The following is a 57,671-nucleotide window of genomic DNA, read 5'->3' as shown; positions in this document are numbered from 1 at the left end:
AAGCACGAGGCCGTGTGCTCGGTGGCGGTCGATCGGGCCCGGCGGATCGCGGACGGACTGCACGATCGTCCGGCGGCCGAAGCGCTGTGGCCCGCGGTCATCCACGCGGTACTCGCCGAATTCCGCGACGACGAATTGCCCGATCCGGTGTGGACTCGCGGTATTCGGCTGATCACCGCCGAGCCCGCGCTGCAGGGTGAATATCTCAAGGCGCAGGCCGTCATCCAAGAGGCCATCGCGACGGCCATCGCCGAACGCACCGGCCACGACCCGCACACCGAGATGTTCCCGCGGATCATGGCGGGCGCGATCGCGACGGCACTGCAGGTCGCCATCGACCGTTGGGTCGATGCGGACCCGCCCACCGCGGCACTGCCCGTCATCCGGGAAGCGTTGCGGCAACTGTCCTATCTACCAGGAGCCTTTCCCATGGACGTTCCCACCAGCCACACCCTCGCCGTGCCCGGTGCGACGCTGTACTACGAGATCCGCGGCACCGGACCGCTGCTGCTGCTCATCCCGGGCGGCAATGGCGACGCCGGGAGCTTCGATCAGATCGCCGAGCGCCTGGCGGATCGCTATACGGTGGTTTCCTACGATCGGCGCGGATTCTCCCGCAGCCCAGCGCAGGACCACAACGTCCAACTGGACGGCGCTGATGCCGCCGCACTGCTCACCCACCTCGGCGATCAGCCCGCCGCCGTGCTCGGCAGCAGCTCCGGCGCCATCGTCGCGCTCGAATTGCTCACGACGCGACCCGAACTCGTGCACACGCTCATCCCCCACGAACCGCCGCTGGCGACCGTCCTGCCCGATGCCGACAAGTGGCTCACCTTCTTGGACGACGTTTACCAGACAAGCAAGTCCGAAGGCTTCGTCGCCGCCATTTCCGCATTCGCCGCGGGCGTCGGGCTGCGCCAGCAGCAGCCCGGCGCCGAAGAACCCACGCCCGAAGCCGCCGCGATCGGTGCGCGCATCCAGCAGAACATGCTGTTCTGGATGGAGAACGAGATGCGTCAGTACGTCCGCTACACACCGGATTTCGACGCACTGCAATCCGTCGCCGACAAGCTCGTCCTCGTCGTCGGACACGATTCGAAGGAAACCTTCCCGGCGCTGCCCAATGTGGTACTCGGCGAGCACCTCGGACTCGACATCGTGGAATTCCCGGGCGATCACGTCGGATACCGAAGTGCCGCCGAGGAATTCGCCACTCAACTCGATACATTGCTCGCCAAGCGCCGGTAGGCACCTCTGGTAAGCCCGCGGGGCCCTGCCCGAACCGGCCAGCGGATATCCGCCGCTCGGCACCGAGCCAGTGGCCTGATCACGGGTCCACGAACTCGTCACGCTCACACGCACCGGCGTCGCGGGCGTGGAGCGCGCCTCGGGCATTGAGATCGGGTTCGGCGAACCGGACTCTCGCGATGCGGCAGATGCCCTCCGCTCGGCGCCGAGACCAGCAACTATCGTCGACTTCATGGCTCGTGACATACCTGCGCAGGTCGCGGTGTGCGGACCGCGTGATTGCACGAACACCGAGGCCGAATGGGCGGCGGAGGTGGGACGGCTGCTCGCCGCTGCCGGTGCCACCGTGCTCTGCGGCGGCGGTAGCGGCGTCATGGCGGCCGTTGCCGAGGGGGCCTCCGGGATGGGCGGTCTTGTCATCGGGGTTCGGCCTGATACCGACCGGTCCGCCGCCTGTCGCGGTCTGTCCGCTGTCCTGTACACCGGTATGGGCGAGGCCCGAAACGCCATCCTGATTCACTCCGCCGACGCCGTCATCGTGATCGGTGGACCCTGGGGCACCCTCTCCGAACTCGCTTTCGCTCACCACCGCGGCACCATCACCGTCGTCTCCCTCGGCGGCTGGCAACTTCACGACGCCAGCGGAAGCCCCATCCCCGCAGCACAACTCGCCACCGATCCCGCCGACGCCGTGCGCCGCGCCCTCACTTAGGCCGCGAAACATTCAGCGCTTCGGCGCACTCAGCGCCCGCTGCGCCCCTGCGACATGGGGACAGATCGCCGAAAGGTCGGCGTGGGCCGACTTCGGGGGTTCGGACTCTGATGGGCGCGTACGGCTTGGCGACCGGCAGCTGAGTTCGGTGGCCCGGCAACTCTGCCTGTCCCCGGCAGTCGCACGTGTCCGGTCTGGCGCATGTCGCCATCGCCGGCAACCAGGCACGAGTGTCCTAGCGGGCACGGGCGCGAGACAGGTTCCAGCTCTGCCACGCGTCGTCGTCGAGACTAGTGCGGATGGGGCCGAATATCTCCGCCCGTTGCGGCTGCGGAAGCCGCCCGACGGCAGGGAGGATATCGGGCGAGAGTCTGCTGAGGTAGAGCGTGTCGAGGTTACCGCCGTGCTCCCAGCGGTCGATATTTCGTTCCGCGACAAGGCCTTCCGGGTTCAGCAGGGCCAGCGCGAACAGCGTCGACATGGCGGTGCCGATGGCGGCGCGCGGCAGCCAGGTGCCGTCGAGGCGCAGCACCGCCGCGATCATCAGCAGGTACACCAGACCCAGCCAGAGTTCGCACACCTCTACCAAGAGGCGCATCACGGTGAAGCCGTAGGCCTGCTGGTAGGTCCACATGCGACCGAGGGCCGAGGCGACGATGATCAGCGTCAGCACGCCGATCGCGGACAGCAGGATGCGCAACCAGGCTCGGTCGGCGGCGCACTCCTGTGTGGCCCAACGCAATACGACGGCAATTACGGCGAGGGTAAGGATGCTGACGATCGAGAGCTGCCAGAATCCGCTGCGCGCGTATTCGGCGTAGGTCAAATTCGCGGTGCGCTGGACGTAGTCGTCACCGCCGAACAGCGCGACGAACTGGGCGGCGACGAAGACCGCGAACAGGATGGTCAGCGCGCCCACCGGCAGTGCCCATTCCAACCGTCGCAGGCATCGGCCGGATGGCGCGCCTGTCGCCGCGGCTCGCGGACCCGCAAGCAGATACATCGCCCCGACGCTGCCGAGCCCGAGTACCGCGAACAGCGCGATCCACTGCACGACCGATGCCGCGTCGAGCTTCGGCGTCACCGCGTCGAGCAGCTTCGCGAATGTCGCATCGGCGCCGCCCAGCAATGGCACGAAAACCGCCAACAACGCGAGCGTCACCGCAACCGATATCCCGGCTCGCCACGACCGCCGCGCCGGACCTTCGCCGATCCGCCCGAACGCCGAATACACCCACGGAACGCCCGCAACAGACTCGATCGGCACCGCGATCACGTCGTACCACGCGCCATATACCGACCGTCGGCCGACGACAGCCAACGACCCGGCCACCGCGGCCGCTACAACACAGAGCGCGAACAGCCACCCCGCGGCCCGCATCGCCCCCACGGCCAGCAGCGCCAACGCCAGGATCATCCACCAAACCCGCCCCCAATTCGCAGTGCGGACACCAAATCTCGGTACGGCTCGATCAGCTTCCGCACCGCCCTCTTCCAGCCTGACCCCACCCCCGGCACCGACCGAAACCTCGCTCCCTGGTTCATGTTCGGTTGCCTTCGCAACGGGCAATTTCGGCGAATTCGGGATCGGCACCGCATCGTTGTCCACCGAACCGCTGCCGTGCGCGTCAGATCGATCGGACTCCGCGCCAGCATCTTTGAGCAACATCCGACCACCGGGCGCCTCAGGAGCCGAATGTCCTGGGTCACGCTCCCTCGCCTCGGAGCCGAGCGCATGATTTGTCGGCACGGCCATTTCTGCCGTGTGACGTGCACGGCGGTCCACCGTGCATACCGCGGCCGCCGCCACCGAGCCGGCAAGTACCCAACCGATCCCAGGCCGGTCCAGCGGAATGAACACCGCGCCCGCGAGACCTGCGATACCCGCCGCGGGCAATACGCCCGGCGGGCAGGCGATGCGCCGCCATCTCGGCAGTTGTACCGGCCAGGGTCGCGGCGCGGGCAACCCGGAGTTCGGCGGCGGAAGTGGCGCCATGGTTGGCGGCGCACTCGATGGCGGACTTATCAGCACACTCGACGGGCTCGACGCATCCGCTACCGACTCGGCTCGTACGCTCGGCTCCGATATCGCTTCGGGCGGGGTAAGTGGTTCGGGTTGATCTGGCATGAGTGGGCCCTCCTACGGGTGTGCGGGATCGTCCCGGGACCGCATTGGTCCGGGTTACGGAAAAGTGGAATGCGTTAGGGGGCGGGGAGAACCACGCGGATGCGCGAGCCCGGATCGGCGACGGCTATGGTGCCGCCGTGTAGGTCGACTATCCAGCGGGAGATGGCAAGACCCAGTCCGGTACCGCCACCATCGGTGCGCCCGCCGCGGGTGAAGCGGTCGAAGATGGTGGCGCGCTCGGCGATCGGGATGCCGGGGCCTTGGTCTTGGACGTCGATGACGAGACCGCCGCGGTCGACGCGGGCCTCGATGCGGACTTCGCCACCGGCGGGTCCGTGGCGGGCCGCGTTGTCGAGCAGGTTGAGCAACACCTGATGCAAACGTGCACGGTCTGCGAAAACGCTTGCGCTGCTCGGTTGCACGTCGGTGCGGAAGCGCACGCCGCGCCCGAGCGCCGCGGCGGCCACCTCGGCCTCGGCGATGACCTCGACCAAAAGCGGTGTGACGCTGATTTCTTCGCGGTCCAGGGCGCGGGCGCCGGATTCGATGGTGGACAAGTCGAGCAGTTCGCCGACGAGTCGGCCGAGCCGTTCGGTCTGGGCGAGTGCGGTGCGCAGGGTTTTGTCGTCGGGTTCGGATACACCGTCGACCATGTTCTCCAGTACCGCATTCAGCGCGGTGATCGGGGTGCGCAGTTCGTGCGAGACATTGGCGATCAGGTCGCGGCGCTGTTGGTCGGCGGCGGCCAGGTCGGCGGCCATCTGATTGAAGGCTGCCGCCAGTTGCCCGACCTCGTCGCGTGAGCTGGCCCGCACCCGGCGGGTGTAGTCGCCCTGCGCCATCCGCTTGGCCGCCGCCGTCATCTCGCGCAGCGGCCGAGTGGTGCCGTGCGCGAGGATCTGCGAGGTGATCAGCGCGATCACCGTTGCCGCGATCGTCGTCTTCGGCGGCAGCCAGCCGATCCGCAGCCGGAAGAACCCGAATGCCACCCCGGCCGACCCGAGCATCAGAATCGCGAACTTCAGCTTGATCGATTTCACCGGATCCAGCGGCCGCGGCAGCACCTCCGCGACCGCGGCCGATATCGCACCCAGCTTCGGTGAAACGGCCGCACGCCACTGCGGCCCCGCCGCACCAGCACGTACGCCATCCTCGATAGCGCGATCCCTACCGGACTCTGCACTCATCGCGCGTCCAACGCGTAGCCGACACCGTGCACCGTACGGATCACGTCCGCGCCGAGCTTGCGGCGCAATGCCTTGATATGACTGTCGACCGCCCGGGTGCCCGCGGCGTCGGCCCAGTTCCAAACCTCTTCGAGCAATCGTTCCCTGGCCAGCACGACGCGGGGGCGTCGTGCCAGCCGAACCAGCAAGTCGAATTCCAGCGGAGTGAGTTGGGCTTCGATATCGGCGCGCCACACCCGGCGCTGGTCCACATCGATGCGCAGATCACCGACGATGATGGTGGCGCCGTCGCGTTCGACGGCACGGTCCATGCGGCGTAGCAGGGCATGGACTCGCGCGGCGAGGACACGAACCGAGAACGGCTTGGTCAAGTAGTCGTCCGCGCCGACGCCGAGGCCGATGAGCTGATCGGTTTCGTCGGTGCGTGCGGTGAGCATGAGGACCGGGATCGGGCGCGCGGCCTGAATGCGACGGCACACCTCGAGACCGTCGAAGCCGGGCAGCATCACATCCAGCACCACCAGATCGGGCACGACCGCCTCAGCCGCCGCAACCGCCCCTGGACCGTCATGGGCCAGATCGACGGTGAACCCCTCGGACCGCAGCCGCACCGCCACCGATTCCGCGATGGTCACCTCATCGTCGACCACTAGAATCCGTCGCGCCGCCTGCCCGTTGCCCGCCCCGTGCTGTTCCATGAACCGAAACCCTAGCCACCCGCTGTGGAGAGAACCCGCACCAATTGTGGAGATTCCGTGTGCACCGCGGACGGCGGCGGCTCGACGGCGGAGATGACGACATCAAACCGTGTCCCACCTGCAACGAAAGCGAAGGTCGAGAAGTGGCGACCACGGCGGACAGTTAGCGACATGGTTGCCATGGGCAGGATCGGGATACGCGTGCTCGTGGCCGCGATCATCGCGGTCATTGCCCCCTCAGGGCTCCCTGGTAGCGCGACGGCCGCACAAATGGCGACAATGGGCGGCGGCTCCGGGATTCTGCTCGACGGCCGAGCGGTATGCACCCTCACCACGGTCGGCTACGACAGCGCCGACCGGATGGTCGGGCTCACCGCAGGACACTGCGCCGAGATCGGTATGTCGGTCCAGGCCGAGACGCAGGGAGCGGGCGTCATCGGCACCGTCGCCGCGGTCAACCGCAACAACGACTTCGCCGTCATCGAATTCGACCGCACCAAGGTCACGCCGGTTCGCCAAATAGCGCAGACCTTCATCGGCGGCATCGGCGCACCGCCGCGACCGGGCGATGTCGTCTGCAAAAACGGCCGCACCTCCGGCTTCGACTGCGGTGTGGTGTGGGATGCGCGCGACTGGTGGTTCCAGAGCCAGCTCTGCTCCAGGCCGGGCGATTCGGGCGGGCCGGTCACGCTCGGCGACCGCCTCGTCGGGATGAATATCGGGCATATCGGGCTGATGGTGCTCGGCGTGACCGTCTTCGACATCGCCTGCGGCACGGCGGCGGTGCACGATCCGGCCGTGGCGATCGAGATCGGCGTAATCCTGGGTGAGATGGATCGGTCAGGTGGCGTCGGTGCCGGGTTCCGGCCCCTCTGAGATCCTCGCGAATTGCACTGGCTGACGAACCACATGCTCTCCCAGGTCCGCCGCTGAACCCGAGGCTTCCTCCTCGGGAATAAGTATCGCTCCCAAGCAGGCCGAACCACTACCGGTGTTCACCTGAAGGCGTCATCCGTTCAACTCGGCAAGCAGAAAGTCGCGGGCGACGCTGGACGCGCGTTCGAACTGCTCCTCGTAGACGGCGAAGTGGGAACCTGGAATCAGCGCCAGATGTTTGGGTTCCAATGCCTCGGCGTAGCTCTGCAGCGCGATATCGCTCGGCGTCAGGGTGTCTTGATCGGCGATCACCATCAGCAGTGGCGTCGGAGAGACGCGCCGCAGGAAGGCTTCCGGGGCGTAAGACTGGAATTTGTCGACACTGGAGAGGGTGACCTCGTTGCGCCACGTGGGGATCTGCGGGCCGTTGGCCATCAACCAGTTGTAGACCTCGATACCGGGCATGGCGACCAGTTCGGTGGGATCATCGGAGGCCGCCTTGATCGTCTGATGTGGTTTGCCCGACGCGCGGGCTTGCCGGTCGGCGGCGATAGCCGCATGGACCGCAGGCAGCATGATGGACGGGACCAGACTGCGGAAGTTGGCCCAGCCGTTGGTGAGCGGCACCTGCGACACCACCGCGCGCACGCGTCGATCGGTCGCCGCGACGACCAAAACGTGGCCGCCCGCGAAACTGGTTCCCCAGATGCCGATGCGTTCCGGATCGATGCCCTCCAGGGTCTGCGCGAACGTGATCGCGTCGCGGTAGCCCTCGATCTGGGCGACGGGGTCGACCTCGTACCGCGGTTCACCATCGGAGGTCCCGAATCCAGGGTGGTCGTACACCAGACACGCCAGGCCGGCTTTGCTGAATACTTCGGCGAAAGGGGCAACCCATTCCTTGACGCCCGCGAAGCCGTGTGTCATCACCACCAACGGGACGGGGCCCGACGCCTCTTCCGGTCTGAACAGCCAGCCCCGCAATGTCACTGCGCCACTGGTGAATTCGATATCGACCCGCATTCGATGCCCTCCATTACTTCCGTCCTGTAACGAAGGTACGGCGTGAATGACGCCGTGTCGAAGGCCGTGCGAGCCAGCAGATCAAGCCCCATGCCGTGCGGCGGGCTGGTTACCATGACGAAGATGCTGAGCAACGCACACATCGAAGCCCGCATACCCACCAAGGATCTGGCCCGAGCCCGCAGCTGGTACGCCGAGAAACTCGGCCTCGAACCCGTCGAGGAACGCGAGGGCGGCCTGCGCTACGAAGGTGCGTCGGGCGTCTTCTGCCTATTCGCCTCCGCCGGTGCGTCCGACGGCTCGTTCACCCAGATGGGTTTCTACGTTGATGACATCGAAGCAACCGTCGCGGGCCTGCGTGCCCGCGGCGTGGTGTTCGAAGAATACGACGGCACCGTGAACGGGATCATGGACATCGAGGGCAACTATCCGAGCAAGGGCCGAGCCGAGCGGGGCGCGTGGTTCCGCGACAGCGAAGGCAATTTGTTCGGCATCGGTCAGGTCATCCCTTAGCTGCGCACCATCCGCGATCGGTCGCGCGGTCGGGCCCGATCGGATCGATAGTTGATATCCCCGCGCGACGCTAACACCGACTCGTACGGTCACGCCGCGGGGAGGGAAGCGACCCCAGATGATCGGGAGCGACACCCGCGTGGGCGTGGTTCCGGCCGGAGAAGCAGCTCACAGCGTGCGAGGTGAGCGCAGGCGAACATCAGTCCCCCAACGGAATACGCCTGCGGCCGCCGCGAAGAGAGCGACGGCCGCGGGAACTCGGAATCTCAGATCTGAGCGAGCTTCTTCGCATCCTTGCGGACACCGAACGAGGTGACGATCTCCATGATGCCCAGGATGATCAGCCACCACCCGGCGACCAATGCCAACGTCGCCACCGACGCGACCGGCCACACGATCAGCACCACACCGCCGATCGCGGTGATGATTCCGAAGAGACCCTCCCAGACCCGCCCCGGCAGCGCGGGCTCGGAGATCGCCGCCATCAGCAGCGCGACACCGCGGAAGAGCCAGCCGATTCCGATCCACAGGCCGAGTAAAAGAATTGATTCCAACTCGTCGCGGAAGCAGAACACACCGATGATGATCGACAGCACACCACTGATGAACGCGAGCACCCGGATTCCGGTGCTGGTGTGCGTACCGAATGCGGCCACCAACTGCAGGAAGCCACTCACCACCAGGTAGATGCCGAAGATGATGCCCGCGGCGACCAACGTCACACCGGGCCAGACCAGGATCATCACACCGAGGATCACCGACAGGATGCCGGTGACCAGAACCGTTTGCCACGCACTGCGCGCAAGCGACTGCAGAGGACCCTCTAGCACGCTGTTTGTCGTCATGACGTGATGTTAGGCCTTGCAGTATCAGTTTTCTGGAGATTTGCTAGAAGGACGGCCTGGGCAGCCGCTAGGCGGGTGCCGCGATATTGACCATCCACGCGATACCGAAGCGGTCCAGGCACATGCCGAATTCGTCGCCCCACATCTGTTTCTCCAACGGCACGGTCACCGTGCCGCCGGCGCACAGCTGGTCCCAGTAGCCGCGCAGCTCGTCGGCGTCGTCACCGCTGAGACTGATCGAAATGCTGCTTCCTGGTTTGTATTCCATACCGGGCGGGGTATCCGATGCCATCAGCGTGAATCCGCTCGGCGTTTCCAGCATGCCGTGCATGATCAGCTGCGCGCCGGGCGCGTCCTTATCCCCCATATCCCCGAAAGTCTGCATAGTCAGCGTGCCGTCGAACACATCGCGATAGAACTCCAACGCGGTGCGGGCCGAGTCGGAAAAACTGATGTACGGGTTGAGTCGGGAGGTCATAGGAACGCTCCTTGGTGGTAGTGGCCGCCATCGCCGAGGCTAGTCCCCTGACTCGGACAGTGGGCTCGATAACGGGGTACTCGCTCACGTTTATCGCCGAGGGGGCTCGGGTAGTCATCCCTAAGTGGCTCTCGTCGTGTGCACCCATGAGGTGAAGCGGGTGGGTCGGGTTCGCGATCTCGGGTGGCTAGGAGAAGAGGGTGGCGGTTGTTCTCGTGCTGCAGGCACGTGGCCTCGGTGATCTGCTCACCGCGGTTCCCGCGTTGCGCGCGCTGCGACGGGCGAAACCGCGCGATCAGATCGTCCTTGCCGCTCCGCATCGCCTGAAGCCCATCGTCGACCTCATCGCCTCCGTCGACTCCATGATGCCCACAGCCGATCTCGGCGACCTGCGCTGGGATGCCCCCCAACCCGCACTGGCGGTGAATCTGCACGGACCGAGCGCCGAGAGCATCGTCGCGCTCACCAAGACCGATCCCGGCCGCATCCTCTCCTACCGCAATCCGGCCTTTCCGGAGCTGGAGGGCCCGGAATGGCAGGCGGATATGCATCACGCCGAGCGCTGGTGTCATCTGCTCGAATCCGACGGCATCGTCGCCGATCGCCGCAATCTCGGGCTCGTCCCGCCGGTCGCGACCACCAGTCGTCGCGACTGCGTAGTGGTGCACGTGGGCGCGGGCGCACCGGCTCGTCGCTGGCCGCCGGACCGGTTCGCCGCGGTCGTGCGGCATCTGCTCGTGCTCGGTCGCGAAGTGGTGCTCACCGGTGACCCGTCCGAGCGCGATACCGCGCTGAATATCGCCGCTCGCGCGGGCCTACCCGTAGGCCGGGTGCTCGCGGGTGAGCAGAACCTCATCGAACTCGCCGCCACGGTCGCCGAGGCCGCGCTCGTCATCTGCGGTGATACCGGCGTCGCGCATCTGGCCACCGCCTTCGGAACCCGCACCGTCTTGCTGTTCGGTCCGACACCGCCACGCTGGGGTGGGCCGCCACCGCATCTCCTCGGCAGGCATGCGGTGCTGTGGGCCGGTCAACTCGGCGATCCGATGGCCGATACGCCCGACCCCGGATTGCTGCGGATCGGCGTCACCGAGGTGATCAGCGCGGTCGACAAGCAGCTCGCCAAGCGGGCGTGGCCGGGCAGTGGAAACAATCGCGGGCGTACAACCTATCGCCGCGTGGGTTGACCACCGTTCAGGCATTGCCCCCGGCGCGGGCGTCGCTCAAGGCTGCGGCGTAGGCCGCCAGCGCGCTGGGCCAGAACCGCTCCAGGTAGTCACGGGCGTCGCCCAGTCCGCGAGGGTCCAGGAAATACAGCCGCCGATTGCCGTCCGGGCGCATCATCACCAGTCGGGCCTCGCGCAGTACACGCAGATGCTGGGAGGCCGCCGAGCTGGTTACGCCGACGAGTTTCGCGAGATCGCCGACCGACATCGGCGCGGTCGGCAAAGCCTCGAAAATGGCCCGACGAGTCGGGTCGGCGAGCGCCTCGATGGCCAGAACTCCATTAGTCGCCACTGAAACAGTGTGAGCGACTGCCCGCTGGCTGGTCAATTCCCCGCACTACGCGATTTCGCCAGGTAGATAACGCAGACACGCCGTGTCGTTACCTGGTCGTTATCGCCAACAGGTCTTTTCTCGGCTTGTGGCGGTTGCCACAGGATTACGAAACCCAAATGGCAGTCCCGTACGTTCTTGCCATGCCCGTGACCGTACCGTTATCTTATCGTCTCGGCGCGACTCGTTCCCGCCGCAACCGCGCCGCAACCCGGGTAGTAGCCGCGGCCGCAGCCGTCAGCGCCTCGCTCGGCGTCTTGGCCGCCGTGGAGCCCGACGCACTGGCCGGAAAGACCGACCAGTCGACCGACCGGACCGGTGACACCGTCGCCTTCACCGCGTTCACCCCACGCGAGGCCCAGATGCCGCAGACCGTTCCCGAGGCCGTGAGCTGGGAGCACAACCGCATCGCCGCCGAGGCGGCCCGGCCGCGCACCGTTCGTCCCATCGAGGGCATGCTGACCTCCAACTTCGGCATGCGCTGGGGAGCGCTGCACGCGGGTCTCGATTTCTCCGACCCCATCGGGACCCCGATCGCCGCGGTCACCGACGGCACCGTCATCGAGGCAGGTCCGGCGTCCGGCTTCGGCATGTGGGTACGGGTGCGGCAGGATGACGGCACCATCGGCGTCTACGGCCATGTGAACGACATTCTCGCCACCGTCGGTCAGCAGGTGCGCGCCGGCGATGTCATCGCCACCGTCGGCAACCGCGGCTTCTCCACCGGCCCGCACCTGCACTACGAAGTCCACTCGGGCGACGGCGCTCCGATCGATCCGATGCCCTGGCTCGGCGCACGCGGTATCGCCGTCGGATTCGCCTCGGAGTAAGGGCTCCGTATCCGATTCGGCCACCGGCGCATTCGCGATTCGATGAGGGAATAGCGAATGCGACCGGTGGTCGATTTCTAGCACCCGGGTATTACCCGCATATGGCGCCGCAGCGGGACGTGATCGTGCGTCGTCGATTCCTACCGTCGGATCATGCCGACGACCGATAGTCTTTCCGCCCCTGGCGAGTCCGCGCGCCACCGTCGCCCCGCCGTCGTCCCGGACCTGCCGGGCGGCGGTCGCCTGCATCGCCCCCTGCTGTGGATGGTGGCCGCGATGGCTGCGCTGGTCCTGTTCTCGGCCGGTGGCATGGCATTCGACGACCGGATGCTGCTCGACGAATCCGTATGGCTCAAACCGTTCAAATTCGGGCTCGCGTTCGTGCTCTATGGCATCACCCTGGCATGGCTGCTGTCATTGCCGCACAGGGGAAGTCGGGTCACCTGGTGGATGGGGACGGTGTTCGCGATCACCGGATTCGTGGACGTCGGGTTCATCGTGGTGCAGGCCGCGCGCGGCACCTACAGCCATTTCAACAGCGAGACCGATGCGGTGAATTCGATCGGTCAGCTGGTGTTCGCCTCCGGCGTGCCCGGCTTGTTCTTCGCGAATCTCGTTATCGTGCTGATCCTTTCATGGCAGCAGCTGGTGGACCGGCCCACCGCGCGGGCCATTCACGCCGGACTCGGCCTTGCGGTCGTGGGAATGGCACTCGGGTATCTGATGGGGTTCACGGGAAAACAGTTGGTCCGCGACACCGACGGCAACGTGGTCGAGTTGGTGGCCGGACATACCGTGCTGGACAACCCGTCGCTGGACGCGCGTGACGGTGTCGCCGGCATGCCGATCACGCACTGGAGCACCATCGGCGGTGATCTGCGGATCCCGCATTTCCTCGGGCTGCACGCCATTCAAGTCTTGCTGCTCGCGGTTGTCGCGCTGACCTGGTTGGCGCCGCGCTACCAGTGGCTGCGGGCCGAACGCACGCGCGCCGCGTTGATCGGTGTATTCGCGTCGGGCTATGCCGGACTGCTCGCCATCGTGTTCTGGCAGGCGATGCGAGCCCAGTCGCTGGTGCATCCGGACGGGCGGACGCTGTTCGCCGTCGGTGTATTGATCTGGATGGTTGCGCTACTGACCCTCGCCGTCTACTGGCGGGCGCGCGCCCACGGCCACAATGCCCCGAGCGCCGTGCGACTGTTCGCCGCGGGCACGCGCGTTCACTAAGCTCCTGCTCCTATGGCCCTCAGCGCAACACTGCACAACTTCGCCGTCCACCTCGCCGATGTCGACCGTGGCGTCTATCAGGAGTTGGAGTTACGGGTCGCGCGCCACCCGTCCGAAACCGCCGAGTTCATGCTGACGCGACTGCTCGCCTACTGCCTCGAGTATGAGGAAGGCATCGCCTTCAGCGACGGCGGCGTTTCGTCCACCGATGAGCCCGCGGTGCTGGTGCGCGATCTCACCGGTCAGCTCACCGCCTGGATCGAGGTCGGCGCACCCGATGCCGATCGTGTACACCGCGGCAGCAAATCGGCAGAGCGCGTTGCCATCTACACCCATCGCGACCCGGCCAAGGTGCTCGCACAGCTCACCGGCAAGCGGATCCACCGCGCCGAAGCGATTCCGCTGTACAGCTTCGATCGCGACTTCATCGATTCCGCGGTAGCCGCCATCGAACGCCGCAATACGGTCACGCTTTCGGTTACCGAGCGACTGCTGTACTTGGATCTGAATGGCACTGGCCTGAGCACATCGGTCGAAGAGCGCAGAATCGGCTAGCGATCGACGCTCACCGCAGACGTTCGGCCTCGCGGGTGAGGGTCAGCAGGGTGGCGCTCAAGGCCTTCAGTTCTTCGGTGTCGGCGCCCTCACCGATGGCCGTGGCCACGTCCTCGGCGGCGCAGCGGGCGGCGAACCAGCGGTCGGCCAGATCGGCCGCCTCCTGGGCGCTCAGTACCACCGAATCCGCCGGAATTCCGGTTCCCTTCAAGCTGCTGCGGTGTTCGTAGGCGCGTTGGCGACAGGACTGACGGCAGTACCGGCGACGGCGTCCGGCCTCCGATTCGACGATCTCCCGCCCACACCACAGGCAGCAGGACAGCAAGCGGCGCGACATGACGCAGAACCCTAATGGTTATGCCGACCGAATGGGACTCGCGACCCCGGTTCAATCGGCGCGGCGCGGGCGTGGCGGAGTGTGGCCGGGACACCGACTACAATGGAACGGTTCGCCAGAACGCCGATGGGGAACTATTGGCGCAGGCACGATCGTTACATCTAAGGTCCAGCGAGCGTCACGCGTTCATCCGGCAGTGACCGATGAAGGACGCGGTCGCAGCGCAACAAGACTCGAGCACACAGGGAGAGGCACACCATGGCAGATCGCGTACTCCGGGGCAGTCGGCTCGGAGCGGTGAGCTACGAAACCGATCGCGACCACGACCTGGCCCCGCGACGGATTGCTCGGTACCGGACCGATAACGGCGAGGAGTTCGACGTTCCCTTCGCCGACGACGCAGAGATCCCCCCGACCTGGCTTTGCCGCAACGGCCAGGAAGGCACCCTCATGGAGGGCACCACCCAGGAGACCAAGAAGGTCAAGCCGCCGCGCACGCACTGGGACATGCTGCTGGAACGTCGCAGCAAGGAAGAGCTGGAGGAGCTGCTGAAGGAGCGGCTGGATCTGCTGAAGACACGGCGTCGGGTCTAGGTTCCTCGCCCGGAGCCGGTGCAGACTGACAAAAGGCCGCTTGCATCAACCGGTGCAAGCGGCCTTTCTTGTACCCGAGTCCAAGGCGTGCACTCCCTGTGGCAGCTGCACACCGGGGTATAGCGGGTGAGCAGCTGCTACAAGGGGGTGAGAACTTGTCCCGGGCGACCCGGTGCTGCCCGAGGATGAATCGCGGTCTACTTGCTGGCGACCTTGCGATAGCGCAGCAGAGCCAGCGGTACGACCACGATAAGAATGGCGAGGGAACACGCCACCGCGTATTCGATGCAGTGGTCGGCGGGCCAACCGGTTGGGGTGCCGAAGGTGGGGGGTGCACTGTTGTCGAAGAGCTTTCGTCCGGCGGCGGAAACCGCGGTAATGGGGTTCCATTCGGCAACGGTGCGCAACGGGCCCGGCAGCGATTCCGCGGAGATGAAGGCCGAGGAGATGAACGTCAGCGGGAACAGCCAGATCAGGCCCGCGCTCTGGGCGACTTCGACGGTGGGTGAGAACAGACCGGTGATAGCGCCGACCCATGACATGGCGAACGCGAACAGCAGAATTATCGCGAAAGCCAGTACGGCATCGGCGATCCCGCCGTTGATGCGCCAGCCGACGATATACCCGCAACCGACCATGACGGCCAGGCTCAGAATATTCACCACCAGATCCGAGAGTGTGCGGCCCATCAGCACCGCCAGCCGCGACATCGGCAGCGTGCGCATGCGGTCGATGATGCCCTTCTCCAGATCGCCCGCTAGGCCGACGGTGGTGAAGGCGGCGTTGAAAGCGACTGTCTGGGTGAAGATTCCGGCGAGCAGGAATTCGCGATATTGGCCGCCGCCGAGTGAGGCGCCGAAGATGTAGGCGAACAGGAAGACGAACATCAATGGCTGGATCGTCGCGGTCACCAACAGGGTCGGAACCCGCAGGATGGTCAGCAGATTCCGGTAGGCGACGATGGCGCTGTCCCGGATGATCCGGACGTGTGGCTGCCGAATCTCCTGCGGGGATTCGGTTTTCGCGGTCGGTTCCGCTTCGGCGCGCACGATTGCGGTGCTCATCAAGACAAGATCTCCTCTTGTACATCGTCGATTTCCGGCTCGAGTTCATGCGCGGCGGTGCCGGTGAGGGACAGGAATACGTCGTCGAGACTGGGCCGGTGCACGTCGGCGTCGACCACGCACACCCCGGCGTCGTCGAGCCTGCGCAGCGCTTCGACCATGGTGCGAGAGCCGTCGGCGACCACAATGGAAACTTCGTCCGCGTCCAAATCGTGAGTTGGCTCACCGATACCGACCTGCGCGAGGATCGTCAGCGCGGGCAGCACGTCCTGGCCCGCGGCCAACGTGATGGTGAGTCTGTCGCCGCCGATGGAGGTCTTCAGTTCATCGGCCGACCCCTTCGCGATGACCCGCCCGCGATCGATGACCGTGATGCGGTCGGCGAGCTGGTCGGCCTCTTCCAGATACTGGGTGGTGAGCAACACCGTGGTGCCGTCGACGACGAGATCGCCGATGACGCGCCACATATCGAGACGGCCACGCGGATCCAGCCCGGTGGTCGGCTCGTCCAGCACCACCACCGCGGGCCGCGCCACCAATGCCCCGGCGAGGTCGAGCCGCCGCGCCATACCGCCGGAATAGGTGCCCGCGCGACGGTGCGCCGCATGGTCCAGACCGAAGGCGCTCAGCAACTCCGCCGCGCGAGATGTGGCCTGCCGCTGCGACATTCCGTACAGCCGCGCCACCATGCGCAGATTCTCGTATCCGGTCAGATTGGCATCGACCGCCGCGTACTGACCGGACAGTCCGATGCGGCGACGTGCCGCCGCCGGATCGCGCAAGACGTCGATGCCCGCGACCCGCACCGCTCCGGCACACGGCCGCAGCAGGGTGGTCACGATGCGCACCGTCGTCGTTTTGCCCGCGCCGTTGGGTCCGAGCAGCGCCATTACCGTGCCGGCCGGAATCTGTAGGTCGACCTCGTCCAGCACCCGCACCCGGCCGTAAGTCTTGACCAGGCCGCGCACTTCTACCGCGAGACTCACGACACAACCTGCCGAGCCCTCGCCCCCGGGGCCCGCACTCTGGCCGCACCTGCTACGGCTTGCTCACGACCTATCGTTTCACGGCATTCGCTCACGACCGCACCTCGCTGACGCTGTTGCGTCGTGCGCGAAGGCGCACTGTGTCGATGGTTCACTCGCTGACGCTCGCTCACGATTCGCTCCTATTCCGGCCCTCGGCACCGACGTCCCGGTCCGCGCGGTCGTCTGCGCTGTATCGCGCGAATCCGCTTTGGTGACACCAGGCTTCGTCGATGCGTACGGGTGCTGTGTCGATGGATTGTCGAAACGCTCTCTCACGACCATGACTCCTGCCCCGGTCCGCCTTCCAGGTGTTCGTTGAGCACGGGACCGATGACGGCGAGTGATTCCGGTGTCGTCATGGCCGAGTGTTTGCAGGGCAGGTCGTGGTTGTGAATGGTGCCGGTGACGAAGGGGGCCCACGCCGCGGCGCAGCGGGTCGGGTCGGTGCGGTTGATCTCGTCATCGGCCGCGGTGAAGAAGAGCACGTCACCGTCGAAGGTCTTGGGGCGGAAGCTGTGGGCCAGGACAGTGCCACTGGTATAGCCCGCGTACAGGTGCTCCAGGTGTTCGACGGTCAGGGCGGCGAACGGCCCGGGACGCGAGCGCAGCAGTTCGGCGGCGTCGCGCAGGGTCATGCGCGGGTCGAGTTCGACGTCATCGGCGTCATTGCCGAATTCGCCGATGATCTCGGCCACCGCGGGGATCGCATGCTCGAGCCATTCATCGGTGAGCTGGTAGCTGTCCATCATCGACAGCAGCGCGACCTGCTCGCCCGCCTCCTGCAGTTGGACCGCCACCTCGTGCGCGATCAGGCCGCCCAGCGACCAGCCGAGCAGATGGTAGGGCCCTTCGGGCTGGATCGACTTGATATGTGCCACATAATTTTCCGCGGCCTCGCCGATGGAATCGAACCCGTCCTCGCCCGCGACATGCGGTGCCTGCAATCCGTACACCGGACGGTCCGCAGGCAGATGCGCGAGCAGGCCCGAGTAGCACCAGGACAGTCCGATCGCGGGATGGATGCAGAACAACGGGGCCCGGCTCGCAGCGGTGGTGCGGGCCCGGATCGGCAGTACCGGCTCCAGCGTCGCGGCGATGGCGGCACCGGGGTGACCGGCTCCGTCCAGCCGGGCCGCGATGGCGGCCGGCGTGGATTCGCCGAACATCAGCTGCACCGGGATATCGATCCCGTTGGTGCGCAGCTCTGCCACGACCTTGGTGGCCAGCAGTGAGTTGCCGCCGAGTTCGAAGAATCCATCGTCGACACCCACTGTTTCGACACCTAGCACCGTCGCGAAGGCGGCGCACAGCTGCGCCTCGGTCAGGGTGGCGGGTGCCCGATAGCCTTCGCTCGCGCCGAAGACCGGTTCCGGCAACGCCTTTCGGTCGAGCTTGCCGACCGGGCTGAGCGGAACCTCGTCGATCAGCATGATCGATTGCGGCACCATGTAATTCGGCACCCGTTCGGCGAGATGTTCGGTGAGCTCGGCCGTGCTCGGCGTTGTTCCATCGCACGGCTTCACATACGACACCAATGCCGTCGCGCCGGCGTGGGTCCGATAGCCGATGGTCGTGGCGAACTCGACCGCGTCGTGGCGGGCGAGCGCAGCGTCGATCTCGCCGAGCTCGATGCGGAAGCCGCGGATCTTCACCTGATGGTCGGTGCGGCCGAGATATTCGATTTCCCGGGCCGAGTCGGAGCTGTGCCCGAACCAGCGAACGAGATCGCCGGTGCGATACATCCTTTCACCCGGCTTGCCGTAGGGATTCGCGATGAACCGCTGCGCGGTCAGCCCCGGACGGTTCAGATAGCCCCGTGCCAGCGCACTACCTGCCAAATGCAGTTCACCGGTCACCCCGACCGGAGCGGGGCGCAGCCGCCCATCGAGGATGGTCGCGTTGACGCCGCGGATCGGCCCGCCGATCGTGATCGGCTCACCCGGGGTCATGGGCTGGGAAATCACCGTGACAATGGTGGTCTCGGTCGGCCCGTACACGTTGTAGAGATTGCGTCCGGGCGCCCAGCGTGTGACCAGCTCCGGCGGCAGCGCCTCGCCGCCCACCAGCACATGCGCCAGTTCGGTGACGCCGGTCGGATCGACCGTGCCCAGTGCCGACGTGGTGATGAACGCGTGCGTGATCCCCTCGTCGACAAACACCCTGCCCAGTTCGGCACCGCCGACCACACCCGGCGGCGTAATCACCAGCGTCGCCGCACCACCCAGCGCGAGCAGCAGGTCGAGCATGGCGGCATCGAAGCTCGGCGTCGCGAAATGCAGGACTCGGCAACCGGGGTGCACCTCGAAGCGCTCCGCGGTCTCCGCGGCGAAGTTCGACAAGCCGCCATGGGTAACCACCACACCCTTGGGTGTACCGGTCGAGCCGGAGGTGTAGATGACGTAGGCCGGATTGTCCACCCGCAGCACGCTGGTCCGCTCTCCCGTCCTGATCGACGCATCGGAGGTATCCAGCACGCGCCGACGGAATTCGGCATCGTCGAGCACGATCCACTCGGCATCGCCGGGCATCTGATCGCGGTGCGCGGCGAGCGTGATCCCCAGTGCTGCATCGGAATCAGTGAGCATGTGGGAGATTCGCTGCGCCGGATACATCGGATCGACCGGCACGAATGCCGCCCCCGCCTTGGCCACCGCGAGCATTGTCGCCACCGATTCGACCGAACGCGGAATCCCCAGCGCCACCAGCGTTTCCGGCCCGACCCCGCGCTCGATGAGCACCCGCGCCAGCCGGTTGGTCCACCGATCGAGCGCGTCGTAGCTCACCTGGGTGTCACCCGAACGCAGCGCGACGGCCTGGCGATCGATATTCGCCGCGGTCTCGAACACCTCTGGGAAGGTGACCGGCCGGTCCGCCTCCGCCCCGCGCACCGGGGCCAGCCCGGACCATTCGGCGGGATCGAGCAGTTCCAGGTCGCCCACGGCGGTGGTCGGATTCGCGGCGACGCCGGCGAGCAGCCGGACCAGTCGCTTACCGAGCCGCTGCGCGGTCTCCTCGTCGAACAGATCGCTCGCGTAGTTGACCGACAGCATGATGCCGGCGGCTTCCCTTGTGCCGGTTTCGGATTCGGTCAGCGTGAACTGCAGATCGAACTTCGCGATACCGGTGTCGACATCCTCGGACTCGATGCGCAGCCCGGGCAGTTCGAGCACCCGCACCGGGTGGTTCTGCACCGAGAGCATCACCTGGAACAACGGATGATGGGCCTGCGAACGGGCCGGATTCAGCACCTCGACGAGCCGCTCGAAGGGCAGGTCCGCATGTGCGAACGCGTCAAGATCGGTATCGCGCACGGCGTGCAGTAGGTCGGTGAACCTGGCGTCCGGATCGATCCGGGTGCGCAGCACCAACGTGTTGACGAACATGCCGACCATCCGATCCAGCTCGGGGTGGCCACCGCGACCGGCGATCGGCGTGCCGACGGTAATGTCTTCGGTCGCGGTCATCCGGTGCAGCAGTACCGCGAGCGCGGCGTGCAGCAGCATGAACATGCTGACGTTATTGCTGGTGGCAATCGTGCGCAGTTCCCGATGGGTCAACGCGTCGATCGGGCACTCGACGATGCCGCCGCGATAGCTCGGCGCGGGCGGGCGCGGCCGGTCCGCGGGCAGGCTCAGCAGCTCCGGAATTCCGTCCAGGGTCTTACGCCAGTAATCGAGCTGGCGATGGACCACCGAGTCGGGATCGTCCTCGGTGCCGAGCGTGTCCTGCTGCCAGAGCGCGTAATCCGCGTACTGGATCTCCGATTCCGGCCAGTCCGGCGTCTTCCCCGCGGATGCGGCCGCATAGGCAGCGGCAACATCGGCGGCCAGGGGCGCCAGCGACCAGCCGTCCATCGCGATGTGGTGGACGACGAGCGCGAGTACGTGCTCGGTCGGTGCCCCGGATTTCGGGTCGGTGGATCCGTCCTGGTCGACCGTGATCAGCTCGGCCCGCAGCGGCACAGTCGAGGCGAGATCGAATCCTCGAGTCGCGAAACTCTGTACCGCGCCGAGTATTTCGGACAGTGGCATGGTCGCGACGAACAGCGTGACGGCCGCATCGGCCGGATCGAGAATCTGCTGCGTGGGAACCCCGTCGACCTCCGGGAACACCGTCCGCAGCGTCTCGTGCCGCTGCTGCACGGCGTGCAGTGCCCGCGTCAGCGCGTCGACATCCAGCTCGCCGCGCAAGCGCAGCACCACCGGGATGTTGTAGGCCCCGCCGACATGACCCGCGCCGTCCCCGACCTGATTGAACCGGTTCAGGAACCACAATCGAGACTGCGCCGCCGACAACGGGATCCGAGCCGGCCGATCGCGGCGCACCAACTCCGGCCGGGCGTCCGCACCGGAGCCGGAATCGAGCAGGCTCGCGAGTTCGGCGACCGTCGGCTTGGTGAAGACGGTGCGCACCTCGAGCCGGATATTGGTCGCCGCGGCCAGCCGTGCCACGAGTTGGGTTGCCACCAGCGAATTTCCGCCGATATCGAAGAAGCTGTCCTCGGCGCTCACGCTCTCGACACCGACCAACTCGCCCATCACCTCGGCGACCAGCCGCTCGGCGTCGGTCGCGGGTACCCGCTGGGCAGTGCGCACCGTCAGCTGCGGTTCGGGCAGTGCGGCAACATCCAACTTGCCGGTCGGGGTCAGCGGAATCCCGTCCAGCACCGTGATACTCGCCGGAACCATGTGTGCGGGAAGATGTTCGGCGACATGGGCGCGTACCGCGTCGATATTCGGTGTGGTGTCGTCGGCGGGCTGGATGAACGAGACGATCCGATCCGATCCCGCGATATGGCGCACCTCGGTGTGCGCGAACCGCACGTGCTCATGTGCGGCGAGCGCATTGGTGATCTCGCCGAGTTCGATGCGGAAGCCGCGCACCTTGACCTGATGGTCACTGCGTCCGAGGTAGACGATCTCGCCTGCGGCATTCCAGCGCACCACATCACCACTGCGATACATCCGCGACCCCGGCGGTCCGAAGGGGTCGGCGACGAATCGCGTCGCGGTGAGTTCGAACCGGTCGAGATACCCACGTGTGACACCGAATCCGCCCAGGTACAAATCGCCGGGCACACCAACGGGGACCGGACGCAGCCGCTCGTCGAGCACCAGCGCCCGCGCACCACGCACCGGCGTGCCGATGGTGATCGGTTCACCGATCGCCATCGGACTGGAGATCGTGACGACGATGGTGGTTTCGGTCGGCCCGTATACGTTGTGCATCTGACGTCCCGGCGCCCACCGGGCCACCAACTCGGGGCCGAAGGCCTCGCCACCCACCATCAGCCCACGCAGGTCCGGCAATGACCACCGTTCCCGATCAATGGTGGCAAGCGCGGCCGGGGTGATGAACGTGTGGGTGACCCGTTCGCGCTCCATCAGCGCGGCCAGTTCATCACCCCCGTAGACATCCGTCGGGACGATCACCATCGTCGCACCGGACCCGATGGCGAGTAGCAGCTCGAGAAGGGCCGCGTCGAAGCTCGGTGAGGAGAAGTGCAGCGTGCGCGCATCCTTGTCGATCCGAATACGCTCGCGGACCTCGTCGCCGAGGTTCGACAGGCCGTTGTGCGCGACACCCACACCCTTGGGTTTGCCGGTCGAGCCCGAGGTGTAGATCACATATGCCAGGTCGTCGATCTCGACGGGACGATGGCGTTCGTAGTCGTCGACCAGGCAGTCGTCGAATTCGTCGAGTTCCTCGACGAATTCGGGAGCATCCAGCAGCAGCCAGTCGGTGCCCGCGGTCGCGGGAAGCCGATCGGCGTGCTCGGTCAGCGTGACTCCCACTTCGCACCCGGAGTCGACCAGCATGTGCCGCATGCGGTCGGCCGGATAGTTCGGATCCACTGGCACGAATGCGGCGCCGGACTTGGCGACCGCGAGCATCGTGATGACCGAGTCGATCGAGCGCGTCAGGCCGAGTGCCACCCGGTCACCCGGACCGAGCCCGCGCTCGATCAGCGCCCGCGCCAACCGATTCGAGCGCGCGTCGACCTCGGTGTACGTCAGCGAGGTGCCGCCCGCGCGGATCGCCATGCGCTGCGGATACATATGCGCGGTGGCGGTGAAGTAAGCGGCCAGCGTGCACTGCGGCGTGGTCGCGCCGCCGGTGGCCGGAGTGAGCTGTCGTCGCTCGAATTCGGTGCGCACGTCGATATCGCGGACCAGCACCTGCGGCACGGCGGTAATGGCCGCCAAAACCCCCAGAAACCGATCAGCCAATGTTTTGACCGTTGCCGCATCGAAAAGCTCTGCGGCATAAACAAATTCGAAGGCACGCAGCGACGCGTTCGGTCCGGTGTCGCGGGCACCGGTACCGACCCGCAGCTCCAGATCGAATTTGGCCAGCGCAATATCCAATTCATCGGCATGCAAGGCGAGGTCGGGCAGTTCGAGCGACGGAACCGGACCGTCCTGCACCGTCAGCGCCACTTGGAACAGCGGCTGGCGACTGCTGCCGCGCGCATCGCGCCCCAACTCCTTGACGATGCGCTCGAAGGGGATATCCGCATGCGCCATGGCGGCCAGCTCATTATCCCGATCCGCGCGCAGCAGCGTCGCGAACGGAATATCCGGATCGACGTCCGAGCGCAGCACCAGCGTATTGACGAACATGCCGACCAGCTCGTCGAGCTTTGTATCGGTGCGACCCGCGACCGGCGTGCCGATCACGATATCCCGGCCGCCGGTAATGAACCGCAGCGTGACCGCGAGAGCCGGGCGCAGCACCATGAACATGCTGACGCCTTGTTCGCGGGCGAGTTCGGCGAGCGCCTGCCGCGTCGGCTCGGGCACGGTGAAGCGCACCGAACCCGCCTGCTGCGTCGGCTCGGCCGGCCGCAGGCGATCGTAGGGCAGCGGCAGTTCGTCGGGCAGATCCGCCAGTGCGGTACGCCAGTACGCGAGTTGCTCGCCCGCGAGGCTTTCCGGATCGGCCTCGTCACCGAGGTAGGCGCGCTGCCACAGCCCGAAATCGGCGTACTGCACCGGAAGTGGCGTCCAACCGGGTGCGACACCCTCCCGCCTTGCCATATAGGCAGCGGCGAGATCCCGGGTCAGCGGGCCGAGCGACCAGCCGTCGGCGGCGATGTGATGTACTACGATGCCGAGCAGATGCCGCCGAGACTCGGTGCGCAGCAGGGTGATCCGCAGCGGGATGTCCTTGGTGAGATCGAATCCGGTACGGGCCATGGCCCGCAGTGCCTGCTCGGCGGCGCTCTCGTCGGTCGCCACCGGTTCGACCACCGGCATGGCCTTGCCCGTCGGCAGCACCGACTGCTGGGCGCCGAGATTGTCCTCCGGGAAGACGGTGCGCAGTACCTCGTGCCGCTCGACCAGATCGGTCAGCGCCGCGCGCAGTGCATCCACATCCAGATCGCCGTCGATCCGAATGACGAATGCGATGTTGTAAGCACTCGATTCGGGTGAAAATCGATTGAGGAACCACAGTCGCTGCTGGGGCAGCGACAATGGAATGCGTCCCGGACGCGGGGTATGCACAGCCAGCGCCACCCGTTGCGTCCGGGGCGCTTCCGCTATCAGTTCCGCGATGCCCGCGACCGTCGGCGCCTCGAAGATCAGCCGCACCGGCAGGTCGACGCCGAAGTCCGCGTACAGTGCGGAGGCGAGGCGGGTGGCCAGCAACGAGGTGCCGCCGACGTCGAAGAAGCTGTCCTCCGCGCCCGTTATCGGACGGCCGAGGACTTCACCGAACGCGGCGGCGACGCGCTGCTCGATCAGCGTACTCGGCGCACGCGAGGAGCCCACGGTCGCGAAAACCGGTGCGGGCAGGGCCTTTCGATCCAGCTTCCCGGCCTGGGTGACGGGCATCTCGTCGAGTACCGCAATCGAGGCGGGAACCATATAACCGGGCAGCCGCTGACGTGCGGTCTCGGTGATATCGGCGGCATTGATCGGTTCGTCCGCGGTTATATAGGAGACCAGGCGGGGCTGGCCGTGTTCGTCGGTGTGCACGACGGTGAGCGCGGCGTTCACAGCCGGATGGGCGCGCAGCACATGGTCGATTTCGCGCAGTTCGATACGGAAGCCGCGGATCTTGATCTGGTCGTCGGCGCGTCCGAGGAAGCGCAGCTGTCCGGTCGGATCAGAAACCACGAGATCGCCGGTGCGGTACATCCTTTCACCGCGCCTGCCGTGCGGGTTGGCCGGGAAGCGCTGTGCGGTAAGGCCGTATCGCCCCAGATAGCCGCGGGCCAACCCCGGGCCGGACAGGTAGAGCTCGCCCGGGGTGCCCGGTGGCACCGGATGCAGTCGAGCATCCAGCACGAAAAGCCGCATACCGCGCACCGGCATGCCGAGCGGCACCGGGCGTCCCGCCTGCATCGGAGCGCTGGCGGTGGCGGCGACGGTCGCCTCGGAAGGTCCGTACATATTGTGGATGCGGTGCTCGGCCGACCACCGTTCGACCAGGTCCTCGGAGCACGCCTCACCACCGACGATGACGGCCTCGAGCTCGTCGAGCCCCTCCTCCGGCACGGTGGCCAACGCGGCCGGCGTGATGAAGGCATGGGTGACCCGCTCGGTGCGCAGCAGATCGGCGAGTTCGGTACCGCCGTACACGCCCGCGGGTGCGACGACAATGGTGGCGCCGGCCGCGAACCCGAGCAGAATCTCCAGCACCGACGCGTCGAAGCTGGGCGAGGAGAAGTGCAGCGTGCGTGCCGAATCCGTAACACCGAACAGATACATCTGCTCCTGTGCCAGCGATGCGATACCGCCGTGGGTGACGATCACGGCCTTGGGCTTTCCGGTGGAACCCGAGGTGTAGATCAGGTAGGCCGGATGGCCGGTGCGCAGCGGATAGTGGCGGTCGGCATCGGTGACGGGATCGGTTGAGTGGCGGGCGGATTCGGTTGCCAGCTCGTCGGAGCCGAGCACCAGCCAGTCGACATCGTGCTTGCGATGCTTACTGCGGGCGGCGGGCCAGGCGGGCATGGTGGCCAGGGATGCCGGAACGGTCAGCCCGAGCATGGCACCGGAATCGGCGATCATATGCCCGATCCGCTCGGCCGGGTAGCTCGGATCGATCGGCACATATGCCGCACCGGTTTTCGCAACCGCCCAGATGGCCGCGATGGAATCGAGGCTGCGCGGCAAGGCGATCGCCACCACGACCTCGGGGCCGGCACCATGTTCGATCAGGGTGCGCGCCAGCCGGTTCGACATCTCGTCGAGTTCGCGATAGCTGGTGTCGACGCCCCCATATCGCACCGCGGTCGCATCCGGCAGCCGCTCGGCGATGTCGGTGAACAGCTGTGCCAGGGTTATCGGGGGCTCGCCGGGGGCACCGGCAATCGGTACCAGCTTCGCGTTCTCCCGCAGGTCCAGAATCTCCAGATCACCAACCGGGCAATTGGGCTCGACGACGACGGCACTGAGCACGGCGATGAAGCGCCGGGCGAACGATTCGACCGTACGCTTGTCGAAAACATCTGTGGCATAGCCGAATTCGGCGTGCAGCGGACCGTCGGCGAGGCTGTCGTGCAGTTCCAGCTGCAGATCGAATTTGGCGATATCGGCCGCGATCGGCAGCACCTGCGCCTGCACACCGGGCAGCTCGATGCTCAGATCCGGCGCACGGTCATAGGACAGCATCACCTGGAACAGCGGATGCCTGGCGGCGGAGCGCTCCGGGTTGACGAGTTCGACCAGCCGCTCGAACGGCACATCCGCATTGGCGAAGGCATTGAGATCGGTTTCGCGGACCACATCGAGCATCTGGTCGAATCCAGTGGCCGGATCGACCTCGGTGCGCAACACGAGTGTGTTGACGAACATGCCGACGAGATCGTCGAGCGCCGGATCCGAGCGGCCCGCGATCGGGGTGCCGATGGCGATATCGGTGCTCGCGCAGAGCCGCGCGAGCAGGGTGGCCAATGCGGCATGCAGCACCATGAACATGCTGACGCCCCGGCTGGCCGCGAGTTCGGCTGCGGCGCGTCGGATCTCGGGCGGGATGGTGAACTCGACCCGGCCGCCATCGGTCGAGCGACGCAGCGGGCGCGGACGGTCCAGCGGCAGGTCGAGCTGGTCCGGCAGACTGGTGAGGGCCGAGCGCCAGTAGGCGAGCTGGCGGCTGAGCGCACTCGCCGGATCGGTTTCGTCGCCGAGCAGTTCACGCTGCCACAGGGCGAAATCGGCGTACTGCACCGGCAACGGGTTCCACTGTGGCGCTATGCCCTTCGCACGCATGGCCACCGCGGACATAAGATCCCGGGCCAGTGGTGCGATCGACCAACCGTCACCGCAGATGTGGTGCAGCACGATGAGGAATACGTGCCGATCGGGTCCGGTGGTCCACAGAGCCACCCGGATCGGGGCCTGGCTACGCAGATCGAAGCCGTAGCCGGCGAACTCCTCGGCGAGTACGCGTACATCGGCGCCGGTCGCGTCGATCGGATCCAGGGTGAGCGGGATGTCGCAGGCCCGATGCACGAGCTGATACGGACCCTCGGGCGCATCCGGGAATGTGGTGCGCAGGGATTCGTGCCGTTCGATCACATCGATGAGGCCGGCACGCAGTGCCACGATATCGATGGGTCCGTCGATTTCGACGGCCAGCGGCATGTTGTAGACAGCGGCATGTTCGGCGAAGCGGTTGAGAATCCACAGGCGCTGCTGTGCCAGCGACACCGGAATCCGCTGCGGCCGTTCGACCGGTACCAGCTTCGGGGAGGACGCATCCGGGTTGTGCGTGGCGAAGCGCTCGATCAACGCGGCGATGGTCGAGGCCTCGAACAGGTCGCGGATGGTCAGTCCGGTGCCGAGGGCGGCATTGATCCGTGCGACCGCGCGGGCGGCGATCAGCGAATTGCCGCCTAGATCGAAAAAACCGTCCTCGACACCGATTCCGTCGATGCCGAGTACTTCGGCGAAGATTCCGGCGAGCACCCGCTCCACCTCGGTGCGTGGTTCGGCGGTGAGGTGGCCGGACGGGCGGGCGGCAATCGGTTCGGGCAGCGCCTTGCGGTCGATCTTCCCATTCGCGCTCAACGGTAGTTCGTCGAGCAACATCAGCACCGAGGGCACCATGTAGCCGGGCAGCGTGCGACGCAATGCGTTCAGCAGTGCGGCGCTGTCCAAGGCGTCCGAAAAGGCCGGTACGGCGACGACATAGGCGACGAGTTCATCGCCGGTGCGGCCGCGATGGGCGACGCAGACCGCACGGGCGACCCGTTCGTCGGCCAGCAGTGCCGCCTCGATTTCGCCGAGTTCGATGCGCAGACCGCGGATCTTGACCTGGAAGTCACTGCGGCCCAGGTATTCGAGGAAGCCCCGACTCGAATCCCCCTGGTGGTCACCGAGATTCGGATCGAGCCGCCAGCGCGCCAGATCGCCGGTGCGGTACATCCGGGCGCCCGGGGTGAACGGATTGGCCACGAAACGATCAGCGGTCAAACGGGATTGGCCGAGGTAACCGCGCGCCAGTTGGACTCCCGCGAGATACAGCTCGCCGACGACCCCCGGCGGCACCGGCCGCAAGTGGGCGTCCAGGACGTAGGTCTGGGTGTTCCACACCGGCGAGCCGATTGGCACGGTGTCCGGATCGGCAGGGCACGGCCAGTAGGTGACATCGACGGCGGCCTCGGTCGGCCCGTACAGATTGTGTAGTTCGGGTCCCTGCAGGGCGGCGTGGAAATCACGAACGGTGGCCGCCGGCAACGCTTCACCGCTGCAGAACACCCGGCGCAGCGTGGTGCAGCCGCGCACGTCGGTATCGGTGACGAACACCGAAAGCATCGACGGCACGAAATGTGCAACGGTAATTGACTTTTCGGCGATTGTCCGGGCCAGGTAGCCCGGATCGCGATGGCCATCGGGCGTCGCGACGACCAGTCGCGCGCCGATCTGCAAGGGCCAGAAGAACTCCCAGACCGAAACGTCGAAGGTGGCCGGGGTCTTCTGCAGCACCGCGTCAGTGGTATCGAGTGGATATTCGTGCTGCATCCAGCGCAGCCGGTTGACGATCGCGGCGTGGGTCACGCCGACGCCTTTGGGTTTTCCGGTCGAGCCGGAGGTGAAGATCACGTACGCGAGATGATCGGCGCGCAGCGGGGTGAGACGGTCGGTGTCGGTGATCGGGCGGGCGTCGAAATCCGCGAGGTGGACGGTATCGATCGCCACGGCGTCCGCGCCGTCCGGCAGCGCGAGCTCGTCTCGGGTCGCGGTCAATACGCAGACCGGATCGGCCTGTTCGAGGATCTGTTCGATCCGATCCACGGGGTGATCCGAATCCAGCGGCAGGTACGCCGCGCCCGCCTTGATGATCGCGTACATGCCGACGACCAGCTCGATGCTGCGCCGCAAGTACAGTCCGACCACCTTTTCCGGGCCCGCGCCGCGCGTGATGAGCAGTCGGGCCAACCGGTTGGCACGCTCGTCCAGTTCACGGTAAGTCAGTGTCTCGTTACCGAATTCGAGCGCGACCGCATCCGGGCAGATCATCGCGCGATCAGTGAACAGGCCTGACAGGGTTCCCTGCTGCGGCGCGGTCTCGGTGGCGTTCCAGGTGTGCACGACGCGCTCGTGCTCGTCATCGGTGATGGCGACGAGACTCTCGGCGCGTGTATCGGGTTCGGCGGCAAGGAAACGGGTCAGGAAGTCCAGGAACCGGGTGTGGTGCGCGGCGACCTCGGACTCCGCGTAGAGCCGCGGATTGGCCTCGAAGTCGATATGGATGCGACCGCCCTCGCCGTTGTACAGATTGATGGACAGGTCCTCGACCGGGCCGGTGGCCAGCACATGCAGCGAGCCGAGCAGACTGCCGAACTTCAGCTCGTCGTGGAACAGCATGATGTTGACCATCGGGCCGAAGAATCCGCGTGCATCGCGGGAGTAGCCGCAGTCGCGGCGGATGTCGTCATGCCGGTAGCGCTGGTGCCGCAGCGCGCCGGTGATCTGCAATTCGGCGGCACGCACCACATCGCGCACGCTGGGATCGGCATCGAAGCGCACCCGGATCGGCACCACATTCGAGACCACGCCGGCGGAGCGGCGCAGCGCGACCGTGGTCCGCGCCGAGACCGGCAGGCTCAGCACCACGTCGGGATTGCCGGTCACCGACCGCACATAGGCGGCCAGTGCGGCGACGAACATGGTCGAGCTGTGGGTCTCGAGTTCGGCGGTGGCCGCGGTCATCGCGGCTTCGGCGCGCGCGTCGAGGACCGCGCAAGCACGCCGCCGCCCCGCGTCGGGGGCGGCGGTGAGGCCGTTCACGCTGGACAGAGTCATCGGTCCACCAGCGCCCGCTAATTGTTCGAGCCAATAGTCACGGTCGTTGCGGAACCGGCTGGAGTCGCGGTATGTGGATTCGTCCGCATAGATTTTGGCCAGCGGTGTGGCCCGGGATGCCTCGGGTTCGGTGCGGTTCTCCACCGCCGTATAGATCTCCGCGGTACGGGTGAGCGCGTTCATCGCGCCATAGCCGTCGATCACGATGTGATGGCCGCGTGCATACCAGATGTAGTCGGATTCACCGGTCCGCAGCACTATGTTCGTGGTCAGTGGATCGCGCTCGAAATCGATCGGCGAGCTGGCGTGCTCGTTCATCCAGCGCAGCGCGGCAGCGTGCGAATCGGGCTCGTCGCGCAGATCGATCCGGCCCCAGCCCGGGCGACGGTTGTGGTCGATCACCTGATGTGGAACACCATCGATCTCGATCAGCCGCACATGCCCGACCTGCGTTTCGACACCGAACCGTTCGATCGAGTACAGCAAGCGTCCGACGTCCAGGTCTCCGTGGATCTCGACATACTGCGCAATGGTCAGCGGGACATCCGGGCGGATACGTTGGGCGTACCAGAGGGCTGTTTGCGCTGGCGACAGTGCGAATGGTTGTGCCGAGAATTCACCGGAAGAGCATTGGTCGACGCGATCCGTGGCCAATGACTTCATCAATCACTCCTTCTGCCGCTGTTGATGCACAACTCCACGAGCACCGCCACCGCAGGCGCGCACGCGCCAGCCGTAGGACGTGATCCACGCCCATAGATTCGGAGCATCGAATGCAGCGGATGGCCAGCGTTGCGGATTTGTTTCACTTCGAACGACGTCGGCAGCAAGGCACATTCGTTAGATATATTTCCGCAAATTCTCCAGATTTGCGGCCTGAGCAGCATAAACACCGGAAAACAACGACTTACGCCAGCCCTGATTTCTAGTCTGGCGAACTGCACGCTAACGCTCAGGGCAGACCGAAAGACGGTTTTAAAGCCCAGAAACATACCAACTGTTTGGTTAGGAGGAAGCCCTATTCATCGCGCTCGAACGATCTCGCGAGCTCAGCCGACCGGCTCGTCCATGGCGGCCTGGTCGTTCGCGTACTTGTCGCGAGCATTTCGCCGCCGGATAACTCCCACGACAACGGCAGCAGCGGACAGGATAACCGAAAGAAGTTCCGATCGGGCGCCGAATCGAGTCGCGAGTGTTGTGTCGCTGCGCAATGGCAGTTCGGCGACCAGTGCGGCGGGGACGAACTCGGGTGTCTGCTGCTGGACCGTGCCGTCCGCGGTGATGATGGCGCTGACACCGGAAGTGGCCGCGACTACGAGGGCGCGGCCGTGCTCGACGGCGCGGACCCGGGACATGGCCAACTGCTGATAGGTCATCTCGCTGTCGCCGAAGGTGGCGTTATTGGTGGGCACGGTCAGCAATTGCGCGCCCGCGTGCATGGAATCGCGGAAGGCGCGGTCGAAGGCGACCTCGTAGCAGGTCGCGACGCCGATATCGACGCCGCCTCCGTAGCGACTGCTTGCCGGTCGCTCGAAGAGGTCGGCGTGGACGGTGCCGTCGCCGTGCCCGGGCACGAAGTATCCGGCGCGGTCGGCGTACTCGGAGAACAGGCGGAAGAAGCTGCGCATCGGCAGGTATTCGCCGAACGGCTGGATGATCTTCTTGTCGTGCCGCTCCCCCGGCCCGGCCGCGCCGTTCCAGACGATGACCGAGTTCGTCGTCGTGCGGTCGCCGTTAACCAGCACGGCGCCGACGAGGATCGGCGCGCCGATCTGCTCGGACGCCTCGGTGATCTCAGCGGCCGCGTCGGCATTGCGCAGCGGGTCGATATCGGATGAGTTCTCCGGCCAGATCACCACGTCCGGCTTGCGTGCCTTTCCCCCCGCGACCGCTCGAGCCAATTCCTCGGTGCGCCGGACATGGTTGTCCAGTACGGCGCGTCGCTGGGCATTGAAGTCCAGCCCGAGCCGCGGCACGCTACCCTGGATGGCGGCGACGGTGATCGTCCGGTCGCCCTGCTCCGGGCCGGGCAGCGCGGTCCGGAGGATCGCTCCGGTGATCGGGATGACAACGAGCGTGACCGCCGCGGCGATAATTCCAACGCGGGTGGTAGCACGACCCCGCTCGGCAGACGACGGATCGTCGGTCGGCGCGACCGTCACGTGAGTCCACAAGTACACCAGCAGTGCCGCCGCCGCGGTCGCGGTGAGCGCCACCGCGAACCCGATGAGCGGCGCTCCCCCGACCATCGCCAGCGACAGATACCAGCCGTCGGCCTGACCGAACGCCAAGCGCCCCCAGGGGAATCCGCCGAACGGAAAACTCGATCGCAGCCACTCGGTGGCCGTCCACGTCAACGCGACCAACACCGGCCACCCCGGCAGCGAAAACAACAACCGCGCCAGAAGCCCGAATAGCCCGATATATAAGGAGCACACCGTCGACAACGCGAGCCACGGTACCGGCCCAACGTAGATCCCGGTCCACGGCAACAGCGGCACGAAAAACCCGAGCCCCGCCAGGAACCCGTACCCGAATCCCCCACGCAACCGCGCGGCGCCGCGCACGGTCAGTGTCAGCACCACGATCCCGATCGGCGCAAGGAACCAGAACGGTCGCGGCGGAAAGCTCCCGAAGATCAACAGCCCCGACACCACCGCCGCAACCGACCTACTCAGCACCGGAAACCGACCGAGCACGCCCACCATGCGGCGCAGAGCCGCGCCGGGTATTTCAGGCCTCATGGATAGTGACTCCGCGGTGAACGGTGCGCAGGCAGGTGGGCAGGGATGCGTCGGGGCCGAGCGGGGGCAGGCCAGGAACTCGGGAGCGCGGATCGGTGGACCACCGTTGGACGGTATCGGCGGCTGCGGCCACGACGAGATCGGCGGCGTCCCAAATCGCGTAGGAGGCGGGAGCTCCCGGAACCAGGGTGCCCGCCACGCCGTCGCGAAGTCCGCCCGCGCGCCAGGCACCGCGGGTGGCGGCGGCGAAGGCGGCACGGGGCGAGAGGCCGTGGCCGGAGGTGCGGTGGTTGACGGCCGCCCGGACCGCCGACCAGGGGTCGAGTGCGGTAACCGGTGCGTCCGAGCCGATGGCGAGCGCGATGCCCGCCGCGGCCATGGCCGCGAACGGATTCAGCGTTGCGGCCCGTTCGGCGCCGAGGCGGCTGACGTACATGCCGTCCGGGCCGCCCCAGGTCGCATCGAAACCTGGTTGGACACTGGCGATTACGCCCCAGGCGGCCAGTTTCGCGATCTGATCGGCGTCGATCATCTCCGCATGCTCGACGCGGTGCGCGCGGGACGCGACGGCCGGGCCACCGAGTTCGTCGATCACCTGCCCGAATCCGGCTACGACAGCGTCCATCGCGGCATCGCCGATGACGTGGAATCCGGCTTGCATGCCCGCCTCGGTGCAGGCGCGCACATGTGCGGCGATCGTGTCCGCGTCGAGGTAGCCGAGACCGGTTCCGGCGTGATCGGCGTAAGGCGCGCGCAGCAGAGCGCTGCGCGAGCCGATCGAACCGTCCACGAACAAATCGCCGCCGAGCGCGTGCACCCCGAGTTCGGCGACCAGCGCCCGCGCCTCATCCGCGGTACGGACCGCCTCACCCCAATAGGCCCGGACCTGCACACCGTGCTCGAACTCGAGCAACTCACGAATATCGGTGCGCCCGGCGATCTCCGGTCCCGCACACTCGTGCACGGCGACAACACCGTGCGCGGCCGCCGTGTCCAGCGCCGCCTTGCGCGCCCGATCCCGTTGTGCGCGATCCAATCCCGAGAGAACCGCGGTGCGCACCAGATGATGTGCGTCGGCACGCAGGGGTGCACCCCGGGTGAATCCCGCCGCGGCAGTGACTGCCGCAGTCAACAACACCGACGACACCACCGCCGAATGCGCGTCCACCCGTGACAGATACACCTGCCGGGCCGGCTGCACCACCGCGTCGATCTCCTCGACCGTCGGCGGCCGCCGCTCCGGCCACCCGGTCTCGTCCCAGCCGTCGCCGAGAATCGCGCCGTCAGGATGCGACGCCGCGAACGCGCGCAGCAGTTCCAGACAGTGTTCGAGTGACCGTGCTGTCGACAGATCGAGTCCGGTCAGCTTCAAGCCCAGTGCCGTCACGTGCACGTGCGGATCGACGAACGCCGGTGCCACGAATGCACCGTCGAGGTCGATGATCTCCGCATCCGAATGCAGCGCACGACCCGGTTGCTCGGCGCCCAACCACACCACGGTGCCGTCGGTCACGGCCATTGCCGTCGCGTCGGGTGAACTCGAGCTGTAGAAACGACCGCCGATCAGCAACTGGGTACTCACGAGACACCAGTCTGCCGTATGGGTTTTTCAGTCCGTCGAGTCGGACAGTCTCCGCTCCGTAGCGACTGCTTGCAGGTCGCTCGAAATGGTCGGCGGCGAAACGTCCGCGGGTTGTGCGAGTACCGCCATGACCTCCGAGTATCTCGGCGGCGCGGCACCGGGCGCGGCCCGCATACCGGCCTCCACCGCGATCAGCTCCAGCCGCAATGCCGCAGCCGTGAATCCGGAAATCGACTGTCCCGCAGCCGCCGCGGCCTGCCGCACCGCCGCTGCCAGCTCCTCGCTCACCGTGACGGTGAGCTCTTCGGTCGCCATCCGGCCACCCTAGCCCTTTGATCCGTCTCACGAAATGGGCACGAGGGTGATAGTTGGCACGGTTTATGGAAGCGGCTCGGCGTGAACCCGATCAGCCGCCGAGGGCCGGCCGTGTCGAGGGGCGGGGGTCGTCGTACCACTCGGTGACAACCGTGCCGTCGACCACATCGTCACCGTCGATGATCACGCCGCGGTACGGCATCGCCGCGGCCAGACGGCTGAAGCGGCGCGCGGCGAACGCGGCGACCAGCGGACGGACCAGGAAGCGGGTCGGCGGCAGCAGCAGAAGCAGCCCGAAGAACGAGGTGACCAGGCCCGGGATGAACATCAGGAACCCGCCCGCGGCGACGAGCGCGCCATCGGCGACCGCGGTGCCCGGATTGATCTCACCGCGCCCGGCGCGTCGGAACTGTTCGAAGACACGACGGCCTTGGGAACCGATGAGCAGCATGCCCGCCGCGGAGCCGGCGATGAGCAGCAGGATGGTCGGCATTACACCGATGAGGTGGCCGACGCCGATCAGCGCGGCAATCTCGACGATGACGTAGAGCACGAACAGTACGGCGGGCATGGCGATCCTTTCGGACGATCTACCCGGTTCAACGTCGCGCGGTTCGATTTTTCTCCCGATCCAGCCTGATAGCTGGCTGAGACCTCAGCCGCCCGGCCGCACCAACCCGGTTTCGTAGGCCAGTACTACGGCTTGAACCCGGTCGCGCAGACCGAGTTTCGTCAGCACCCGCCCGACGTGCGTCTTGACGGTGGCCTCGGATAGGTACAACTGCTCGGCGATCTCGGCATTGGACCGCCCCGCCGCGATCTGCTCGAGCACCTCGCGTTCACGCGCGGTCAGCACCTCGAGTATCGCCGGATCCCGCATGCCACCGGGGTCGTCGGCGATGAGCCGGTCCAGCAGTCGCTTGGTCACCTTCGGCGACACCACCGCGTCACCGCCCGCCACACTTCGGATCGCCGAGACCAGATCCTCGGGCGGCGTGTCCTTCAACAGGAATCCGCTCGCGCCAGCTCGCAGCGCACCCAATGCGTGTTCATCGAGATCGAAGGTCGTCATGACCAGCACCTTGCAGCCGTCACCGGCCTCGACGATACGCTGCGTGGCCGATACCCCGTCGACGACCGGCATCCGCACATCCATCAGCACCACATCCGGCCGCATCTCCTTGGCCCGGGATATCGCGGCCGCCCCGTTCTCGGCCTCCCCGATCACCTCGATGTCCGGGTGCGCACCGAGCACCATCTTCAACCCCATGCGCATGAGTTCCTGATCATCGACAACGAGAACGGTAATCGGCACGTCCCTAATCTATCGGCATCGTCCAGCGTGTTTTTCGCACAGTGCGGGCGGCCGCGAAACAGGCCTGCGGCTAACCGTTTTCGTTTCCGCGCACCAGCGGGATAGTCGCGTATACCCGCCACGCGCCATCGGATGTGCGGCCCGCTTCGAGCGTGCCGCCGAGTACGGCGATGCGTTCACGCATGCCGACCAATCCCATACCACCGCCGACTATCGGGCTCGCGGCCTGCTCCTGCACGGGAACCCCGCCGGTATCGGTGACTTCGATGGCCACATCGGTTTCGCGGCGCTGCACGCGCACCCACGCCTTCGGGTGCGAGCCCGCGTGGCGCAGCGTATTGGTCAGCGATTCCGCCACGATGCGGTGCGTGCCGAGACTCACCTCCGGGGCGATATCGTCCAACTCGCCGGTCATTTCGAGTTCCACCGCGAGTCCGGTATCGCGCATCATCTCGACCACCTTCGCCAGGCCCGCGGTTCCGTGCTGCGGCAACTGATCCGGAGCATGCTCGATGCGCAGCAGCGCGACGGTCCGCCGCAATTCCCGCAAGGCCTCGCGACCGGTGCTCGCGATCGTGGTCAAGGCTCGTTCGGCCGAGTCAGGATCGCGGCGCAGTGCGTACTTCGCCCCGTCGGCCTGCACGATGATCACACTCACCGCATGGGCGACGACATCGTGCAGTTCGCGGGCGATGCGGGTGCGTTCGGCGGCGACGGCATCGTGCGCGCGGCGTTCCCGGTCGTAGTCGGCGACCGCCAGCCGCGCCGCCACCTCTTGGTCATAGGCGTGGCGCGCGCCGATGAACTCGGCCAGCGTCCAGCACAGCGCGTAGAACATCGCGGTGAAGATCAGATCAGATCCGGATGGCTTGTGTAACAAGAAAAATGAGCTGGTGCAGTCGGCGATCAGGCCGAGCGCGTACCAAAGTCCTTCCTTGCGACCGACATACGCGACCAGCGTGTACAGCATGATGCCGAGCCCGAGCAGCGCGATGTGGTCGGCGTTGTCCTCGGACGCGTAGCTCACCAACGTCGAGGCGATCGATAGTCCGAGCATCGCGGCCGCCATGGCTCGCGGGTACAGCCGCCGAAACGCCACCGGTGCCGGCAAAAGCACCCCGATTCCGAGGTAGGCCAGCTTGCTATCGGAATTGCCGACCCCGAGAATCTCGAGCAGCATCAGTACGGCGGCCAGCATCGAGTCCGAGATGAGGGGCTTGCCGCGAAGCCACAGACTGAACCGGCGCACGACCATCAGCCTAGGTGCGGACGGGCCCGATCCAACCATCTGGTTGGCTGGCCGGGTGGATTTTGCAGACTGGGCGGCCTTGCTAACGGCCGCGACCGCCGCGGGCTGGGTTGATGCGGTGGTCGGCGGCGGCGGATTGATCATTCTCCCGACACTGTTCTTGGTCGCACCGGGCATCGCACCACAGACCGCACTCGGCACCAATAAGCTCGCCGCGGTCGCGGGCACCAGCGCATCGGTCATCACATTCGCGCGCAAAGTTCCCATGCGGTGGCGCACGCTGCTGCCAGCAGCGGCGATCGCGGCGGTCACCGCAGCGACCGGCGCGGCAGCGGTATCCCTGATCGATCGCGACCTGTTCATCCCGATCGTGATGGTGGTGCTGGTCGGCGTCGCGGTGTTCGTCACGCTACGCCCGTCGATCGGCATCACCCTGGCCACGCACCCACCGACGCGGCGCAAGTTCGTCCTCGTGATCGCCCTGGCCGCCGGGTTGATCGGGTTCTACGATGGACTGCTCGGCCCCGGCACGGGCACCTTTCTGATCATTACCTTCGCCACCCTGCTCGGTACCGAATTCGTGCGCGCGGCCGCGATGGCGAAGGTGATCAACTGCGGATCCAATTTCGGCGCGCTGATCTTCTTCGGCGTCACCGGCCACATTATGTTCGCGCTGGGCGCGGCCATGGCGGTCGGCAATGTGGCGGGCGCGATCATCGGCTCGCACATGGCCTTACGCAAGGGCGGGGAGTTCGTGCGCGTGGTACTGCTGGTGGTTGTCACCGGCATGGTGATCCGGTTGGGCTGGCAGCAATTCGGGTGAGGCGATCAGTGCATAGGTCCGGCATGCATCTTGGCATTCGAGGCGAGCCAGGGCTGCAGCACCCGTGAGGTCGTTTCGTGGATCTGGCGGTGCAACCGCTCGCCGTCCACTCCGGCCACCGGACTCTGGAACAACACCGTCAACGCACCGGAGACCGCTCCGACCACGGCACCGACCAATGCGGCGGCGCCGACATCGTCCAATTCGGCGGGAAATGCCATATGCAACTGCCTCGCGATCTCCCGCTGCGCGACCAGTTGCGCATGCGCGGCCCGTCCGCTGACCGCGGGCACGGTGCGCGACACCTGTGCGCGCAGTGCGGCAATGCGCGCACTCAGGTCATCGACGAGGTGTTCACCTGGATTGTCGCCGGCCGCCCGCAACGCGCGCAGCAGCACCTCCACCGGCCGCTCGCCGGGCCGACGACTCGCGATGGCCGCCACCGCGGCGCGCACCCGTTCGTCCTGTTCCGGGAAGAGCAACTCTTCCTTGCTGGCAAAGTAGTTGAAGAAGGTCCGGGTGCCGACCTCGGCCGCGGCGGCGATGTCGGCCACCGTGGTTTCCTCATAACCTCTGTTCTCGAAAAGTTCGACGGCTGCCTCGAGGAGGGCACGGCGGGTACGTTCCCGTTTGCGATCACGGAGGGCGGATGGCGGCACGCGGGCACAGTACGGCATAACCCGACTTGGGTACGGTAACCACGACTTTCGCGCGCGCCATGCTGCCAAACCGTGATCAAATTCGAGTCGCGTGCGATTCATCCCGGCGGGCCGCGTCGATCACCGAATCCAGCAAACCCGGGAATCGGGCGTCGAGATCGTCACGGCGCAACGACTGCAAGGTTTCCCGGCCGGCCGGACGTTGCCAGATGATGCCCGCATCGCGCAGCACCCGATAGTGGTGTGTCAGATTCGATTTGGGCACACCGTCCACGATCGAACCGCAGGTGTGTTCCGCCCCATCCGCGAGGACGCGAACGATCTGCAGCCGCAATGGATTTCCCAGTGCGGCGAACACATTCGCCAACTCGATCCGATCCCGCTCGGGATGTGCCGTCATCACGCGGAGCAGATTACTCGATTGTTGACATACAGTCGAACTGTTCATATGTTATCGAACTATTCAACTGTATGAGAGGTCGTGCCATGCCGAGCAATTCCCGATTCGACGACAAGATCGCGCTGATCACCGGCGGAACCAGCGGTATGGGGTTGGCCACCGCGCGCAGGTTGCTCGACGAGGGTGGGCGGGTTGCCATCACCGGGCGTGACAAGTCCCGCTTGGACGCCGCGGTCGAAGAGCTGAACGGTGGCGATCGCGTCCTCGGGATACCCGGCGACGCAGCGAATCTCGCCGATCTGGCGGCGTTGACGACCGCGATCCGGGACCGTTACGGACGCTTGGACGTGGTTTTCGCCAATGCGGGTGTCGGTTCATTCCAGGCGGTCGCCGATATCACCGAGGCCGAGTTCTACCGAGTCGTCGATATCAATTTCAAGGCCGCGTTCTTCACCATCCAGCAGACCGTCCCCATGCTGGCCGATGGCGGCACGATCGTGATCAACGCATCATTCGCATTGCACCGGGGCGGGCCCGGCGCGGCGCTTTACTCGGCGACCAAAGCGGCGGTGCACAACCTGGCTCGGACATTGGCGGCCGAACTGGCACCCAGGCGAATCCGGGTCAACTCGGTGAGCCCGGGTTACACGGGGACTCCCGCGTTCTATGCGGAAGCGTCGCCGGAGGTACAGGCCGCCGCCATCTCCACAGTGGCGGCCGGGCGCATCGGAACCTCGGAAGAAGTCGCCGCAGCAGTCGCCTTTCTCGCCTCCGACGAGGCGTCATACATCAATGGACAGGACCTGCTCATCGATGGCGGACTCGTCGCCGCCACCCCTGCGGCCATGGTCTAGAACTGCGCCGCTGGGCATATCGTGCGGCATTGCAGTCGATGCATGTCCGCAAGGTCTGCGTCAACGCATCGGAAGCGGCGCTCATCAGCGCGACCGACTAGGTTGGGTCTGGTGAGCATCGCGACTTCCAAGGACGTGGACGCCGAATTCCTTGCGTTACCACTGCACGCGCTCGCCGACGCTGCCCTGTCCGCGGCGCGTGCGGCGGGCGCGCAGCACGCCGATCTGCGGGTGCATCGACTGGTCACCCAGTCGATCCGACTGCGCGATGGGCGGGTCGAGGCGATCAGCAATGCCACCGACCTCGGCTTCGCCGTGCGCGTGATCGTCGACGGCACCTGGGGTTTCGCTTCACATGCCGCGCTCACCCCGGAGACCGCTGCCGAGCTGGCGCGGCGGGCGGTCACGGTGGCGACGACCCTGCGCGCCCTCAATCGTGAGCGCGTCGAACTCGCCGACGAGCCGCGATACGACAATGTGCATTGGATTTCGGCCTACCACCTGGACCCGTTCACGGTTCCGACCGCCGATAAGGTCGCTGTGCTGCAGGACTATTCGAGCCGCCTGTCGGCCGCCGACGGTGTCGATCACGTCACCGCCTCGGTACTGCAGGTCAAGGAGCAGACCTTCTACGCCGACACCGCGGGTTCCGCGATCACGCAGCAGCGCGTGCGCCTGCATCCGCAGCTCGAGGCGATCACCGTGGACGCGGCGGCGGGTGTTTTCGAGACCATGCGCACCCTCGCCGCACCGGCCGGACGCGGGTGGGAGTACGTCACCGGCGCGGACGGAATCTGGGACTGGAGTGCGGAACTCGCGCAGATCCCGGGTTGGCTGGCCGAGAAGGTGAAGGCGCCCAGCGTCGAGGCGGGCCCCACCGACCTGGTGATCGACCCGACCAACCTGTGGCTGACCATCCACGAATCCATCGGCCACGCCACCGAATACGACCGCGCCATCGGCTACGAATCGGCCTACGCGGGTACCTCGTTCGCGACCCCTGAAAAGCTCGGCACCCTGAAGTACGGAACGCCGATCATGCACGTCACCGGTGACCGCACCGAGGTGCACGGTCTGGCCTCGGTCGGCTATGACGACGAGGGCGTCGCCGGACAGCGCTGGGATCTGGTGCGCGACGGAATTCTGGTCGGCTATCAACTCGACCGAGTCTTCGCCCCCCGCCTGGGCCTCGAACGCTCCAACGGCTGCTCTTACGCGGACTCACCCCACCATGTGCCGATCCAGCGCATGGCCAATGTCTCGCTGCAACCGGACCCCGAAAACGACACCAGCACTGCCGAACTCATCTCGCGGGTGGAGAACGGCATCTATATCGTCGGCGACAAGTCGTGGTCGATCGATATGCAGCGCTACAACTTCCAGTTCACCGGCCAACGGTTCTTCCGCATTCGCGACGGCAAGCTCGACGGCCAGCTGCGCGATGTCGCCTACCAGGCCACCACCACCGACTTCTGGGGTGCGATGGAGGCAGTCGGCGGTCCGTCCACTTGGCGCCTCGGCGGCGCGTTCAACTGCGGTAAGGCCCAACCCGGTCAGGTCGCCGCGGTCAGCCACGGCTGCCCGTCGATCCTGGTGCGCGGCATCAACATTCTCAACACCCGGACGGAGGCAGGTCAGTGATCGAGGTGATGATGCCCGCAGGGGCGGTCGTCGAGCAGGCGCTGGCACTCTCGCACGCGGACGAGGCGATGGTCATCGTCACCGATGCACACGAGGCATCGCTGCGCTGGGCGGGCAACTCGATGACTACCAATGGCTCCTCGATTTCCCGGGACTGGGCGGTCATTTCGATCTTCCGCGACGGCCCGAACTCCGCGCGCGTCGGCAGCGTCAGCTCCACCAGTGTCGACCCGGCGGAGATCGAGGCGGTGGTCCGCGCCAGCGAGACGGCGGCCCGCACCGCCGAACCCGCGAAGGATGCGATGCCGCTGCTGACGCCGGATTCAGATGGTCTGCCGGACGCCGGGAGTGAGTGGGCGGCCGCACCCGGCAGCACCGGGATCGAAATCTTCACCGACCTCGCACGCGACCTGGCAGGCGGATTCGACGGCGCTGATCGGCTCTACGGTTTCGCCTACCACCAGATGCATACGACGTGGCTGGGTACCTCCACCGGTATTCGCCGGCGCTTCGTGCAGCCGACCGGTTCGGTGGAGATCAATGGAAAGCGTGGCGAGGGTGCGGATCTCGCGAGTGCGTGGGTCGGTGTCGGCACCGCGGACTTCGCCGATGTCGACGTACCCGCGCTGCTCACCGAATTGTCGCGGCGCTTGGATTGGTCCAAGCGCCGGGTCGAGTTGCCTGCGGGTCGCTATGAAACCCTGCTGCCGCCCTCGGCGGTCGCGGACCTGATGATCTATCTGGCGTGGTCCATGGAGGGCCGTGGCGCACACGAGGGGCACAGTGCTTTCGCCACGGCGGGTGGCACTCGAATCGGTGAGCGGCTCAGCGATATTCCCTTGACGCTGTATTCCGATCCAAGCGCGGGCGGACTCGAATATCGTCCGTTCGTGGCGACTTCGTCGTCCTCGGAATCGCTGTCGGTCTTCGACAACGGTCTTGCGGCCCGGCGCGTGGACTGGCTGCGCGACGGCGTCATCGAATCGCTGGTCTATCCGCGTGCGACCGCGGCCGAATTCGACGCTCCCACCACGGTTCCCGGTGAGAATCTACTGCTGACCGGCGGCTCCGGCGCGAGCATCGAGGCGATGATCGCCGATACCGAGCGCGGCCTACTGCTCACCACGCTCTGGTATATCCGCGAGGTCGATCCCGCGACCTTGCTGCTCACCGGTCTCACCCGTGACGGTGTCTATCTGGTCGAGAACGGCGAAGTCACCGCCGCGGTCAACAACTTCCGCTTCAACGAAAGCCCCATCGACCTGCTGCGCCGCACCACCGAAGCGGGTGCCACCGAAACCACCCTGCCCCGTGAATGGAAGGACTGGTTCACCCGAACCGCCATGCCGCCCTTGCGCATCCCGGACTTCCACATGTCCTCGGTGAGCCAGGCGACCTGATTACCCGACAGGGGTGATCTCGAGGCCGATGGTGCCGGACTTGCCGCGGCGAATACTGCTCGCGGTCACCAGAATCGGGCCGAGGAGCCAGTACTTCTTCTTGATCAGCTTGCGCACCCGTTCGGTTTCGGCGGCATCGAGCACCCGGCCGGTGCCTTCGATGACTTCACCGCGCGGCTTACCCGACGGGTTGCACGCCTGGAGGGTGACGGCGGGATTGTTGCGCAGCCGCTTGACCTTCCAGCTGTTGGTTTCGGTCCACACATACAGCTTGCCGTCGTCCTCGGCGGCCCAGACGGCGGTGCCGACCGGTGTGCCGTCCTTGCGGAAGGTGGTCAGCAGCACGTAGTCGGCCTTGCCGACCGCACCCAGCGTGTTGGTCATGCGGGCAGCCTATCCGCCATCTGACCAGCGGGCGCGACCTGCCACTAGTCCGACATCCGGTATTCACCCGCCTCCAGGCGCTCGAGCACGCCACCGGTCCAGTTCGACAGGTTGTCGAACACGCCGCTCCACAGCTCGAGTAGATCGGTGGCATGCGGCGGTTCGTGCCGGCCGGGGAAGCTCGGGATCATGGCGAGCAGATCGTCGCGAACCGCCGCGGCATTGCGACGTTGTTCGCGCAACCTCTCGATGACGTGCGCCCGTGGCAGCGCGTCCATGAACGCGATACCCGCACCGAGTTCTTCCATATCGACGCTGACCAGCGCCTCGTCCATGAGCTTGCGGAACTCGGCCTCCCCCGCCTCGGTCAGTTCGAACAGCGTCCGCCCCGGCCCCTCGGTACTCCCCTGGGTTCCGAACGCACTCAATTTGCCTTCCTGCGTCAGCTGTTTCAGCGCGTGATAGATCGACCCCGGCTTCACATTTGTCCAGGTTTCGGCACGCCAGGACAGCAGTTCGCGACGCACGGCGTAGCCATAGGTGGGCTGACGCAACCGCATCACGCCGAGGACGAGCAGACGCACAGCCGACATTCGGATATCCCTTCTCCCGAAACGCCATACTACTCAAATTTGACTTCCAGCATTTCACCGCCCTAACCTCGGGTACTCAAAATTGATTACCGCGATAAGGCAGGGGCGATGACAAGCAATACAGCGGTTCCGGTGTTGTGGAGCGGCGATCTGAAGGACACCCTCGACTTCTATCGAACGCTGGGCTATACGGTGACCCACGAGCAGACCAGGCCATACGCCTACGGCGCGATCGAGGCCAATGGTTGCGCGGTCCATTTCGCAGCCGCACCGCCGAGCATCGAACTCCCCACTGAACAGGTCGGCTGCCTGATCATGCTCGACGATGTCGCCGAGCGACACGGCGCATTCACCGCGGCACTACGCAAGCGCTACGGGAAGGTCCCCGCGAAGGGTTGCCCGCGCATCACCCGATTCCGCCCCGGCCAAAGCAGATTCAGCGTGGTCGACCCGGTGGGCAATACCATCATCTACATCCAGCGCGATGAGCCCGAAGACGTCGAGTACGGCGGTTCCCGCGAACTCGACGGCCTGGCAAGGGTTTTGGACAATGCCCGGATCCTGCGCGATTTCAAGAATGACGATGCGACGGCGGTCCGGGTACTCGAGGTCGGTCTCCGTCGCTACGGCGCGCAAGCATCGGCCGTCGATAAGGCGCGTGTGCTTGCGGCACTGGCCGAATTGGCCGTCGCCACCGGCGATTCCGAGCGGGCAGAGAAGTTGCGCGCCGAACTCAGGGCCATACCACTGTCGAAAGCCGAATGCGCGAGTGTCGCGGCCGAGCTGCGCGCCGCTACCGATCTCGCGGATTGGCTATCCGAAACGGATTGAGTTTGGTTATGCGGCGGTCAGCACCTGCGGCCCGTCCGCGGTGATCGCGACCGTATGCTCGGAATGCGCGGTCCGCGAACCATCCGCCGAGCGGATCGTCCAGCCATCCGGATCGGTATAGATCCGGTCGGTCGTGCGCGCGAACCACGGTTCGATCGCAATGGTCAAACCTGGTCGCAGCACATACCCGCGGCCCGCACGTCCCGCATTCGGCACATGCGGATCCTCGTGCATCGTTCGACCTAGCCCGTGGCCGCCGAATTCGGTATTCACCGGATAGCCATTTGCCCGCGCTACCTGCGCGATGGCGGCGGAGATATCGCCGATACGATTGCCGGGCAAGGCAACCGCGATCGCGGCCGCCAGCGCATCCTCGGTGGCCTTGATCAGCCGCAGATCCTCCGCATCCGCGGTGCCGACGATCGTGCTGGTGGCCGAATCGGCGACCCACCCGTCGATGCCCAGCGCCAGGTCCATACTCAGCACATCACCATCGCGCAGCGCGTAGTCGAATGGAAGTCCATGCAGGACAGCATCATTCACCGAGAGGCAGATGGTATTGCGGAACGGACCACGCCCGAACGACGGCGCATAGTCCCAATAGCACGACACCGCGCCGCGCTCCCGAATCCGCTGCTGCACATGCTCTTCCAGCTCCAGCAGATTCACCCCGACGCGAGCCAGCGCACGCAGTTCCGTCAGGATCTCGGCGACGAAGCGCCCCGCCACCCGCATGCGTTCGATCTCTCCCGGCGACTTCAACTCCACCATGACCAACCTCCACCTCGGTATTTTAATACCAAGCATAGGTGATCGGTATAAAAATACCAATCACCTCGCGTGACCAGGCAATGTGTTATGTTCGCGAACGCGAAAGAGCACTGGTTTGTTTCGTTGTTCGCCGCCCCGAGCGGCATGCGTTCCGCCCGATCGACTCCCCCGATAGCGAACGTTGAGGAGCAAGCGATGAGCCCCCGCCGCAAGGCACTCGTAATCGCCGTCGCACTGGCCGTGGCAATGGCAACCCCCGCCTGCGGCAGCGATTCGGCGAAGAACGAGAACCAGTCGGGCACCGCCGCAGGCCCCGCGCGCAACCCCTACCTCGCCGCCGCGACCTATGGGCTCACCCATATCGATCCGGGCCAATCCGATACCTTCCCGTACCCAACGCCGCAGGGCGAATTCCATATCGACCCGAAGCAGCAGCAGCGCATCACCTCGGGACCGGTCAACATCATGACGCTCGCCGCCACCGATCCAGACCACATGTGGGTCTCCTCCACCCAGGGCGTGGTCTATGCCCAGGTCGGCAATGACATGTTCCACGAGATCGCCCGCGCGGACGCACCGGGTGTGAAACCCTTGGCGCCGCAAGCACTCGACCAGGTACTCGACCAGAACTTCACCGACGCAGGTCAGGTCGACGCCGCCGTGCACAACGACTGGGGTGTCGATTGGACACGCATCGCCAACGGCGTCTACAGCCTCGTCGACAAGGACAATCGGGTCTATTACGTCACGCAGAACGCGCAGATCGTCGTGTTCGGCTTGACGAATGCGAACAATCCCGAAGCGGGCGTACGGATTCTGCGCACCCTCGACTTCAAACCCTGGCTGGGCACCGGTCCCGGTCTCGGCGGTCAACCAGAATCCATCGTCGGCCTGAATATGACCTATGACGGCAAATTGGCCGTGCTCAGCACCCGCGGGCTATCGATTATCGACCGCAGCCTGCAGGGCGAACCGCAGCAGGTCCACTTCGGCGCCGACGAGGTGGTGTCCAATGCGATGGCCGTGGACGACAAAGGCGGGATCTACGCCGCCTCCGACAAAATCATGCGCAAGGTCGTCTGGACCGGATCCAAACTCTCGACCGCCGCCACCGACGGCGCGTGGGCATCACCCTACGATTTCGGGCAGCAGCCGCCCGCGGTGAAGTTCGGCATCGGCACCGGTTCGACACCCACGCTCATGGGCTACGGCAATGACGACCGGCTCGTGGTGCTCACCGACGGCGCCAACCGGATGAAACTGGTCGCGTTCTGGCGCGACGCCATTCCCGAAGGGTTCCAACCGAAGCCGGGCACCGCATCCAATCGGATCGCCGACCAGATCCAGGTGACGGCCGGTCTGAATCCACAGCCCGAATTCATCCAGAGCGAGCAGTCGGTCGCGGTGGACGGCTATGGCGCATTCGTGGTCAACAATGCACGGCCGCAAGGCGCACCGGACCGGCTCGTCGACGTGCTCGCGGGCGGTCCGGTATTCGCGCCACCGTCGGGTATCGAGCGGTTCCAATGGGATCCGGCCAACCACAGCTGGTCATCGGTGTGGTCGCGTGCCGATGTGGTCTCCACGAGCATGGTGCCCACCGAGAGCAGCAAATCCGGCGTAGTTTTCGTCAACGGCTACACCAAGGCCGACGGCTGGGAGGTGACCGGCCTGGACTGGAAAACCGGAAAGACCGTGCACCGCACCATCTTCGGACAGAGCAATCTCGGGAACGGCGCCTACGCGCTGGTCGAGTTCTTTCCGAATGGGGATCTGCTGTTCAACAGTGTCGGCGGACCCTTCCGGGTGAAGTACAACAGTTGAGCTTTGCAGTATTTGATACCACTCGTAGGCAGGCCACCTCGTCTGACGCACGTTTTTCTGCGGCCTCACATGTGGCGTCACTCGCCGATGCCTTCGATGCGCCACAACCGCCGATCCGGCAGATTCGCCAGCTGTGGCCGGTACTTGCGCCTCGGTAAAGCCGGAGTCCGACGACGATGAACGCACACCAACCGCGACATACCCGCGCCCGGGACCATGCTGCCGGCGCGGGCGATGCAGGGCCTGCGCCGACGAGCGGGAGACTTGGGCAACGTCCTTGTCGTACAACGTCTTCCGGAATTATGGGGTAGTGTCTGCGGGCCCCGGCCGCTCGCGGCCAGCTGCTCGGGACAGTGTTGTCGTACTCCGGAATCGAGGCAAGCGCGTGAACCACAAGCTCTGGTTGCTCAGGCGATCCGCCACGGTCAGTGCTCATATACTGGGCGAGAAGATCACCCGCCCGAAAGCGCGGTCCATCGAGGATGTCCCGGTTTCTGGCGAAGAAATCACGCCCGAGTGGCTGACAGCGGTCCTGTGTCGCGATGTTCCCGATGCCGAGGTGCTGTCGTTCGACACGTCCAACGGCAGCCGCGGCACGTCCACCCGGGTCGCGATCCAGGTCGACTACAACGAGGTGGGCACCCAGGCGGGATTGCCCACGGAGCTGTTCGCGAAGACGACTACGGCCTTCAGCCAGCGCATACTGCTCGGCGGCGGCAAGATGATCGAGGGAGAGACCCGCTTCTTCCGGGACTTTCGGCCGCGAGTCGAGATGGAGGCGCCGATCGGCTACTGGGGCGCCTCCGATCCGTCGTCGTGGCGGTCGATCGCGCTCATGGAGGATATCGTCGCAACGCGAGGTGCCGTGTTCAGCGAGCCGACCGCCCCCATCGCCCGCGACCAGATCGAAGATCTGATCCGCAATCTCGCCCGGTTACACGGCACATTCTGGGAGGACTCGTCTATCGCGGTCCTCAACACCCCGTCCTACATGCTCGACGCTTATCTCGCCGCGATTGATATGAAGAAGCGCTGTGAGGTCGGCCTGCGCCGGGCGGAAGAGGTCGTTCCCGATGCCTTGCACGGGCAGAGCGAGCGGTTGTGGGCGGGTGTCGAACGGGCCATCGCGATCGCGACCGACGACGTTCCCGCGACCCTGTTACACGGCGACCCACACATCGGGCAAACCTACAAGACTCGCGACGGGCAAATGGGGTATGTGGACTGGCAGGTGGTGATGCGTGGCGGGTGGGCGCACGATTTCGCCTATGCCGTCAACTCCGGATGTGAGCCCGAGGACCGGCGTGCGTGGGACCGCGAACTGTTGGAGGCATACCTGGACGAGCTCGGGCACGCCGGCGGCGAGGTGCCGTCGTTCGACGACGCCTGGCTGCTGTATCGGCAGCAGTCCATGTTCGCCTACGCGGCATGGGCTTTCACGATCGGCCGTGCCGCGTATCAACCCAAGATGCAATCGACCGAAACATGCCTGACGCTGTTGAAGCGCATCACCGCCGCGATCGACGATCACGATTCGTTGGGAGCCCTCGGCGTCTAGTCCCGCCGAGACGGGTGCGGTACTTGCGCAGCGTCAGGTCCGCACCCGACCATCGCGGCGTGTCTGCCTCGGCAGTCCATGCGCATCGCCGACTACCGCACTTTCGTAGTCGCCGGCCTGAAGCTCAGGTGCGTGAAGAGATTCTGCCGGAATGGTTTCCAGTGCCTTGCTGTCCGCTATGCCATTGACCGGTTCCTGCCGAGGCGGCAGGATTACTGCGCTCTCCGGAGCAGCGGCTCGGCCCAGCGCAGTCCACAGCAACCTGCAATACGAACAGTCTGGAGTCTTCTTCTTGAGTACGCCGCAGTCCCAGGTGCGCCCGCAGTCGTGCCCGGTCATCCACGGCTCGCCAATCGCTTCCGACGGCCCGCGAATGCCGCTGCACTCGCCGGAGTTCGCCGCCGATCCGCACCACGCATACCGTGAAATGCGAAGACAGTACGGCTCTTTGGCGCCGGTCGAACTGGCGCCCGGCGTGCCCGCCACGCTGGTGATCGGCTACAACGCCGCAGTGCGAATTCTCAACGATCCCGATCACTTCCCGGCCGATCCGCGCGCCTGGCAGAAGACGGTCCCCGCCGATTGCCCGATCCTCCCGCTGCTGGAATGGCGTCCCATGGCCAGCAGAAGCACCGGGACCGAGTTCGTGCGGTATCGGCAGGCGATCAGCGCGAGCATCGACGCCGTGGATCTCTACGCCATGCACGACATCGTGGAGGACATCGCGACCCCCCTGATCAACAGCTTCTGCCAGAACGGCCGCGCGGAGCTGATCAGCCAGTACGTTTACCCGCTGGTGTTCGAAGTCGTCAATTCCATGCTCGGCTGCCCGCCGGAGATCGGGCAGCAGGTCGCCGCCGGCACGGCCGCGTTGCTCGAGGGGGTCGATGCCGAGAAGGGCAGCCAGATGCTCGGCGCGGCACTGATGAATCTGGTGACCCTCAAACGAACGGAGCCCGGGGACGACATCACCTCGGTCCTGCAACAGCATCCGGCCGCGCTGGATGACGTGGAGGTGTCGCACCATGTTTCGCAGGTCTACGGCACTGGCATCGAGTTCGAACTGAACCTGATCGTTAATACCCTTCTGCTGATCCTCACCGACAATCGTTTCGGTGACAGTGTCCTGGGCGGCAATCTGTCCTCGCGGGAGGCCTTGGATGAGGTGTTGTTCGATGACCCGCCGCTGGCGAACCTGCTCATCACCTACCCTCGCCAGCCGATCCTTGTCGACGGCGTGTGGCTGCCTGCCAATCAGCCGGTCGTCATCAGCATGGCCGCCTGCAACAACGATCCTTCGATCCGCACCGATGACCTGGCAGGCAATCGCTCCCACCTGGCTTGGGGTATCGGCCCACACGCCTGCCCCGCGCAATCCCTGGCCTACTTGATCGCTCAGGATGCCATCGACCAGCTCCTCGATGCCCTGCCCGAAATCCGGCTCGACGTACCGGACGGCACGCCGACATGGCGGCCGGGCCCATTCCACCGGGCACTGACGGAACTGCCGGTCACCTTTCCACCCGCCCCTCCTTTGAACGCGCACCTCGAACCCGTGCGTCCACCTGACCCGCACGCAACCAGACGCTAGAGGTCGGGTGAAGTACAACGGTTGAGCTTGCGGTATTTAAATACCGTCCATAGTCTGGACGCATGGTCCGACTTCCGCTGACTCCCGCCCAGGTCGAGGCCGGTCGCCGCCTCGGAGCCCGACTGCGTGCCGCGCGCGCCGATCGCGAACCCGCTCGTATTGCTCAGGCGGCCGGAATCTCACCGGAAACGCTGCGCAAGATCGAGACCGGACGGCTACCGACGCCCGCATTCGGGACGATCGTGTCGCTGGCGGCGGCCCTGGAGATTCCGCTGCAGGAACTCGCCGACACCTGGCGCTCGGCGAGCCTCGCGGAATCGGCCTGACCTACGCCGGTGTAATCGCGATCCCCACCGAGCCGTCCGCGCCCCTGAACAGCTTGTGCAGGCGAATCAGCACGGTGCCGATGATCCCGTATTTGCGTGAGACGAGATCACGCACCCGCTGCGTTCCCACCGCATCCAGCAGCTCGGCCTTGCCCGCGACCTTCTCCTCGCTCTTCGGGTGGCCGCGGCCGTCGCATATCTGCAGTGTCACCGCCGGATTGCGGCGGATCCGCTTGACCTTCCAGGTCTTCGGGTTGGTCCACACCACAATCCGCTCACCGTCCGGAGCCACCCACACGGGGGTACCGGCCGGTGTGCCATCTTTCCGGTAAGTGGTCAGCAGGGCGTAACTGCTCGTGCTCACTTCGTTCCAAGTCATACCGAAACGGTAGGCCGGTGCGATCGCCGCTACATCCGTATACGGACAGACTCGCCCCTACGCCTGACGACGTAATGGGGCGAGCCGGCGCCCGCCCATTACACCTGCTCAGCCGCGATAGGCCCAGAAGAACGTTCGGATATCGCCCACGAGGAGTTGCGGCTGTTCCAGCGCCGCGAAATGACCGCCCTCCACGTATTCGCTGAAGTGCTCTATATACCCTTCCGTGTTCATCACCCGACGCATCAATGGATCGGTATTGAATACCGCCCACCCCTGCGGCACGCCCGACGATGCCACCCAATCCAAATCGGAATGTGCTGTCTCCCAAAGGAATTGAGCGGCCGAAGCGCCACTGCGGGTGAACCAGTAGACGCTGATATTGGTCAGCAGCAGGTCACGGTCGACCGCCTCGCCGGTTGCGCGGGCCGGATCGGTCCAGACCTGGAATTTCTCCGCGATCCACGCCAGTTGCGCAATCGGAGAATCGGTCAGCGCGGCGGCAATGGCATTGGGCTGGGTGGTCTGCAGGACCAGGTAACCCTTCTGTTGATTCCACCGGGCCCGCGCGGCCTCGATGGCGGCGAGTTCGTCCTCGGTCAAACCCTCGGGCATCGGCAGCTGCTCCCCCACCAGACCGAGCGAGCCCCGGTCACTGTTCACATGCGTCGCAATGACCCGCTCCGGATGCGTGGCGGCCAGACGCCCGGTCACGCCCGCACCGATATCACCGCCCTGGGCGACGAACTTCTCGTAGCCGAGCCGAGCCATGAGCTCGGCGAAAGCCTCGGTGGTGCGCGCCAACTCCCATCCGGCCGAGGCGAGCGGTGTGGAGAAACCGAAACCCGGCAACGACGGAATCACGACATGAAACGCATCCGCCGAATCCCCACCGTGCGCACGCGGATCGGTCAACGGCCCGATCAGCTCGAGGAACTCGACTACCGAACTCGGATACCCATGCGTAATCAGCAGCGGCACCGCATCCGGCTCGGGCGACCGGACATGGAAGAAATGGATGATCTGCCCATTGATCTCGGTCGTGAACTGGTCATACGCATTGAGCTTCGCCTCCTGCGCCCGCCAGTCGAACCCGTTGCGCCAATACTCGGCCAGCTCCCGCAGGTAATCCGGCGCAATCCCACGCCCCCAATCGGATTCGGTACCGGGCACCGCATGCGGCAAACGCGCGCTCGCGAGCCGCGCACGCAGCTCGTCGAGCTCGGCTTGCGGAATGTCGATCCGGAAGGGGCGAATAGTCGCTGTTTTCGTCATGAGGACCACTCTGGACCCCATTGCGGAAGACCTGCTTCCGCAATGGGGTCCGAATTCGTTGAGCTTCCCTTCTCAGCCAGTTCGTGGGTGAGGGGGCGGCTCACACGAAGAGCGGGATGAACACCTCGATATCGACCCCGTCAGGATCTGATAGGGATATCAGCAGGCGACAGGCGCGGGCTCTCCGTGAACCCGGCCGTTGAGCCACCGCAGTACCTCAGGGGCGCCCGCTGCCGCCGCGGACAAATGCTCGGGCACCGACACCACCTCGGTCTGCAGTTGCACGCCGGCATTGCACCAGCGGCGGTTGGTTATGTTGATGGCATCGACCGTAATCAGCGGGTCGCTCGGCGAATGCCATTCGAACATGGGAATTTCCGGCACCGCAGGGTAGAGCTCCAGACTGTTGTCCTCCGCCACCGTCCGGGCTTCGGGCCTGTCGAAGACCGAAGTGCTGGTGACGAACTCACGCGCGCTGCCGTTGGCTCCGATGGCGAGGATCTCATTGGTGCAGCGATTGGCCATGGCGTCACGCAGCGCGATGCCACGCGGGTTCAGATACAAGCTGGTCGGCATTTCGTTCGGATATTCCCGCTCCAGACCGATTGCCGTCGCCATGGCCAGGCCGAAGGCCGGGTGCGACTCGAGGCCCAACGCCTGCGCCATCGTCACCAAATTCACCGGGACACCGCCGATGGCCGCGCCCGTGATCCGCAACTCAGCCGCATACGAGGGCTGCAGCACTGCCGCCCATGCAGTGGCCAGGCCGCCGCCGGAGTAGCCCGCCATCGCGACAGGACTGCGCTGCACCGCGAGTTCGGGCAGATGTTTCGCCGCCCGGATACCGTCCAACACGATGTGGCCACCCAAATGCCCCGCTCCGAGAGCGAACTGCGGTCCGAGATGGTCCGGCATCGCGATACTCCACCCCTGCTGCAGCATGACGTTCAACATCGAGGCCGTCGCCGCCAGATTCACATCGCCGTTGTACAGCGTGTGCGATACCGCGCAGCCGGTGCCCAGCGAATTGATGAAATGCTGATATGACAGCAACGGCCCGTCGGGATGGTGGCCGAAGGGGGTAAGAATCGTGGTAGTCGCCGCGATCGGCCCGCCGTGCGAGTCGGTCGACCGGAATTTGACCATTGTGGCGGTGGCGCCAGGGAAGAGGGGCACCGGCGGCATTGCCCGCACGTCGAGGACGTCGCCGGGTTGGTGCGCGCCCAGATCCGCCGGCGCGGCGTAGAACGGGTCGGGATCGGGCACCGGATACAGCGGTTCTGCGGTTGCCGTCGTCGCCAGCATCAGCGCGAGTGCAACACCCAATGCACCGAGGGCAGCGGCCAAACCGCCGCACCGGCTGCGGGGGATTCGAAGATGAAACGGACGAGTCACGACCTTGACCTCCACGGATTGTCGCGGCATTAGTGCCAAGCAAGGCTGAATCCAAATCCCATCGCCGGCAAATCTACAGCGACACACTCGAGGAAAGAGTCGAATACGCCGAAAATGACACTTCGGGGCGAGAACGCGTGGATCTCGGACACTGCCCGCTCATGGCTCGCCGAACCAGGTTCGACGGACGCGGCCCCAGCACAATGCGATGCCGTTCGATGTACGGGCCCAAGCCGAGCGGGCTCCACCTCCCAGGGGCATGGGTCCGCATACGCGCCGACACCGGGCCGCTGGTATCGCTGCGCGCACGCGCCACCGGCGATCAACTGGCATTCGTTCGGCAAGAAGCGAATCTGGGGCAATCATCTCTACTGCCGCATGCGGCGTTCAGGTCGACCGCTCGCGAGGTGGATGTCGTCGATCTCGACGAGGCCATACATAACGCGATGCTGCCCATAGGGTTGCCTGTAGGTGCGACGCCCCCGTGGGCGCCGCATGATCACCGGTGCAGCTCGGCAACGGATACGTCCACGCCCGGTCAGTTCTGTCCCGGCGGTGATCCCACCAGCGGCGAGTTGCTCGGTGAATCTCCAGCCGTAGGCCGTTCGCCGGTAGCGATCGTGGTAGATCGCATCGTTCAAATGTGAACTGCCGCTTCGCAACCGGTCGAATTCGCAGATGTGGACGCGGCCGGAGACGGTGTCGCCGCCGAATCAGAACGGCTTGACAGCCGTCAGATATCGCGTGCTGTCGAACATTTGCGCCAGCGGCTCCGCGACCGGTGCCACGGGACGGTTGTAGCGTTCGGCCAGTTCCCGCAGGCGCAGGGATGAGGTGGTCCACCCGCGGGCGGCGAGCAATTCAGCCGGATCGGTGCGTTCGTCGGTGTAGAACAGTGACGCGAGGTCGACCTTGCCGAACGGAGTGTCTTTCAAGTGTTCCGACTCCTGCTCGGCGATACGGGCGATATCGACTCCCTTGCCGACAGTCTCCACCGCCACCTTGCTACCGGGCACCGAAAGCTGACCGATCCGTGCGAACAAGGCATCCTGTGCGACGCCTGGCAGGTATGGCAGCAGCCCCTCCGCCGACCATGCGGTGGGCGAGGTCGGATCGAAGCCCGCCTCGACGAGCGCCGCAGGCCAGTCGCCTCGCAGATCGACGGCCACCTCACGCCGATCCGATCGCGGCACGGCGCCGGATTCGGTGAGCACCTGACGTTTGAACTCCAGCACTTTGGGCTGGTCGATCTCGAATACAACCGCGCCCGGCGGCCAATCCAGCCGGTAGGCCCTGGCATCCAGCCCGGCAGCCAGAATCACCGCCTGGGTCACCGCGTCCGCCGCCGGGGACAGGAAGAATTCGTCGAAGAACCTGCTTCGATATCCGATGAATCCAGAGGTGAACGGGATCTGCGCCCACAGCGTCGGATCGTTGATCAGTCGGTTCATGTCCGAATCGCCGGATGCCACCACGAACTGGGCGGCGTACTCGTCATGGACGAGGGCATCGGGCCGTTTCGTCTCGATAGCGCGTGCGGCCGCGACACCGAGTGCTGTCATGCCGACGCTGCTCACAATGTCCCAGGTATCGCCTTCGGTACGCATAATGCTGTCCCCTCGAAGTGTCCTGATTGCCATGGCTGACAAGTCGGAATCCGGGATAACGCTCGAGCGAGGAAGCGGAGCCCTCTTGTTCGGCGTGGCAAATATGCTGCTGTCGATGGGCAGAGCTGGTTACGAACTCGATCATACGACCGCGTCTTCGGGAACACGGCTACCGCGTGCTACGGGTGGTCGGCAGGGGCTCGAAGCTCGACCCATGAGGTGACCTCGTCGAGTGGCACCAGACCGGATCGAAACCGGATCACGGCTGTCATACAACCGCACAAGGTGTGATCGCGTCCATTCCGCGATAGCGAAATCAGCCGGTCGGATGCACCGCCAGGCTCATCCGTGCGATGCCGCGAGGCCTGTCGGTCAATGTGGTCGCGATAGCGCGGAACGTTGCCGAAGTGGTCGATTCCGGATCGGTGATCACCATCGGTATGCCCTGATCTCCCGTGGCGCATACGTCGGGATCGAACGGGATCTGGCCGAGTAGCGGACAATTCACACCGAGGATCGCGGTGAGCCGCTCGCCGACCAGCGCGCCGCCACCGGAGCCGAAGAGCGCCTGCCGAGAACCGTCGGGCCCATCGAACCAGGACATGTTCTCGACCACCCCGGCCACCCGCTGTTTCGTTTGGGCCGCGACGGCACCAGCCCGTTCCGCGATTCGGGCCGCTGTCTGCTGGGGTGTCGTGACGACGAGCAACTCTGCCGTCGGCAGCATCTGGGCCAGCGAGATCGCGATATCGCCGGTGCCAGGCGGCAGGTCGACCAGCAGGACGTCGAGATCACCCCAATAGACATCGACGAGGAACTGCCGCAACGCGCGGTGCAGCATCGGGCCGCGCCAGACAACCGGCTCGTTGCCCTCGACGAACATGCCGATCGAAATGACCTTGATGCCGTGCGCGGCGGGTGGCATCAATATTCGGTCCACCGCCGTGGGGCGCGCATCGACACCCATCATGGCGGGAATCGAATGGCCGTGGATATCGGCGTCGAGAATGCCGACGCGTAACCCATCTGCCGCCATGGCAGCGGCGAGATTCACAGTGACACTGGACTTTCCGACACCGCCTTTACCCGATACGACGCAGTAGACACGCGTGAGTGAACCGGGCTGCGCAAAGGGGATCACCGGCTCGTCATCACCGCGAATCCGCCGGCGCAGCGCGGTGCGCTGTTCGTCGGTCATGACGCCGAATTCGACTGTTACGGAACTGGTTCCAGGAATCTTTAGCACCGCCTCCCGGATATCTCGGACCATACGCTCGCGCAGCGGACAGGCCGCCACGGTGAGCAGAATTCCAACACTGACGTGATTCGCGGCGTCGATAGCGATCGATGCGACCATATCCAGTTCGGTGATCGGGCGGTGTATTTCCGGATCCTCGACGAGGCTCAACGCCTGCCGAATCCCCTCTTCCGTCAAAGGTTGCGTGGCAGTGATCGACATGGATGACCCGGCTTTCTCGAGAAGGTTAGATCAGGCGAAGCTGGCGCGCAGCATGTCCGCGCGTTCGACGACCTTGACGCGCTCGCGGCCCTCCGGCTCGCCGAGGGCGCGCTCATGGGCGTCGAGGCGATACCAGCCCTGCCAGGTGGTGAAGGGGATGCCCTTGCCCGTCAAGAAATCGATGACCGCCTCCGGTGCGGGATCCTTTGCGCCCGAGAGCCTCTCGCGGTCATCGAGCAGGCAGGCCACGGTCTCGTTGGCATCGCCCTTGGTATGGCCGATCAATCCGAGCGGACCGCGCTTGATCCAGCCGGTGACGTAAACACCAGGCATGAAACGCGCGGCGCCGTCTGCGCCTTCGTCGACCAGCACCCGGCCCGCCTCGTTCGGGACCACACCCGCGTGATCATCGAACGGCAGCTTCGCGATGCTCTGCGACAGATAGCCGACGGCGCGGTAGACCGCTTGGATGTCCCAGTCCTTGAACACGCCGGTGCCCTTGACATTGCCGGTGCCGTCGAGCTGGGTGCGCTCGGT

Annotated in this window: 46 protein-coding genes and 1 pseudogene (1 of these 47 running past the window's edge); 19 read left to right on the top strand and 28 right to left on the bottom strand. The window is 65.7% G+C overall.

The features are described 5' to 3' along the window. Positions 1 to 1,248 carry the 3' portion of an alpha/beta fold hydrolase gene (locus tag AB0J47_RS20830; protein WP_364348044.1) on the top strand. Its footprint begins 171 nt before the window's first position, so 1,248 of the gene's 1,419 nt are visible here — the last part of the coding sequence; its start codon lies off the left edge, out of view; the stop codon is at positions 1,246 to 1,248. Positions 1,249 to 1,480: 232 nt separating this feature from the next. Next, positions 1,481 to 1,960, top strand: coding sequence for a dethiobiotin synthetase (locus AB0J47_RS20825; RefSeq protein WP_364348041.1), 480 nt, complete (start codon positions 1,481 to 1,483; stop codon positions 1,958 to 1,960). A gap of 235 nt (positions 1,961 to 2,195) precedes the next feature. Here the strand turns inward: AB0J47_RS20825 and AB0J47_RS20820 are convergent, their stop codons facing one another. After that, the gene (locus tag AB0J47_RS20820; RefSeq protein ID WP_364348039.1) at positions 2,196 to 3,377 is read right to left on the bottom strand and encodes a DUF4173 domain-containing protein; all 1,182 of its coding nucleotides are present in this window, start codon (positions 3,375 to 3,377) and stop codon (positions 2,196 to 2,198) included. Positions 3,378 to 3,813: 436 nt separating this feature from the next. Between AB0J47_RS20820 and AB0J47_RS20815 the strand changes: the two genes are divergently transcribed. Further along, complete coding sequence (locus AB0J47_RS20815; protein ID WP_364348036.1) at positions 3,814 to 4,080, top strand: hypothetical protein; 267 nt, start codon at positions 3,814 to 3,816, stop codon at positions 4,078 to 4,080. Positions 4,081 to 4,162: 82 nt separating this feature from the next. On the opposite strand, the gene AB0J47_RS20810 is transcribed toward AB0J47_RS20815, so the two are convergent. Then, on the bottom strand, positions 4,163 to 5,275 hold the full coding sequence (locus AB0J47_RS20810; protein ID WP_364348033.1) for an ATP-binding protein: 1,113 nt from the start codon (positions 5,273 to 5,275) through the stop codon (positions 4,163 to 4,165). After that, positions 5,272 to 5,973: a response regulator transcription factor gene (locus AB0J47_RS20805; protein WP_364348030.1), complete on the bottom strand. Its 702-nt coding sequence runs from the start codon at positions 5,971 to 5,973 to the stop codon at positions 5,272 to 5,274. Before AB0J47_RS20805 ends, AB0J47_RS20810 begins: the two co-directional genes overlap by 4 nt. A 171-nt stretch (positions 5,974 to 6,144) precedes the next feature. On the opposite strand from AB0J47_RS20805, the gene AB0J47_RS20800 reads away from it, so the two are divergent. Further along, the gene (locus tag AB0J47_RS20800) at positions 6,145 to 6,849 is read left to right on the top strand and encodes a S1 family peptidase (protein ID WP_364348027.1); all 705 of its coding nucleotides are present in this window, start codon (positions 6,145 to 6,147) and stop codon (positions 6,847 to 6,849) included. 132 nt (positions 6,850 to 6,981) lie between these two features. Here the strand turns inward: AB0J47_RS20800 and AB0J47_RS20795 are convergent, their stop codons facing one another. Next, entirely contained in the window at positions 6,982 to 7,872 is an 891-nt protein-coding gene (locus AB0J47_RS20795) for an alpha/beta fold hydrolase (protein ID WP_364348024.1), read from the bottom strand. A gap of 123 nt (positions 7,873 to 7,995) precedes the next feature. Between AB0J47_RS20795 and AB0J47_RS20790 the strand changes: the two genes are divergently transcribed. Further along, positions 7,996 to 8,385: a VOC family protein gene (locus AB0J47_RS20790; protein ID WP_364348021.1), complete on the top strand. Its 390-nt coding sequence runs from the start codon at positions 7,996 to 7,998 to the stop codon at positions 8,383 to 8,385. A 266-nt stretch (positions 8,386 to 8,651) separates the two neighbouring features. Here the strand turns inward: AB0J47_RS20790 and AB0J47_RS20785 are convergent, their stop codons facing one another. Continuing rightward, complete coding sequence (locus tag AB0J47_RS20785; protein ID WP_364348018.1) at positions 8,652 to 9,230, bottom strand: HdeD family acid-resistance protein; 579 nt, start codon at positions 9,228 to 9,230, stop codon at positions 8,652 to 8,654. A gap of 67 nt (positions 9,231 to 9,297) precedes the next feature. Next, positions 9,298 to 9,708 carry a VOC family protein gene (locus AB0J47_RS20780; protein WP_364348015.1) on the bottom strand — a complete coding sequence of 137 codons (411 nt, stop codon included), beginning with the start codon at positions 9,706 to 9,708 and terminating at the stop codon, positions 9,298 to 9,300. A 200-nt stretch (positions 9,709 to 9,908) separates the two neighbouring features. Between AB0J47_RS20780 and AB0J47_RS20775 the strand changes: the two genes are divergently transcribed. Beyond that, complete coding sequence (locus AB0J47_RS20775; RefSeq protein WP_364348012.1) at positions 9,909 to 10,895, top strand: glycosyltransferase family 9 protein; 987 nt, start codon at positions 9,909 to 9,911, stop codon at positions 10,893 to 10,895. A gap of 7 nt (positions 10,896 to 10,902) precedes the next feature. Here AB0J47_RS20775 and AB0J47_RS20770 read toward each other — a convergent pair whose 3' ends face one another. Continuing rightward, positions 10,903 to 11,226: a metalloregulator ArsR/SmtB family transcription factor gene (locus AB0J47_RS20770; protein WP_364348009.1), complete on the bottom strand. Its 324-nt coding sequence runs from the start codon at positions 11,224 to 11,226 to the stop codon at positions 10,903 to 10,905. A gap of 182 nt (positions 11,227 to 11,408) precedes the next feature. On the opposite strand from AB0J47_RS20770, the gene AB0J47_RS20765 reads away from it, so the two are divergent. The 3 genes from AB0J47_RS20765 to AB0J47_RS20755 all read left to right on the top strand — a co-directional run bounded on the left by AB0J47_RS20765 (position 11,409) and on the right by AB0J47_RS20755 (position 13,877). Beyond that, a complete protein-coding gene (locus AB0J47_RS20765; RefSeq protein ID WP_364348006.1) occupies positions 11,409 to 12,095 on the top strand; it encodes a M23 family metallopeptidase in 687 nt (228 codons plus the stop codon). Positions 12,096 to 12,248: 153 nt separating this feature from the next. Then, complete coding sequence (locus AB0J47_RS20760) at positions 12,249 to 13,322, top strand: hypothetical protein (RefSeq protein WP_364348003.1); 1,074 nt, start codon at positions 12,249 to 12,251, stop codon at positions 13,320 to 13,322. A gap of 12 nt (positions 13,323 to 13,334) precedes the next feature. Then, positions 13,335 to 13,877: a YaeQ family protein gene (locus AB0J47_RS20755; protein ID WP_364348000.1), complete on the top strand. Its 543-nt coding sequence runs from the start codon at positions 13,335 to 13,337 to the stop codon at positions 13,875 to 13,877. 10 nt (positions 13,878 to 13,887) lie between these two features. Here the strand turns inward: AB0J47_RS20755 and AB0J47_RS20750 are convergent, their stop codons facing one another. Next, positions 13,888 to 14,214: a hypothetical protein gene (locus AB0J47_RS20750; RefSeq protein WP_364347997.1), complete on the bottom strand. Its 327-nt coding sequence runs from the start codon at positions 14,212 to 14,214 to the stop codon at positions 13,888 to 13,890. Between the two features lie 258 nt (positions 14,215 to 14,472). Between AB0J47_RS20750 and AB0J47_RS20745 the strand changes: the two genes are divergently transcribed. Next, complete coding sequence (locus tag AB0J47_RS20745; protein ID WP_040691372.1) at positions 14,473 to 14,808, top strand: RNA polymerase-binding protein RbpA; 336 nt, start codon at positions 14,473 to 14,475, stop codon at positions 14,806 to 14,808. A 197-nt stretch (positions 14,809 to 15,005) separates the two neighbouring features. On the opposite strand, the gene AB0J47_RS20740 is transcribed toward AB0J47_RS20745, so the two are convergent. From AB0J47_RS20740 to AB0J47_RS20700, 9 genes are all read right to left on the bottom strand, one after another. Further along, on the bottom strand, positions 15,006 to 15,788 hold the full coding sequence (locus tag AB0J47_RS20740; protein ID WP_364348451.1) for an ABC transporter permease: 783 nt from the start codon (positions 15,786 to 15,788) through the stop codon (positions 15,006 to 15,008). A gap of 83 nt (positions 15,789 to 15,871) precedes the next feature. Then, the gene (locus AB0J47_RS20735) at positions 15,872 to 16,858 is read right to left on the bottom strand and encodes an ATP-binding cassette domain-containing protein (RefSeq protein WP_364347993.1); all 987 of its coding nucleotides are present in this window, start codon (positions 16,856 to 16,858) and stop codon (positions 15,872 to 15,874) included. Positions 16,859 to 17,172: 314 nt separating this feature from the next. Beyond that, a complete protein-coding gene (locus AB0J47_RS20730; RefSeq protein WP_364347990.1) occupies positions 17,173 to 30,822 on the bottom strand; it encodes an amino acid adenylation domain-containing protein in 13,650 nt (4,549 codons plus the stop codon). A gap of 386 nt (positions 30,823 to 31,208) precedes the next feature. Continuing rightward, positions 31,209 to 32,867, bottom strand: coding sequence for an apolipoprotein N-acyltransferase (gene lnt, locus AB0J47_RS20725; protein ID WP_364348448.1), 1,659 nt, complete (start codon positions 32,865 to 32,867; stop codon positions 31,209 to 31,211). A gap of 25 nt (positions 32,868 to 32,892) precedes the next feature. Continuing rightward, a complete protein-coding gene (locus AB0J47_RS20720) occupies positions 32,893 to 34,485 on the bottom strand; it encodes an amidohydrolase family protein (RefSeq protein ID WP_364347987.1) in 1,593 nt (530 codons plus the stop codon). Positions 34,486 to 34,512: 27 nt separating this feature from the next. Continuing rightward, positions 34,513 to 34,800: a hypothetical protein gene (locus tag AB0J47_RS20715; RefSeq protein WP_364347984.1), complete on the bottom strand. Its 288-nt coding sequence runs from the start codon at positions 34,798 to 34,800 to the stop codon at positions 34,513 to 34,515. A gap of 91 nt (positions 34,801 to 34,891) precedes the next feature. Continuing rightward, on the bottom strand, positions 34,892 to 35,371 hold the full coding sequence (locus tag AB0J47_RS20710; protein WP_364347981.1) for an FxsA family protein: 480 nt from the start codon (positions 35,369 to 35,371) through the stop codon (positions 34,892 to 34,894). 84 nt (positions 35,372 to 35,455) lie between these two features. After that, on the bottom strand, positions 35,456 to 36,115 hold the full coding sequence (locus AB0J47_RS20705) for a response regulator transcription factor (protein WP_364347978.1): 660 nt from the start codon (positions 36,113 to 36,115) through the stop codon (positions 35,456 to 35,458). Between the two features lie 70 nt (positions 36,116 to 36,185). Then, positions 36,186 to 37,364: a histidine kinase gene (locus AB0J47_RS20700; RefSeq protein WP_364347975.1), complete on the bottom strand. Its 1,179-nt coding sequence runs from the start codon at positions 37,362 to 37,364 to the stop codon at positions 36,186 to 36,188. 55 nt (positions 37,365 to 37,419) lie between these two features. Between AB0J47_RS20700 and AB0J47_RS20695 the strand changes: the two genes are divergently transcribed. Then, positions 37,420 to 38,187, top strand: coding sequence for a TSUP family transporter (locus AB0J47_RS20695; RefSeq protein ID WP_364347972.1), 768 nt, complete (start codon positions 37,420 to 37,422; stop codon positions 38,185 to 38,187). A 5-nt stretch (positions 38,188 to 38,192) separates the two neighbouring features. Here AB0J47_RS20695 and AB0J47_RS20690 read toward each other — a convergent pair whose 3' ends face one another. After that, positions 38,193 to 38,846, bottom strand: a complete 654-nt coding sequence (locus AB0J47_RS20690) for a helix-turn-helix domain-containing protein (protein ID WP_364347969.1) — start codon at positions 38,844 to 38,846, stop codon at positions 38,193 to 38,195. A gap of 76 nt (positions 38,847 to 38,922) precedes the next feature. Further along, entirely contained in the window at positions 38,923 to 39,246 is a 324-nt protein-coding gene (locus AB0J47_RS20685; protein WP_364348445.1) for a helix-turn-helix domain-containing protein, read from the bottom strand. An 86-nt stretch (positions 39,247 to 39,332) separates the two neighbouring features. On the opposite strand from AB0J47_RS20685, the gene AB0J47_RS20680 reads away from it, so the two are divergent. The 3 genes from AB0J47_RS20680 to AB0J47_RS20670 all read left to right on the top strand — a co-directional run bounded on the left by AB0J47_RS20680 (position 39,333) and on the right by AB0J47_RS20670 (position 43,141). After that, positions 39,333 to 40,100, top strand: a complete 768-nt coding sequence (locus AB0J47_RS20680; protein WP_364347966.1) for a glucose 1-dehydrogenase — start codon at positions 39,333 to 39,335, stop codon at positions 40,098 to 40,100. 111 nt (positions 40,101 to 40,211) lie between these two features. Beyond that, positions 40,212 to 41,741, top strand: a complete 1,530-nt coding sequence (locus AB0J47_RS20675) for a TldD/PmbA family protein (RefSeq protein WP_364347963.1) — start codon at positions 40,212 to 40,214, stop codon at positions 41,739 to 41,741. 8 nt (positions 41,742 to 41,749) lie between these two features. After that, a complete protein-coding gene (locus tag AB0J47_RS20670) occupies positions 41,750 to 43,141 on the top strand; it encodes a TldD/PmbA family protein (protein ID WP_364348442.1) in 1,392 nt (463 codons plus the stop codon). Here AB0J47_RS20670 and AB0J47_RS20665 read toward each other — a convergent pair whose 3' ends face one another. After that, positions 43,142 to 43,525: a PPOX class F420-dependent oxidoreductase gene (locus tag AB0J47_RS20665; protein WP_364347960.1), complete on the bottom strand. Its 384-nt coding sequence runs from the start codon at positions 43,523 to 43,525 to the stop codon at positions 43,142 to 43,144. A gap of 44 nt (positions 43,526 to 43,569) precedes the next feature. After that, positions 43,570 to 44,118 (bottom strand): PadR family transcriptional regulator, encoded by a 549-nt coding sequence (locus AB0J47_RS20660; RefSeq protein ID WP_364347957.1) that lies wholly within the window; start codon positions 44,116 to 44,118, stop codon positions 43,570 to 43,572. A 108-nt stretch (positions 44,119 to 44,226) separates the two neighbouring features. Here AB0J47_RS20660 and AB0J47_RS20655 point away from each other — a divergent pair, with 108 nt between their 5' ends. After that, the gene (locus AB0J47_RS20655; protein WP_364347954.1) at positions 44,227 to 44,949 is read left to right on the top strand and encodes a glyoxalase; all 723 of its coding nucleotides are present in this window, start codon (positions 44,227 to 44,229) and stop codon (positions 44,947 to 44,949) included. A 6-nt stretch (positions 44,950 to 44,955) separates the two neighbouring features. On the opposite strand, the gene map is transcribed toward AB0J47_RS20655, so the two are convergent. Further along, a complete protein-coding gene (map, locus tag AB0J47_RS20650) occupies positions 44,956 to 45,720 on the bottom strand; it encodes a type I methionyl aminopeptidase (RefSeq protein ID WP_364347951.1) in 765 nt (254 codons plus the stop codon). A gap of 195 nt (positions 45,721 to 45,915) precedes the next feature. On the opposite strand from map, the gene AB0J47_RS20645 reads away from it, so the two are divergent. The 4 genes from AB0J47_RS20645 to AB0J47_RS20630 all read left to right on the top strand — a co-directional run bounded on the left by AB0J47_RS20645 (position 45,916) and on the right by AB0J47_RS20630 (position 51,019). After that, a complete protein-coding gene (locus AB0J47_RS20645) occupies positions 45,916 to 47,544 on the top strand; it encodes a hypothetical protein (protein WP_364347948.1) in 1,629 nt (542 codons plus the stop codon). Between the two features lie 385 nt (positions 47,545 to 47,929). Continuing rightward, positions 47,930 to 49,102 carry an aminoglycoside phosphotransferase family protein gene (locus tag AB0J47_RS20640; protein ID WP_364347945.1) on the top strand — a complete coding sequence of 391 codons (1,173 nt, stop codon included), beginning with the start codon at positions 47,930 to 47,932 and terminating at the stop codon, positions 49,100 to 49,102. Positions 49,103 to 49,475: 373 nt separating this feature from the next. Then, positions 49,476 to 50,693: a cytochrome P450 gene (locus tag AB0J47_RS20635; RefSeq protein WP_364348439.1), complete on the top strand. Its 1,218-nt coding sequence runs from the start codon at positions 49,476 to 49,478 to the stop codon at positions 50,691 to 50,693. Positions 50,694 to 50,755: 62 nt separating this feature from the next. Beyond that, positions 50,756 to 51,019 (top strand): helix-turn-helix transcriptional regulator, encoded by a 264-nt coding sequence (locus tag AB0J47_RS20630; protein WP_364347942.1) that lies wholly within the window; start codon positions 50,756 to 50,758, stop codon positions 51,017 to 51,019. Position 51,020: 1 nt separating this feature from the next. Here the strand turns inward: AB0J47_RS20630 and AB0J47_RS20625 are convergent, their stop codons facing one another. The 6 genes and pseudogenes from AB0J47_RS20625 to AB0J47_RS20600 all read right to left on the bottom strand — a co-directional run. After that, positions 51,021 to 51,398 carry a PPOX class F420-dependent oxidoreductase gene (locus AB0J47_RS20625; protein ID WP_364347939.1) on the bottom strand — a complete coding sequence of 126 codons (378 nt, stop codon included), beginning with the start codon at positions 51,396 to 51,398 and terminating at the stop codon, positions 51,021 to 51,023. A 108-nt stretch (positions 51,399 to 51,506) separates the two neighbouring features. Continuing rightward, positions 51,507 to 52,673 (bottom strand): epoxide hydrolase family protein, encoded by a 1,167-nt coding sequence (locus AB0J47_RS20620; RefSeq protein ID WP_364347936.1) that lies wholly within the window; start codon positions 52,671 to 52,673, stop codon positions 51,507 to 51,509. A 159-nt stretch (positions 52,674 to 52,832) separates the two neighbouring features. After that, positions 52,833 to 53,999, bottom strand: coding sequence for a lipase family protein (locus AB0J47_RS20615; RefSeq protein ID WP_364347933.1), 1,167 nt, complete (start codon positions 53,997 to 53,999; stop codon positions 52,833 to 52,835). A gap of 782 nt (positions 54,000 to 54,781) precedes the next feature. Further along, a complete protein-coding gene (locus AB0J47_RS20610; protein WP_364347930.1) occupies positions 54,782 to 55,675 on the bottom strand; it encodes a class I SAM-dependent methyltransferase in 894 nt (297 codons plus the stop codon). 316 nt (positions 55,676 to 55,991) lie between these two features. Further along, positions 55,992 to 57,134 carry an Mrp/NBP35 family ATP-binding protein gene (locus AB0J47_RS20605; RefSeq protein ID WP_364347927.1) on the bottom strand — a complete coding sequence of 381 codons (1,143 nt, stop codon included), beginning with the start codon at positions 57,132 to 57,134 and terminating at the stop codon, positions 55,992 to 55,994. Positions 57,135 to 57,164: 30 nt separating this feature from the next. Next, positions 57,165 to 57,671 (bottom strand): annotated as a pseudogene (locus AB0J47_RS20600) (pyridine nucleotide-disulfide oxidoreductase); the annotation flags it as partial.

The sequence above is a fragment of the Nocardia sp. NPDC049737 genome (assembly GCF_040674755.1).
Lineage (GTDB): Bacteria > Actinomycetota > Actinomycetes > Mycobacteriales > Mycobacteriaceae > Nocardia.
The sequence above is the reverse complement of the archived record's forward strand: the minus strand, read 5'-3'. Positions and strand labels throughout refer to the sequence as shown.

Excerpts from the sequence above, each read along its gene's own strand:
- AB0J47_RS20825 (WP_364348041.1), top strand. The coding sequence starts at position 1,481 with ATGGCTCGTGACATACCTGCGCAGGTCGCGGTGTGCGGACCGCGTGAT.
- AB0J47_RS20820 (WP_364348039.1), bottom strand. The coding sequence starts at position 3,377 with ATGATCCTGGCGTTGGCGCTGCTGGCCGTGGGGGCGATGCGGGCCGCG.
- AB0J47_RS20815 (WP_364348036.1), top strand. The coding sequence starts at position 3,814 with ATGAACACCGCGCCCGCGAGACCTGCGATACCCGCCGCGGGCAATACG.
- AB0J47_RS20810 (WP_364348033.1), bottom strand. The coding sequence starts at position 5,275 with ATGAGTGCAGAGTCCGGTAGGGATCGCGCTATCGAGGATGGCGTACGT.
- AB0J47_RS20805 (WP_364348030.1), bottom strand. The coding sequence starts at position 5,973 with ATGGAACAGCACGGGGCGGGCAACGGGCAGGCGGCGCGACGGATTCTA.
- AB0J47_RS20800 (WP_364348027.1), top strand. The coding sequence starts at position 6,145 with ATGGTTGCCATGGGCAGGATCGGGATACGCGTGCTCGTGGCCGCGATC.
- AB0J47_RS20795 (WP_364348024.1), bottom strand. The coding sequence starts at position 7,872 with ATGCGGGTCGATATCGAATTCACCAGTGGCGCAGTGACATTGCGGGGC.
- AB0J47_RS20790 (WP_364348021.1), top strand. The coding sequence starts at position 7,996 with ATGCTGAGCAACGCACACATCGAAGCCCGCATACCCACCAAGGATCTG.
- AB0J47_RS20785 (WP_364348018.1), bottom strand. The coding sequence starts at position 9,230 with ATGACGACAAACAGCGTGCTAGAGGGTCCTCTGCAGTCGCTTGCGCGC.
- AB0J47_RS20780 (WP_364348015.1), bottom strand. The coding sequence starts at position 9,708 with ATGACCTCCCGACTCAACCCGTACATCAGTTTTTCCGACTCGGCCCGC.
- AB0J47_RS20765 (WP_364348006.1), top strand. The coding sequence starts at position 11,409 with ATGCCCGTGACCGTACCGTTATCTTATCGTCTCGGCGCGACTCGTTCC.
- AB0J47_RS20760 (WP_364348003.1), top strand. The coding sequence starts at position 12,249 with ATGCCGACGACCGATAGTCTTTCCGCCCCTGGCGAGTCCGCGCGCCAC.
- AB0J47_RS20755 (WP_364348000.1), top strand. The coding sequence starts at position 13,335 with ATGGCCCTCAGCGCAACACTGCACAACTTCGCCGTCCACCTCGCCGAT.
- AB0J47_RS20750 (WP_364347997.1), bottom strand. The coding sequence starts at position 14,214 with ATGTCGCGCCGCTTGCTGTCCTGCTGCCTGTGGTGTGGGCGGGAGATC.
- AB0J47_RS20745 (WP_040691372.1), top strand. The coding sequence starts at position 14,473 with ATGGCAGATCGCGTACTCCGGGGCAGTCGGCTCGGAGCGGTGAGCTAC.
- AB0J47_RS20730 (WP_364347990.1), bottom strand. The coding sequence starts at position 30,822 with ATGAAGTCATTGGCCACGGATCGCGTCGACCAATGCTCTTCCGGTGAA.
- lnt (WP_364348448.1), bottom strand. The coding sequence starts at position 32,867 with ATGGTGGGCGTGCTCGGTCGGTTTCCGGTGCTGAGTAGGTCGGTTGCG.
- AB0J47_RS20715 (WP_364347984.1), bottom strand. The coding sequence starts at position 34,800 with ATGGCGACCGAAGAGCTCACCGTCACGGTGAGCGAGGAGCTGGCAGCG.
- AB0J47_RS20710 (WP_364347981.1), bottom strand. The coding sequence starts at position 35,371 with ATGCCCGCCGTACTGTTCGTGCTCTACGTCATCGTCGAGATTGCCGCG.
- AB0J47_RS20685 (WP_364348445.1), bottom strand. The coding sequence starts at position 39,246 with ATGACGGCACATCCCGAGCGGGATCGGATCGAGTTGGCGAATGTGTTC.
- AB0J47_RS20680 (WP_364347966.1), top strand. The coding sequence starts at position 39,333 with ATGCCGAGCAATTCCCGATTCGACGACAAGATCGCGCTGATCACCGGC.
- AB0J47_RS20670 (WP_364348442.1), top strand. The coding sequence starts at position 41,750 with ATGATGCCCGCAGGGGCGGTCGTCGAGCAGGCGCTGGCACTCTCGCAC.
- AB0J47_RS20665 (WP_364347960.1), bottom strand. The coding sequence starts at position 43,525 with ATGACCAACACGCTGGGTGCGGTCGGCAAGGCCGACTACGTGCTGCTG.
- AB0J47_RS20660 (WP_364347957.1), bottom strand. The coding sequence starts at position 44,118 with ATGTCGGCTGTGCGTCTGCTCGTCCTCGGCGTGATGCGGTTGCGTCAG.
- AB0J47_RS20655 (WP_364347954.1), top strand. The coding sequence starts at position 44,227 with ATGACAAGCAATACAGCGGTTCCGGTGTTGTGGAGCGGCGATCTGAAG.
- map (WP_364347951.1), bottom strand. The coding sequence starts at position 45,720 with ATGGTGGAGTTGAAGTCGCCGGGAGAGATCGAACGCATGCGGGTGGCG.
- AB0J47_RS20645 (WP_364347948.1), top strand. The coding sequence starts at position 45,916 with ATGAGCCCCCGCCGCAAGGCACTCGTAATCGCCGTCGCACTGGCCGTG.
- AB0J47_RS20635 (WP_364348439.1), top strand. The coding sequence starts at position 49,476 with ATGCCGCTGCACTCGCCGGAGTTCGCCGCCGATCCGCACCACGCATAC.
- AB0J47_RS20630 (WP_364347942.1), top strand. The coding sequence starts at position 50,756 with ATGGTCCGACTTCCGCTGACTCCCGCCCAGGTCGAGGCCGGTCGCCGC.
- AB0J47_RS20625 (WP_364347939.1), bottom strand. The coding sequence starts at position 51,398 with ATGACTTGGAACGAAGTGAGCACGAGCAGTTACGCCCTGCTGACCACT.
- AB0J47_RS20620 (WP_364347936.1), bottom strand. The coding sequence starts at position 52,673 with ATGACGAAAACAGCGACTATTCGCCCCTTCCGGATCGACATTCCGCAA.
- AB0J47_RS20610 (WP_364347930.1), bottom strand. The coding sequence starts at position 55,675 with ATGCGTACCGAAGGCGATACCTGGGACATTGTGAGCAGCGTCGGCATG.
- AB0J47_RS20605 (WP_364347927.1), bottom strand. The coding sequence starts at position 57,134 with ATGTCGATCACTGCCACGCAACCTTTGACGGAAGAGGGGATTCGGCAG.